Source organism: Corallococcus sp. CA047B, from assembly GCF_003612065.1.
GTDB lineage: Bacteria > Myxococcota > Myxococcia > Myxococcales > Myxococcaceae > Corallococcus > Corallococcus praedator.
Genome location: NZ_RAWD01000019.1, coordinates 1 through 57,305, shown reverse-complemented (window position 1 = coordinate 57,305; position 57,305 = coordinate 1). Strand labels below are relative to the sequence as shown.

The window sequence follows — 57,305 nt, the reverse complement described above, 5'->3', positions numbered from 1 at the left end:
CCCCCACCCCCACCGCCGTGCTGTCACCCAACGAGACGTAGTTGACGCTCATTGCTGCTCGCTCACCTCAGGGAATCTTCAGCGCACGCAAGAGCCGCCCGCCGCCGGGACCGGCCACGCGCAGCAGCAGGGTGCTGCCCGCAGGCGCGGCGCGGATGACCGCGGCCAGTTCCTTCGCGCTCGCGATGGGCTTGCGGTTCGCCTCCACCACCAGCATGCCCGGGGACAGCTGCGCGCGGTCCGCGGGCGAGCCGGGGATGATGTCGGTGATGAGCGCTCCGGAGCGCTCCGTGAAGCCCGCCTGGGACGCGGTGCGCGCATCCAGGTCCTGCAGGGACACGCCCACGCGGCGCGAGGTGTCCTGCTCCTCGGCGGCCTCGGGCTTCTTCTTGGACATGCCCTCCAGGTCCGGCCGGGTGCCCATCGTGACCTTCACGTCCTGGGCCTTGCCGTCGCGGTAGAGGCTGAGCGTGGTGACGCTGTTGGGCTTCTTGAGCGCCACCGTGCGGGTCAGCTCGCTGTCGGAGCGCACCTTCTGCCCGTCCACGGCGACCACGACGTCGTCCGCCTTGAGCCCCGCCTTCGCCGCGGGGGAGCCGGGATTGATCTGCGTGAGGATGGCGCCCTCGTTCACCGGCAGCTTCAGCGCCTGCGCCAGGTCGCGCGTGAGGGGCTGGATGCCCACGCCCAGCCAGCCGCGCGTGACGGAGCCGCTCTTCTCCAACTGCGGCAGGAGCGCCTTGATGAGGTTGCTGGGCACGGAGAAGCCGATGCCCGTGCCCCCGCCGACGATGGCGGTGTTGATGCCCACCACCTCGCCCTTCATGTTGAACAGCGGGCCGCCGGAGTTGCCGGGGTTGATGGCCGCGTCCGTCTGGAGGAAGTCGTCGTACACGCTGGCGCCGATTTCGCGGGCCCGCGCGGACAGGATGCCCACGCTGACGCTGGAGGCGAGCCCGAACGGGTTGCCGATGGCCAGCACCCAGTCGCCCACGCGCACCGCGTCCGAGTCCCCCAGCTTCACGGTGGGCAGCTGATCCACCTTCTCCTTGATCTTCACCACGGCCACATCGGTGAGCGGGTCGCGCCCCACCACCTCGCCGGTGAACGAACGGCCGTCGTCCAGGCGGATGGTGATGGTGACCGCGTCCGCGATGACGTGGTTGTTGGTGAGCACCAGGCCCTTGGGGTCGATGATGAAGCCGGACCCGGCGCCCTGGCGGACCTGCTCCCGCTCACTGCGACCGCCGCCCCTCCCACCGTTTCCACCGAAGAAGCGGTCGAAGAGCGGATTGTCCTCCATGCCCTCCGGCACTTCGGGACGGGCCTGCACGTCCACGTTCACGACGGCGGACTTCACCGAGTCCACCAGCGGGGCCAGCGAGGCCAGCGACTGGGCCTCGCGCGTGGCGGGCTGGAGGTTGCCGGCCTGTCCGGAAGCCGCCTGCTGCGTCTGTGGTGCGGCGGGCTTGGGCGCCGGAGCCTGCGCGAGGGCGAGCGTGGGCGACGCCAGCACCAGCACGGCGGCCACGAGCTTGCGACGGAACGGAAGGAGCGTGTGGGTCATGGATTCCTTCAAGCTAAAGCGGAAACGAGTCCCCGCAACCGGAACGACATCGTCCGCCTGCGGGAGGTGAACTCCCGGCCAGCCCGCCTGTTCCCGAAGCGCTCAACCAGGCCGGTACACCCGGTAGTCCAGCTCAGGGAACAGGTTGTCGCGGCCCTCCACGTGGGACAGCCACGCTTCGTCGACGGTGCCCGCGCGCACCTGATCGTGCAGGCGCAGGAAGCGCTGCAGGTGCTCCTTCGTCCGGCGGACGGCGTAGTCCACCATGGTGCCGGTCTTCATGATGAAGGCCCAGTCGGAGGACTGCGCCAGCAGCAGCTCGCGCGCGGCCTGGTTCAGCGCCCGGCGCGGCAGGGATGAAGCGTCAGGGAAGTCCCGCGCCAGCTCCACCATCTGCTTCGCGCAGTGGTCCAGGTGCCGGTAGATCCAGTCGTTGCTTCCGTCCAACCACATGTTGGCGTAACCGCCCGCGCCCCAGGAGGACAGGGGCGGCGTGGCCACCTGGTTCTCCGGGTGCGCGCGCAGGTCGTCCAGCGGGCTGATGAGGTCGAACTTCCGGGGCTCGCGCGCGGCCTGACGGATGAGCGCTTCGATGAAGTGGGGACCTTCGAACCACCAGTGACCGAACAGCTCCGCGTCGTAGGGCGCGACGACCACGGGCTTGCGGCCGCCCATGCGCGAGGCGAGGTATTCGAACTGGCGCTCGCGGTTGAAGAGGAAGTTGCCGGCGTGCACCCCAGCGCGCTCGCGGGCGGCGGCCGGATCATAGGGCTGCTTGTCGTTCGTCTTGCCGGTGATGCGGAAGTACTTGAAGCCGGTGTTCTTGCGGTCGCCGGTGGGCTGGACGAAGGGCCGGATGTAGTCCTGGTCCAGGTCCCAGCCGATGTCCCGGTAGAACTCGCGGTAGACGGGGTCGCCCGGGTAGCCGTGCTCGGTGCTCCACACCTGCTGGCTGCTCTCCGGGTCGCGTGCGAAGGCGGCGACGCCCGGCTCGGTGAAGATGGGGGCGTAGGGGCCGTGCAGCGGGCGGGGCGTGGCGTCGGTGAGCGCGTGCGTGTCGACGAAGAAGTAGCGGATGCGCTCGGCGGAGAGGACGCGCTCCAGGCCCGGGTAGTAGCCGCACTCGGCCAGCCAGATGCCCGCGGGGTCGCGGCCGAAGTTCTGGCGGTAGTGGTTCGCCGCCACCGTCACCTGGGCGCGCACGGCCTCGGGCGTCTGCTGCATCAGCGGCAGGAAGCCGTGGGTGGCGTTGCAGGTGAGGATCTCCAAGTGGCCTGCGTCCTGGAGTCTGCGGAACGCGGCGACGAGGTCACGGCGGTAGTGGTTGTTGTACGCGAGGCGCAGCGATTCGAAGTGGTCGCGGTGGAAGACGGCCAGCGGGTGGAACGAGGCGTCGTGACGGGTGCGGTGCACCTCACGGGCGCCCAGCTCGCAGAGCAGGTCCAGGCGCCGGGCGTAGCGCTCGCGCAGCAGGTCGTCGTTGAGCATCGTGACGAGCGTGGGCGAGAGCGTCATCGTCACCCGGAAGGGGACGCGCTCCTCGACCAGCGTGTCGAACACGCGCAGCAGCGGCAGGTACGTCTCCGAGATGGCTTCGTAGAGCCAGTCCTCCTCGAGGAAGTCCTCGTACTCGGGGTGGCGGACGAAGGGGAGATGTGCGTGGAGGACCAGCGCGAGGGAGCCCAGGCTCATAGGTCAGTCGAGGAGGCCGTGCGGGTTCACGAACGTCCACGGCGCGAAGAGCGCCGGGACTTGGAGTTGGAGGACTTGGAGCCCGGGGATGAAGGCTCAGGAGGCGCGGGCTTCGCGGGCGCGGAAGGTTGAGCGGGTGCGGCCTCCGTCCGGGCCGTTTCGGTCCGAGGCGCGGCGGCCTTCGCGGACGGAGTGCCAGGCACCGCGGGAGCGGCGGTCTTCGACGGCGGTGCGGGCGGAGGCGAAGACGCTTCGGCCTTCGCGGGCGGAGTGCTGGGTGCGACCGTCGAGGGCGCTGCCTTCGATGCCACGGCAGCCGCCTCCGTGGACGGAGAGCCACTCAAAGGCGCAGGAGCCGGAGCAGCCACCTGCGACGCCTCGCCAGATGCTCTCGCCTTGTCCAGGGCTCGCTGTTCGGACGCGGACAGACCGCGCGCCACGCTCAGGGCCCACGGATCCCTGGAAGCCTCCGGCGCAGAAGCGCGCGACGGCTCCGGAGAAACCACCCCTTGCGAACGTGAATCCGACGCGGAGGGTTTCCCCACGGAGACGGGCAACGAAGGCGCACGCGAGCCATTCCCCACGCCACGGCCATTCACGGGAAGTGGCGCCGAAGGACCCTTCGCGGGAGGCGCGCCAGCGGGTGCACGCGAATCATCCAGGGAGCGCGCATCCGATGCCCCGGCCGCGCGCGGCACCGTCGGGTGCTGCTGCCCCGAAGCGCCCTCCGTCCCCAGATACCGCTGATCCGACGCGCCAGCCGCACGCGGCACCGTCAGGTACTGCTGATCCGAAGCCCCCTGCGCACGCTCCGGGGACAGATACCGCTGATCCGACGCGCCAGCCGCACGCGGCACCGTCAGGTACTGCTGATCCGAAGCCCCGGGTACCGGCGACACCGTGAGGTAGCGCTGATCCGAAGCACCCGGCGCACGCGGCACGTCGATGTACTTCTGGTCGGACGCGCCCTGCCCTCCCGCGCCTTCCACGTAGCGCTGATCCGAAGCGCCAGCGGCACGGGAAGCAACCTCCAGATAGCGGTACTCCGACACACCGCCCGGAAGCAGTGCCTGCCCATACCGTTGATCCGAAGCACCCGGCGCGCGCGGCACTTCCAGATACCGATGGCCCACCGCGCCCCCGGTCTGCTCGTAGCGCTGATCCGAAGCTCCCGGCGCGCGTTCCACCGACAGATAGCGCTGATCCGAAGCACCCGGTGCCCGCGGCGGAGCCAGGGGAGCAAGCTCCACAGTTCCCGCTTCATACCGCTGGTCCGAAGCACCCGGCGCCCGGGGAGCACCCTCCAGATAGGCCGCCTCCCCATAGCGCTGATCCGAAGCGCCCGGGGCCCGCACACGGTGCACTTCCGGAACATCGCGCACGCCCGCGCTGCCCGGCAGCGTCACCCGGCGCCACGTCACGTACTCGCGCTCCTGCGGCTCCGGAGCGCGCGAGGCCACCACCGGCACGGGCTCCTCACGCTGGCGGTTCACGACGGGCGGGGGCGGATTGCGCAGGAACCGGATGGACGTGTCCGACGACGGTCCCGCCGGCGGCAGCGTCGCCCGGTTCGACGAATGTCCGATGCGGCGCGAACGGCCATCCGTGCCGACGAAGTGCGCCTCCACCCGGAACGTGCGCCCGGGGGACATGTCCCGCAGGTAGAAGCTGCGCGACTCCAGCGCGAAGTCCACCTCGCGCGCCACACCCTCCCCGTCGAACACCTTCAGCACCGCGCGCGGCGACGGCAGGCCATCGAGCGCCCGCTGCATGCTGGCGTCACTGAAGTCCCAGAACACGAAGAGCGTGTGCGGATCGCGCGCGAGCAGCACCATCGCGTCGTCCTGGTAGTCCAGGGGCAGCTCGGTCAGGTGCTCCTGCCGCTCGGGCGTCGCGTCCGCGGGGGGCAGGCGCGGCGCCTGCTCCTCCAACAGATGATGGCGGCGCGCCTCGGCCTGCCCCGCGATCTTCGTCACGAAGAACCCCTCCACCAGGGGCTCGGCGGCATGCGGAGGCTCGCTCGCGGGCACGGCGACCGCTCCGGCGGCGGCAGTGTGCGCCCCCTCTGCATTCGGCGCGCTCGACGGACGCGGCGTGGGCGCGTCGGGGAACGACGGCAGCGTGTCCTCGTCGTCCGGGTCCCTGCGCGACTTGCCGCGCGCGGGGAAAGTCACCACCCGCGCCGGCCGTGTCCGGGGTCCGCCCGAAGGCTCGGTGATGGGTTCCGAGGAAAGTTCTCGTGCCTGTGCTTCCTGGGCATCCGACGCCTCCGGAGGCGGCAGGGGAACGGACCCGGGCTTCGCGCCCCGCGCCGGACCGGAATCCGGCTGTCCGGAATCCAGCGTGCGCTCTTCCCCGCCCACGTCACCGGAGCCCCGCTGGGACACGTTCAGTCCCGCCAGGCGCGCGAGCCGCCCCAGGGCGGGAACACGCTCGGCGAGCGCGCTGACGAACTCACGCCCTCGGGACGCGCCGGACCGCTCCCGGAGGTATTTCCGGGCCAGTTCGCGCAGGTAGCTCAAGGTGACGCCCTTCCGCTCATCCATGGACACCCCGCCTCGTTATGTCGCGGCATACAGGGGGTCAACGCATCCGTCACGGGATGTGTTTGTCTGCCGACCCCGTACTTCTTCCTTCACGACCGATGACACCTTCCCCTTGTCCAAGTATCCTGCGACCGCTTGAGTGACCTGCCCAGACTTCTCCTGTGCAGCTTCGACGTCATCCCCGGCCCGTCTGGCTCCTCACGCCGACTGACCGAGTATCTGAAGGCGTTGCCTGACCGCTTCTCCGTGGTGGTGCTGTCGGCGAAGACGCCCGACCACTCCCATATCGAGAAGTACCAGGGCGCCCGGCTGCTTCGCGTCCCGGTAGGCTCCGGCGACCTGGCCTCGCGCATCCAATCCTTCGAGCGGGCCGTGCGTCGGCAGCTGGAGAGCGAGGACTACGCCCTCGCCCACTTCACGGACCCCTTCGGCGGCTACGCGCTCTGCGAGCTGAAGGCGGACTACGGCTACCGCCTCATCTATGAGGCGCAGACCTTCCCCTCGCAGGAGCTGCGCTACACCCATCCCCAGACGGATGGGGACCGCCGCTTCCTGTCGAAGATCCGCCGGCAGGAGCTCTTCTGCCTGATGAACGCGGACCTCGTCGTCACCGGTTCGCAGACGACGCGCGGGTACATCCAGGGGCTGGGCGCCGCGGAGGACCAGCTGCGCATGCTGCGCGCGCCCGTGGACCTGAAGCCCTATGACCCGGAGGTGCTCGGCGCCCCGGACGGCACGCCCCTGAGGATGATGTACCTGGGCAGCCACGTCGGCTGGCAGGGCCTGCCCACCCTCCTGAGGGCCACGGCGCTCGCCGCCCAGCAGGTGGACGTGCGCCTGACGCTCGTGGGCGCGCACCATCCCGACTGGAAGCCCCACCTGGACGACCTGGTCAAGGACCTGGGACTCAAGGAGAAGGTCGACTTCCAGCCGCCCGTCGTCCACGACGATCTCTTCAAGGTGCTGGCCCTGGCGGACGTGGGCGTGCTGCCCATGGACGACTCGGAGCGCAACCGGGTCCAGGGCGGACCGCTGGCCAAGGTCTCCGAGTACATGGCCGCCGGCCGGCCCGTCATCGCCGCGGACCTGCCCGTCACCCGCGAGCTCATCCCCCAGGATGCGGCCGTCTTCTTCCCGCCCGGGGACAGCCGCGCGCTCTCCGAACGCATCGTGGAGCTGGCGCGCGACGTGCCCCGCCGCGTGGCGCTGGGCCGGGCCGGTCGTGCGCACGCGGAGAAGGTGCTGGACGCGGGCCTCATCCGGGGCCAGCTGCTGGACCTCTATGATTCGCTCCTGAAGAACCGCGGAAACCTGCCCGTGGGCGCCGCCAACGAGCCGCCCGACGTCACCATGACGGGCACGCCCACCAACCGGCTCGCGAACCTGGGCATGCCGGAGTCCTCCAAGCCCGCGCCCGTGCCCAAGCCGCCCGCGAAGCCCGCCGCGCCGGACACCGCGCCCGAAGCCTCGGCCCCGGAACCGGCGGCGAACAAGGAAGGCGCCGAGGACCTGCCCCTGGTGATGGGCATGGCCCTGGAGGAAGGGCTCGACACGCGGCTCGTGAAGACCGAGCCCGACATGCGCCCGGATGAAGTCCCCATGGTCCTGGGCCTGCCGCTGCGTGAGCGCGCGCCCGCTTCAGCGCCTGCGCGGACCGAAGCCCCGGCGTCGGTCGACAGTGGGAGCGACACCGCCAGGACCACCCTCCCGGCCGCCCCGACGAAGGAGGAACCGGAGCCCCTGGGCGGTCGCCGGGGCGAGCCGGGTCCGCCGACGGAGCTGGTGACGAGCTTCTCCGCCAAGGCGCTCTCCTCCCGGGACTCGACCCTGGACACGTCCTCCAGGGACGCTGGCAATGCCGACACCGCCCCTCGCGGGCAGGGCGACGACGCGGCCCACTCCGGACCGACGCCCGTCGTGCGCCGCTCGGCCCTTGACGATGAGGGCGAAGCGCCGGCCCCCACGCCCATCGTGCGTCGGCCGGCCCCGGCAGAGGACGAAGAGAAGGCGCCCACGCCCATCGTGCGCCGGCCCTCCTCGCTCGCCTCCGAGGACGAAGAGAAGGCGCCCACGCCCATCGTCCGTCGCTCCGGCGTCACCCGGGAGGAGGAGTCTCCCGCCCCGACGCCCATCGTTCGCAGGTCCTCGGTGCTGGTGGAGGACTTCCCGGAGCCACCGGCTCCCACGCCCATCGTGCCCATGCGCTCCGTGATGAACGCGGGGCGGAGCACGAATGCCGGGCGCTCCGATTCGAAACCCCCGCGCCTGGCCTTCACCGGCGAGCCGCCCTCCGCCGCCACCGAACCTTCCCGCTCTCCTCCCCTTCCTTCCATGGCCGACGCGGACAAACCGCCCATCCGTGGCGGCCTCGCCGCTGATCCAGGCCGTCCCGCCTCCCCTCGCACGCCGCCGCCGGTGCTGTCGGAATCCGACAAGCCGCCCATCCGGGGCGGAGGCCTCGCGGGTGACGCGGACAAGCCGCCCATCCGGGGGGGAGGCCTCGGGCTCGACGCGGACCGCCCCCCGCAGCTGCCGCCCCGGGCCGTCTCACCGCCGCCCGTTCCGCGCCAGGGGCCGCCACCCCGGCTGATGCCGTCGTCTCCGGAGGGACAGGCCCGCTCGGGGCCGCCCGTCCTGAAGCCCTCCTCGCCCGCCTCCGCGGACGACGAACCGGAGGAGATCGCCGCCGACGAGGCCGAGTCCCTCGACGACGACGGCAGCACCACCCCGTCCAACGCCCGCGCGGCGCTGGACGAGCCGGAGGAGATCAGCAGCGACGAGGTCCACGACGCGGACTCGCTCGCCCTGGAGGCCGCGGACGCGGAGGACGCCGAAGCCGCGGTGAGCGAAGAGCCTCCGCCGGCGCCGCCCGGATCCACCCTCAACCCGTGGTTCGCCCAGCTGGCGCACGGGTACTGTCCGCCTGAAGGAGCCCAGTTCGCCCGGCACACCCCTCCCACCAACTTCCCGGGGAGGGATCCGGAGGCTGGAACGCCCCCACCTGTCGGCCAGGGAGCGGTTCGCAACAAGAACACGTGAGGCAAGCGACCGAGCGCCGCTCGGAAACTTCCCAAGCCTTGCGCCCGCCGAATAGGATGTGGCGGTTTTCACTGCACTTTTTGCTGGGTGAAGGGCTTCATGGAGCGTCGCGTCCTCATCGTCGAAAGCCAGAACGACTTCGCACTCAGCATGGCCTCCGTGCTCAAGAGCGCGGGCTACAACACGGCCATGGCCACCACTGCGTCAGATGCGCAGCGGGAGCTGGAGAAACGCCGACCCGACCTGGTCGTCGTGCGCGCGGAGCTGCCGGACCAGTCCGGCTTCGCCCTCTGTGGTCAGATCAAGAAGGGCAAGTGGGGCCAGAACCTCAAGGTCCTCCTGCTGTCCTCCGACTCGGGCGTGGAGGGGCTGAACAAACACCGTGAAACGCCCGCCGCCGCGGACGGCTACCTCGTCATCCCCTTCGAGATGGGGGAGCTCGCCTCGATGAGCGCGGGCATCGTCCCGCCCGGCACCGACGAAACGGACGCGGACCTGGACGCGGCCCTCTCCGGCGCCCCGCGTGAGGCCCCGCCGCCCATGCCCGGCGTGCGCACCGGCGCCCCGCCCAAGCTGCCCAAGCGCGAGCGCCGCAGCGCCATGACGGACGAGGACAAGTCCTTCATGGACCGCGCCTTCTCCTCCATCGCGGACCGCAAGGCGGAGCTGCTGGCGGAGTCGCGTCAGCTCAAGCGCCCGCCCCCGCGCCGTGAATTGATGGGCACGCCCGAGGGGAAGATTCAAATCCTCCGGGACGAGCTGAAGACACGCGAAGCGCAGCTCGCGCGCCTGTCCGAAATCTGGAGCGTCCGCGAGCGGGAGCTGCTGTCCGTCGAGGACCGGCTCCACGAGAAGGACGTGGAGCTGCAGGGCCTGAAGATGCAGGTGGATGACCTGCTGCGGCGCTTCAACGACGCCCAGCAGTCCATCGTCCAGAAGGAGCGCGAGCACGGCGCCACCGTGGACGACCTGCTCCTGCAGAAGTTCTCCTCGGAGAAGGACCTCATCGAGGTCGTCGCCTCCAAGGAAAAGGACATCAACGTCCTGCGCAAGGAGGTCAACCTCCGCGACGAGGAGCTGTCCCGCCGTGGCGCCGACCTGGAAGGCTGGCGCAACGAGTTCGACAAGCTGGAGAAGCACCTCGGCGTCGTCACGCTGGAGTTCGAGGTCAAGGAGCAGAAGCTCCAGGACACGGTCCGCGCCAACGAGGCGGACATCCTCCAGCTGCGCGAGCGCGGCGACCAGTTCGAGTCGGAGCTGGGCCGCACCGTCAGCGAGCGCGACCAGCGCTACGCCGAGCTGGACGGCGAGATCCAGGCCCTCCAGGAGCGGCTGACCCAGACCGAGCAGGAGCGCGACGCCACCGTGCGCGGCCTGGAGGCCCGGTCCACCACCGCGGAAGAGCACGCCAGCCGCTCCGACGCGGAGATCGAACGCCTCAACGCCGAGCGTGCCGCGCTGGAGCAGCGCCTCACGCAGCAGGTGGCGGACCTGGAGTCGGACATCGCGCGCGTCACCGGCGAGCGCGACCAGCTCAAGCTGGACAAGGACGAACAGGAAGCGGACCTCACCCAGCGCGTGGAGGAGCGCGACGCGAAGCTCGCCTCGCTCGACCGCGAGCTGCAGGAGGCCATCGCCCGCAACGAGAACAGCGAGGCGGAGCTCAACGCCACCATCCAGCAGCACCGCGAGCGCATCGGTGAGCTGGAGGGCGAAGTCGAGGCCGTCAAGACGCACCTGGAGGACCGCGAGTCGGAGCTGAACGCCGAAATCCAGGCGCTCCAGCAGGCCAAGGACGCGCTGGAGCAGGACCTCACCAGCCAGCTGGAGAACCTGCGCTCTGAGAAGGACGCCCTGGAGGCGGACCTCAAGGGCCAGATCCAGGCGCTCAGCGAGCAGCTGGACTCCGCCCAGCAGCAGGGCGAACAGCTCTCCGCGCGCGTGGCGTCGCTGGAAGACACCGTCGCCCAGCGCGACAGCAGCATCGAGGGCCTGCAGTCGGACGTGGCCGAGCGCGACTCGCGCATCTCCGAGCTGACCGGGAACCTGGAGGCGACGAGCCAGCAGCTCACGGAGACGCAGGGCACCCTCTCCAGCACCGAAGCCACCCTCGCGGAGACGCGCGGCGAGCTGGAGGCGACGAGCCAGCAGCTCTCCGAGACGCAGACGACGCTCTCCACCACGGAGGGCACGCTCGCGGAGACGCGCGGCGAGCTGGAGGCGACGAGCCAGCAGCTCTCCGAGACCCAGACGCGCCTGACGCAGACCGAGGAGACCCTCGCCTCCACGCGCGGCGAGCTGGAGGCCACCAGCCAGACGCTGGCGACCACCGAGGACACCCTCGCGCGGACCCAGGACACGCTGGCGCGCACGGAGGCCACCCTCGCGGACACGCAGGGCACGCTCTCCAGCACCGAAGGCACGCTCGCGGAGACGCGCGGCGAGCTGGAGGCGACGAGCCAGACGCTGTCCGACACCCAGTCCCGACTCGCGCAGACGGAGGAGACGCTCTCCACCACGCGCGGCGAACTGGAGGCCACCAGCCAGACGCTGTCCGACACGCAGGGCACGCTCTCCAGCACCGAAGGCACGCTGTCGGAGACGCGCGGCGAGCTGGAAGCCACCAGCCAGACCCTGTCCGACACGCAGACGCGGCTTGCGCAGACGGAGGAGACGCTCGCCTCCACCCAGGGCGAACTGGAGGCGACCAGCCAGACCCTGACGCGCACCGAGGCGACCCTCGCGGACACGCAGGGCACGCTGGCGCGCACCGAGGCGACCCTCGCGGACACGCAGGCCACGCTCTCCAGCACCGAGGGCACGCTGGCGGAGACGCGCGGCGAGCTGGAGGCGACGAGCCAGACGCTCACGCAGACCCAGGAGTCCCTGGAGTCGACGCGCGCGGAGCTGGCCAAGACGACCACGCACCGCGACGAGCTGGACGCGGAGCTGAACGAAACGCGCGACATCCTCCAGGAGACCAACGGTCTCCTCGCCCGCACCACGCAGGAGCGCGACACGCGCATCGCGGAGCTGCAGGCGCTCGGCGAGGCGAAGGATTCGCTGGAGCAGGACCTCACCGGCCAGATTGGCCAGCTGCGCGCGGACCTGTCCGAGACGCAGGGCCTGTATGAGGCCGAGCGCGGCGCGCACGCGACGCTCGCGCAGGAGACCACGGCCCAGATCGCCGCCCTCACCGGCGAGCGCGACGGGCTGACGCAGGAGCTGAACGCCACGTCGCAGCAGCTGGCCGACACCCAGGCCCAGCTCACCGACACCCGGGACGTCCTCGCCCGCGAGGAGCAGGCCCACGCGAAGACGCGCCAGCAGGCCGCCGCTACCCAGGCGGAGCTGGAGCGCCAGCTCGCGGACTCGCAGGCGAACGGAGAAGAGCTGGCCGAACAGCTCATCGTCACCAAGCACGAGCTGGGCGCGCGCGTGGCGGAAGTCACGCAGCTGTCCTCCAAGCTCGCGCAGACCGAGGACGCGCGGCACGACCTGGACGACCGCCTCCAGACGCTCACGCACGAGTCCCAGCGTCGCGAGGAGCTGCTCCAGAACGAGGTCGACACCAAGGGCAAGGAGCTGTCGGACACGCTGCGCAAGCTCACCCACGTGACGCAGGAGAAGATGCGTCAGGCGGAGGTGCTCAACCGCGAGGTCGCCACCCGCACCGACCAGGTGAAGGCGCTCGAAGGCCAGCTGCAGACCCAGGCCGCCGAAGCCAAGAAGCAGGCGGACGCGCTGGGCCAGCAGCTCAACGCCGTGTCCAGCGACCTGGACGGGGCGCGCAAGGCCATCGCCGAGCGCGACTCGCAGCTCCAGCAGGCCGGCCAGTCCCAGCAGAAGCTCGCCAGCGAGCGCGACGGACTCGCCGGACAGCTCCAGCAGACCCAGGCGCAGGCCCAGGCCCAGGCGCAGCAGGCCCAGGCCGCCGCCGCCGCCCAGAAGAAGCAGGCCGACGAACTGGCCGCGAAGCTGGCCAAGGCGGAGCAGACCATCGCGCAGCTCGGCCAGGACGCCCAGAAGGCCGCGGCCGACACGGACGCGAAGCTCAAGGACGCCCAGGCCCAGCTCCAGGCCCGCACCAAGAAGGCCCAGGACCTGGAGCTCGCGCTGGAGAACGCCACGAGCGCCCGGAGCCGCGCGGAGAAGGAGCTCACCGCCCGCGTCACCGCCGCCGAAACCAAGGCCAACGAGTCCGCCGCCCGTCTCGCCACCGCGCAGAAGGAGCGCAAGGACCTGGAAGCGCGTCAGCTCAAGGAGCTGGACGACCTCAACGCCAAGCAGAAGGCGGAGCTGGAGCGTCGCGAGGCCATCAAGGCCCAGGAAGTCGCCCGCCTCCAGACGTCCGTCCAGGAGAAGAGCAAGGCGCTCAAGGTCGCCGAGCTGGAGCTGGCCCGCTACAAGAGCAAGGCCCCTGCCCCGGCCGCCGCCGCTCCCGCCACCAAGCCCCCGGTGGACGAACACCTGGCCGTGACGGCCCAGGCGAACCCCGTCATCCCGGCCGCCGCCAAGCCCCCCGCGAAGGCCGCCGCCAAGCCGGCCGCGAAGAAGGCCGCCCCGGCACCGGCGCAGCCCCTGGCCGATGACGAAGACGCCCCGGAGCGCACCATGGTGATGCAGCTGCCCACCGCCCCCGAGGGCGAGGACGACTGGACGGCGCTCGTCGACGAACTCGACAAGTAGCCCTCCGCCGTCCCCTGGAAATGACGAGGGCCCGCGCACTCTTTCGGAGTGCCGGGCCCTTCGTGCGTCATCTCAGGTCGGTGACTCGGTGCGACGAGCGCCGCGCTAAAGGGCTGTGACGGCCTTCGCCTCGCGCAGCAGGTCACGGAAGTGCAGCGACCCCACCACGTCCCGCACCGACACCGGCCGGCCTTCGTCCCGGGCCTGCGCCTGCGCCATGCGCCAGCGCTCCACCAGCGTCCGCGTCGCGATGTACGCCATCACCAGGGGGATGCCGCCCGGCATCACCACCACCACCACCGCCATCGCCAGTTTCAACCACGCCCACATGACCCGCGACCTCGTTCGTGTCCTGAGATACGGCACTGAGATGCACGGTGCGTGCCCAGGGTGCGAAAATATTTACGCATCCTGATTCCGGGGGGTTGTAGCCCCAAAGGCCCTCAAGGGTGCGGACGGCGCCCCCACAACCCTGGCATTTTTGCCGCAGTCGTCAGGGGACCGTCGGTTAAGTTGACGGGTGTGAGCCCCCCTGAACTGACCTCCGCGATTCCGTCCTTCACCAGCGTGGAGGACGCGGCGCGTCGCCTGGAGGCGGTGGGCTACCTGTCGTCCCCCGAAATCGCCACGGCGGTGTTCCTGGCGGACCGGATGAACAAGCCCATCCTGGTGGAGGGTCCGGCGGGGGTGGGCAAGACGGAGCTGGCGCGCGCCCTGGCCCTGGCCCTGGACCGGGGCTTCATCCGCCTCCAGTGCTACGAGGGCCTGGACGAAGCCAAGGCCCTCTACGAGTGGGAGTACGCCAAGCAGCTGCTCTACACCCAGCTGCTCAAGGACAAGATTGGAGAGATGACGCAGGGCACGAAGACGCTCGCGGAGGCCGCGGACCGGCTCGCGTCCGGCGACGCGGTGTTCTTCTCCGAGCGCTTCCTCTTGCCCCGCCCCATCCTCCAGGCCCAGCTGTCGGAGAAGCCGTCGCTGCTGCTGGTGGACGAAATCGACAAGGCGGATCCGGAGTTCGAGGCCTTCCTCCTGGAAGTGCTCTCTGACAACGCAGTCACGGTGCCGGAGCTGGGCACCATCAAGGCGAAGCACATCCCGCGCGTCATCCTCACCAGCAACAACGCCCGCGAGCTGTCCGACGCGCTCAAGCGCCGCTGCCTGCACTTGCACATCGACTTCCCGGACCGGGAGCGCGAACTGCGCATCGTCCGCTCGCGCCTGCCGGAAGTCCCCCAGGTGCTGGCCGAGCAGGTGGTGGAAGCCGTGGCCGCCATCCGGGCGTTGGACCTGAAGAAGGCCCCGTCCATCAGCGAGACGCTCGACTGGGCGCAGAGCCTGGCGCTGCTCAACGCCGAATCGCTCACCGCGGACGTCGTCGCCGCCACGCTCAACCTCGTCCTCAAATACGAGGGTGACATCGAGAAGGCCCGCGCCAACCTTCCACAAATCGCCCAGGCCTGACGCACGGCGACTTGGACGGTGGACACAGTGGGGGCGCTGCGTTCAGGCAGCCCCCTGGCGTTTCGCGCTTTGCCTCCCCGGTGGGCCTGGATAGAAGGCTTGAAGACTCACGGTCTCAAGCCGTCCCACCCCTAGCCCGACGAGGAACTTCCCGATGAGCTCGACCTCATCCTCCGTACTGCGCGCCGAACACATCTGGCTCGATGGGAAGCTGGTGAAATGGGACGAGGGCAGCGTGCACGTGATGACGCACGCCCTCCACTATGGCCTGGGCGTCTTCGAGGGCATCCGCGCCTACAAGACCCATGACGGCCGGCTCGCCGTCTTCCGGCTGCGCGAGCACATCCAGCGCCTGCTGGACTCCGCGCACATCATCATGCTGCACATCCCCTACACCGAGGACCAACTGGTGGAGGCGACGCTGGAGCTGCTGCGCCAGCAGAAGCACCTGTTCGCCAACGGCGCCTACCTGCGCCCGGTGGCCTTCATGGGCGATGGCGCCATGGGCCTGGGCGCGGTGAACCCCACCCGCGTGGCCGTCACCGCCTGGGACTGGGGCGCGTACCTGGGCGACAAGGGCATCCGCGAGGGCATCCGCGCCAAGGTCAGCTCCTTCACGCGCATGCACGTGAACGTGAACATGGTGCGCGGGAAGATCACCGGCCAGTACGTCAACTCCATCCTGGCCAAGCGCGAGGCGGTGCTCGCCGGCTACGACGAGGCCATCCTCCTGGACATCAGCGGCTTCGTCGCGGAGGCCTCCGGCGAGAACATCTTCATGGTGAACAAGAAGGGCATCATCAAGACGCCGCCCCTCTCCTCGCCCATCCTGGACGGCATCACCCGCGACACCGTGCTGAAGCTGCTGCGCGACAGCGGCCGCCAGGTGGAAGAGGTGACGTTCACCCGCGACGCCCTCTACATCTGCAACGAGATCTTCTTCACCGGCACCGCCGCGGAGATCACCCCCGTGCGCGAGGTGGACAACCGCCAGGTGGGCGAGGGCAAGCCCGGTCCCATCGGGCGGTTCGTGCAGGACGCCTACTTCAAGGTCGTCCGGGGCCAGGACGACCGCTATGCGGACTGGCTGACCTACGTTTGAGAACAGTCGCCTGACGTGACATCCCGGCGGGCGGGGGAATCGGGTAGAACCCCTACCCGATGCCTCCCGCCGGGTACGCGTACGAAGACAATCCGTTCAAGCTCGAGAACCCGTCCGTCCTCGACATCGCTCCCTCGGAGCCGAAGTCGCTGGAGGACACCGGACTGAAGATCGGCCTGCTCGCCGACCTGGGTCTGAAGTTCCTCTACTACGCCGGCACCGGAACGGGCATGGGCATCGCGGAGAGCATGTGCCTGCCCTGGTCGGGCGTCGTCGAGCACGTGGTGGACTTCCTCGCCCAGGAGAAGCTGGTGGACCTGAGGGGCGGCAAGGGCTTTGGCCGCGCGTCCGTGGAGTTCGCCCTCACGGAGAAGGGCCGCGAGTACGCCCGCGACGCCCTCACCCGCTCCACCTACGTGGGCGCCGCCCCCGTCCCCATCGAGCAGTACAACGCCCTCATCACCAGCCAGACGGAGGAGACGCCCGTCGTCAGCCAGGAGGACCTGGTGATGGCCCTGGGCCACCTCACCGTCTCCGCGGAGCTGATGGACAAGCTGGGCCCGGCGGTGAACTCCGGCCGCTCGCTCTTCCTCTACGGCCCGCCCGGCAACGGCAAGACGAGCCTCGCGGAGGCCATCTCGCACATGTTCGGCGGCGAGGTGTACGTCCCGCACTGCCTCGAAATCGACAACCAGATCATCAAGGTCTACGACCGGATCATCCACACCCCCGTGTCGCTCGAAATCGGCTCGGCCGCGGGCGGCCGCCGGCAGACCTTCGAAATGGACAAGCGGTGGCTGCTCTGCCGGCGCCCCGCCGTCGTCGTGGGCGGCGAGCTGACGCTGGAGACGTTGGACCTCATCTACTCGGAGAGCACCCGCTTCTACGAAGCCCCGTTCCAGGTGAAGGCCAACGGCGGCATGCTCCTCATCGACGACTTCGGCCGGCAGAAGGTCCACCCCACGGACCTGCTCAACCGGTGGATCGTCCCCCTGGAGAAGCGGGTGGACTTCCTCACCCTCCACACGGGCAAGAAGTTCGAAATCCCGTTTGATCAGCTTCTTGTGTTTTCCACCAACCTGGACCCGAAGGAGCTGGTGGATGAGGCGTTCCTGCGCCGCATCAAGTACAAGATTGAAGTAGGCAATCCGGATGAAGAGTCCTACCGGGAGATCTTCCGCCGGGTGTGCGAGGCGGCGGGCATTCCCTACGTGGACCAGGCCATCACCTACCTCGTGGAGCACTACTACAAGCCGCGCAGCATGGAGATGCGCTCGTGCCACCCCCGGGACCTGGTGTCGCTCATCCGGGATGCGGCGAGGTACCGGCAGATACCGCCGGCCCTCTCCAAAGACTTGTTGGACCAGGCGTGCGAAGTGTTCCTGGTGAATCTCTAGTCGGGTTTTAATTGTTCCAACCGCGCGGAATTTCTAGAATCCGCGTGCCGTTGTACCGCCCGGCGCAGCCTCTGAGAAAACAGCGCCCGGGGCGGGCCGGGGCGAGAAGGAGCCGCAGTCCGTGAAGGAACGCTATCAAGACATCGACGAGAAGAACGAGCAGCTGCGCGAGTACCTCGACATCTACAAGGACAAGCAGCCAGCGCGCGAGTTCCTCGACCGGTTCGAGATGTCGTGGATCTACCACGACGCCGCGCTCGAAGGCGTCGTCTACACGCACCAGGAGTTGATGGCCGCGCTCTTCCCGGCACGCACCGCCGCGGAAGCGTCCATGATTCCGGTCGTCCTGGAGATCCGCAACCACAAGGCGGTGGCGGATTACATCCGCGAGGAAGCGCAGGGCGCGAAGAAGCAGTCCGCGCTGACGCTCACCACCATCAAGCGGATGCACGACCTCTTCCTGGGCAACACGCCGGAAGCCCTGGCCGAGCGCGCGCGCATGGAGCGGCGCGAGCGCACGGAGAAGGAGCTGGCCAAGGAGAGGGATCGCGCGGGGCTGCGCAAGGACATGCCCCTGCACCGCACCTACTTCCACGACATCACCCAGCCGGCGAAGATCCAGGCCCGGCTGGAGAAGCTCGTGGACCACACCGCCAGCGCGGAGTTCCGCGAGTTCCACCCCATCAAACAGGCGGCGGTGGTGCAGCACGAGTTCCTGCAGATCTTCCCCTTCACCGAGCACAGCGGGAAGGTGGGGCGCATGTGCAGCAACCTCATCCTGCTGCGCAACGGCTACATGCCCGCGGTCATCCACTCCATCGATCGGCAGCGCTACTACGAGTCCTTCCGGGGCCCGGTGGCCGTCTTCCGCACGGTGCTGATGGACGCGATGGAGAACTCGCTCGACAACGGCGTGAAGTACTTCCGCGACCTGGGTCGCAAGTACAAGACCGTCGAGTAGTCATCCCCGGGGCTCAGCCCCCGGGCAACCCACCAGGGAGGCGGACGGCCTGAGGGCCGTCTGCTTCGCCGTGAAGGACGGGCGGGTCATCGACACCATTGGGGTGCTGGACCCACCTTTTCCGGAACGTCAGGGGGAGAACATCCGACTTCTCGAATCCCCGTGGCGGAGGAAGTAAAAGAAGAACCTCCATGCCCGTGACCCCTTCCCTCCAGAGCCGCCGCGCCCAGCTTCCCGCTGGCAGCGAGCTGACGGAGCCTCCGCCAGCACGCCTGGCCCACCTCCCCGCCGTCGAAAAGCTGGGCCGCCTGCTGCGCGTGGCCAAGGGCCACCGCCGGGCGCTCATCCTGACGCACGACAACCCGGATCCCGACTCCATGGCCGCCGCCGTGGCGCTCGCGCACCTGTTGGAGTGCAAGGCCGGCGTGGAAGCCCAGGTGGGCTACGGCGGCATCATCGGCCGGGCGGAGAACATCGCCTTCGTGAAGGTGCTGCGCCTGCCCGTGTCGCACGTGTCGCAGCTCGACTTCTCCGAGTACGACCTGTTCGGCCTCGTGGACACGCAGCCGCCGGTGCGCAACCACTCGCTGCCCGCGAAGATCCGCGCGGACATCGTGGTGGACCACCATCCGCTGCGCGAGGAGAGCCTCCAGTCGCCCTTCGCGGACGTGGGCGGCGACTTCGGCGCCACGTCCACCATGCTGGTGGAGTACCTGCGGGCCGCGCGGGTGGAGCCGTCCCTGGAGATCGCCACCGCGCTCTTCTACGGCATCAAGGCGGACACGCGGGACCTGGGCCGGGAGACGACCCAGACGGACGTGGACAGCTACCTGTGGCTGTTCCCCCGCTGTGACAAGACGATGCTGGGGCAGATCGAGCACCCGGAGGTGCCCGCCCGCTTCTTCCAGCTCTTCCACACGTCCATCGAGAAGGCGAAGGTCTACGGCACCGCCATCATCACCGACCTGGAGGAGGTCTACTCCCCGGACATGGTGGCGGAGGTCGCCGAGCGGATGATGTTCCTCGAAGGGATGAAGTGGTCCCTGGCGTACGGGACGTTCCGCAACCAGCTCTTCCTGAGCCTGCGCGTGAAGGACCGGCGCATGAACGCGGGCCGGCTCATCCGCGAGCTGTGCGAGGACCTGGGCGGCTCGTCCGGCGGCCACGGCAGCATGGCGGGCGCGCGGCTTCCCCTCTCTGGCAGCGCCAACAAGCGCAAGGCGCTCAAGCGCGAGCTGGTGGGGCGCTTCCTGGAAGCCTTCGGCGTCGCCCAGGAGCGGCCGGTGTCGCTGCTGTCCGCGCAGGACACGTGATCTACTGGGACCACAACGCCGCCGCGCCGGTGCGCGCGGAGGTGGGTGCCCTGCTCGCGCGAGCCTTCACGGAGGGCGGCTTCGGCAACGCCTCCAGCGTGCACGGTGGAGGGCGCGAGGCGCGCGGTCGGCTGGACGCGGCGCGGGCCCGGGTGGCGCGGCTCCTGGGCTGCGAGCCGAAGGAGATCTGCTTCACCGCCTCGGGCAGTGAGGCGGATGCGCTCGCGCTGCTGGGCGCGTATGCCGCCAGGCCCGTGAAGGAACGCCGCCGGGTGGTGGGCTCGACGGTGGAGCACCCTGCCCTGCTGGGCGCGCTCACGCAGTTGGAGCGAGAGGGCGCGCAGGTGGTGCGGGTGTCTCCCGGCGCCGACGGCCGCGTGCCGTTGGAGGCCCTGCTGGAGGCGCTCACGCCGGACACCGCGCTGTGCTCGCTGATGTGGGCCAACAACGAGACGGGCGTGCTGCAACCAGTGGCGGACGTGGCCCGAGCGTGCCGGCAGCGCGGCATCCTCTTCCACACCGACGCCGTGCAGGCCGCGGGCAAGGTGCCGCTGACGCTGCGTGAAGTGGACGCGGATCTGCTCTCCCTGTCGGCGCACAAGTTTGGAGGGCCGCAAGGCTCGGGCGTGCTGGTGGTGCGCAAGGGCGTGGACGTGCGGGCGCTGACCCCCGGGCACCAGGAGGGCGGACGCCGGGGAGGCACGCAGAACGTCCCCTACGCGGAGGCCCTGGCCCTGGCCCTGGAGCTGGCCGCGAAGGAGCAGTCGACCGTCGCCGGACGGGTGGGCGCCCTGCGCGACGGGTTCGAGCAGCAGGTGCTCACGCGGCTGCCCGGCGTGACGGTGAACGGCGCCGGGGCACCGCGCGTGCCCAACACCAGCAACCTGCGCTTCGACGGCGTCGAGGGCGAAGCGCTCCTGATGGCGTTGGACCTGGAAGGCATCCACGTGTCGTCGGGCGCGGCCTGCGCGTCCGGGACGCTGTCCCCGTCGCACGTGCTGCGCGCCATGGGCCTGTCCCCCGCGCAGGCACGCGGCAGCCTGCGCTTCAGCTTGGGACCGAACACCACCGAAGCAGAGGTGTCACGCGTCGTGGAGGCGCTGTGCACGCACGTCCCCCGCGTGCGCGCCCTGGAAGCCTCGTCCGCCATCGCCTGAAGGCGTCACCGCGGGCGGGGTCACCACTTCTGGTCGGGCAGACTCTTCTCGCGCACGTCCGGGTCAGGCTGGCCGTAGCCGGGCATGCCGTCCTCCTTGGCCTCGTCGCGCTTGGGCGGCAGACGCTCGTCCTCGCGCCGCGTCTCGCGGGCCGGCTTGTCCTGTTCGGGCTGCTGCTGCTTTCGCTCGGTCGCCATGCATGTCCTCCCAGAGGTCCGGTGGGAGGAAAGGTCATCATCCGGTGCGAAGGTCGCAGCGACCCTTCCCGTCCGGGGACCCGCGCGACAGGGACCTGCCCGCCCGGCTACTCGGCGTTTTCGCCGGAGCGCCCGAGCGCGGAGTCGGGAATCGTCGGCACCTGGTCGGTGGTGCCGAACAGGCCGCGCACCACCGCCGCGATGGCCAGGGGCGTGCCCACGCGCTCGTCGTAATGCGGCGACAGGGCGAGCGCGTACTCCTCCGCGGACGGGAAGCGGTCCTCGGGGTTCTCCGCGAAGGCGCGCGCCAGCACCGCGTCCAGCGCCTTGGGGACATCCGGCCGCACCACGCTCAGCGGCTTGTAGTCGCGCGACAGGATGCCCGCGAACACTTCCTCGGGCGAGGCGCCGTTGAAGGGACGCCCCAGCGTGAGCAGTTCGTAGAGCACGACGCTCGCGGCCCACAGGTCCGCCTCCGGCGTCACCGCGCCCTGCAGTGACTCCGGGGACAGGTAGTACGGCTTGCCCAGCACTTCACCGCCCTGGAGCTTGCCGTCCACCAGCACGCGGGACACGCCGAAGTCGCCCAGCTTGATCTCCCCCACCCGCGAGATGAACAGGTTGGACGGGGACACATCGCAGTGGACGATGCCCAGCGGCTCGCCCTCGGGCCCGGTGGCGGTGTGCGCGTACGCGAGCGCCTCCAGCAGCACCTTGGCCAGGTACACCGCGAAGTCGATGGGCAGCGGAATCCCCCGCGCTTTGCACCGACGCAGGATGTGGCCCAGGTCGCGCCCGTCCACCAGCTCCATCACCAGGAAGGAGATGTCCTCCAGCATGCCCGCGTCCAACACCTTCACGATGTTGGGATGGTCCAGCTGGCGCGACAGGTGCGCCTCGCGCGCGAACAGGTCCAGCGACGCGGGGTCGCGGGTGAGCGCGGGCAACAGCCGCTTGAGCGCCACCGTCCACCCCTCATGGGGCCCGGAGCGCACGCGCGCGCGGTACACCTGGGCCATGCCGCCCTTGCCCAGCAACGACAGGATTTCGTAGTTGCCGAAGACCTTGATGGGCTTCGGGACGGGGGTCGGCACGGTCACGGGCTGACGCTTCCGGCTCCTTGCGAGTCCCGACCCTGGGCCCGCTTGCGACCGCGGGCCTGCTTCACCAGCGCGTCGAAATTCGGGCCTTCGTTCGACAGCCGCAGCAGCTCCCGGTCCACCAGCGCGTTGCCTTCCGGCGCCGACCAACCCTCGACCACCACCGCCCGGCGCAGCGCTTCCTGGGCCACCTTCGACTCCTGGGTCGCCCGCTTCACGCAGGCCATCCAGAACCAGGCCTCCGCCCGGGCCTGCTGGTTGCCCACGCCCCGCGCCTGCTCCAGGAACTTGAGGGCCTCCGGCTTCTGGTCGCGAAGGAAGTGGGCCACGGCCATGCCGGTGAGCGCGGTGGCGTTGTTCTTCTCCTGGGCCAGCACCAGTTGGAACTGCTGCGACGCCGTGAGCGGATTCATCGCCGCCAGGGCCTGCTGTCCCTGCCGCAGGGCGGCCGGCACGTCCACTGCCTCCAGCCGGCGCTGCGCCGCCACCTGCGCGGCCGAACCCGACGGTGAGGCGGGCGTCGGTGTCTGGACCTGACGCTCGGGGGCCGGGGCCGCCGCGGGCTGCGCGGAGGCGCCCTGCTCCAGGGCCCGCAGCACCAGCATCCCGTTCTTGAGGAGGTCCGACTCGCAGCCTCCCTCCATCTTCACCAGCCCGCCCAGCGCCCGCTCCTCGAAGTTGTAGAAGAGCATGACCGCATAGGTGGCGGACTCGCTGCAGGCGTCGCCCTTCTGACAGAGCGTCACGTCACCAATGAAGACGTTGCCCAGGAAGGAGCCGTTCAGGACCTGCTGGGCGACCGGGCGCTGACAGGGTCCGCCGGCCGGTGCCGTCCCCACCAGCTGGTCCCCGCTCGTGCGCAACTCCACGGGTCCGAAGGCATCTCCCTGGTAGGAGCCATTGACGGCCGGGCCCGCCCACGCGAATCCGGAGGCGAGGCAGACAACCGCCGCGAGAGCCAATGTTGTGGTCGGGGGCGACATGTCAGGGGCCCGGACATCATAGAAGTCCACGGGGTCGGTTGTAAACGCGCGAGGACGGCTTGACCGCACGCTCCTCCATCCTTATCATTTTCCCAAGAACGCCCTGGGATTTCCCAGTAATTCTGAGGACTTGTAGCGAGATTTGCGTTAGTAAAGGTCTGTTCCCTGCGGGGTTCGTGATGCCCAGCAGAAATTCGAACCGATACGTCCATTCCGGGGTCCGTTTCGGTCGCCATGTGCAAGCCCTCCCCTTCACGGGGATGAGGGAAGCCTGCGGTGACATGATTTCGGTCCCCACCTGACTTACGAGGGTTCAATGGACGCTGGACACACGGCTCGGCGGGGGACTCTTTCTTGGGGAGCGGCGGCGGTGAGCGAGACTGCGGTGGATACGGCGGCGGGGGCGGCGGAGAAGAAGGTATCGCTTCGTGAGGAACTGACGGCGCGCCGAAAGGCGATGACCAACGACCTCATCGATGAGCGAGGCCTGAAGGTTCAGTCTCGATTCCTGGCTTCACCCTACTATCAGAAGGCACGAACAGTGGCGCTCTACGCCCCCATCCGGGGCGAGGTGCCCACCCGGGACATCCTCATCGCGGCCCTGCAGGACGAGAAGATCGTCTGCTATCCGCTGTCCCACGTGCACGGGCGCATCCTGGCCTTCCGGGCCATCAAGTCGGAGAGCGAATTGGAGCCGGGACGCCTGGGCGTCCGGGAGCCCACCAACGCCTCTGAACTGATCGCGGTGGACCAGATCGATCTGTTCGTGGTGCCAGGCCTGGGCTTCAGCCCGGACGGCAAGCGGCTGGGACGCGGGGGCGGCTACTACGACGCGACCCTCAAGGCGGCCAGTCCCCGCAGCCGGCGGGTGGGCCTGGCCTTCAGCGACCAGATCGTCCAGGCGCTGCCCACCAACCAGGACGACGTGGACATGGACCAGGTCGTCACGGAGAGCCAGACCCTGCGCGGCCTGAGCCGCGACTGGGACTTCCTGGACACCTGAGGCAGCCAGCCAGACGGACATGACCGGGCGGGGCGGACGCGAAGTCCCGCCCTGCCTGGAGCCTTTCGGGTAGTGTCCGCGGCGCCATGAACCCGGACGCACTGCGCAAGGCGACACCCGAAGAGCAGTACGAAGAAGTCACTCGCGGCACCGTGGATTTGCAGGTGCCGGAGGACCTCAAGAAGAAGCTCCAGCGCTCGTACGACAAGGGCAAGCCGCTCGTCATCAAGGCGGGCTTCGACCCCAGTCGTCCCGACCTGCACCTGGGCCACTCGCTCCTGTTGACGCGCATGCGGCGCTTCCAGGAGTTCGGGCACACGGTGGTCTTCCTCATCGGTGACTTCACCGCCCTCATCGGCGACCCCACCGGGAAGAACACGACGCGCCCGGCCCTCACCCGCGACGAGGTGAAGTCCAACTCGGAGACCTACAAGCAGCAGGTCTTCAAGGTGTTGGATCCCGACAAGACGGTGGTGAAGTTCAACTCGGAGTGGCTCGACGCGCTGGGCACCGAGGGGATGATCCGCCTGGCCTCGCGCTACTCCGTGCAACGCATGCTGGAGCGCGACGACTTCAAGACGCGCTACCGGGAGAACCGCTCCATCTCGCTGCACGAGTTCCTCTACCCGCTGCTGCAGGGCCATGACTCCGTGGCGCTGAAGGCGGACGTGGAGCTGGGCGCGACGGATCAGCTCTTCAACCTGGGCGTGGGCCGTCAGCTCATGAAGGACGAGGGCCTGGAGCCGCAGGTCATCATGACGGGCCCCATCCTGGAGGGCCTGGACGCGAAGCTCGTCGACGGCGTCATCACCGGCGACAAGATGTCCAAGAGCCTGGACAACTACGTGGGCATCGACGAGTCGGCGGACAACATCTTCGGCAAGTTGATGAGCATCACCGACGACCTGATGTGGCGGTACTACAAGCTGCTGTCGTCGGTGCCGCTCAAGAAGGTCCTGGAGATGGAGGAGCAGACGAAGTCCGGCGCCCTCCACCCGAAGGCCGCCAAGGTCGCGTTCGCGCAGGAGATCGCCGCGCGCTTCCAGGGCCAGGAGGCCGGGCGCAAGGCGGCCGAGGACTTCGAGAAGCGCTTCGCCAAGAAGGAACTGTCCACGGAGGAACTGCCGCTCGTGGAGGTGTCGCTCGCGGGCGCGGAGAAGCTGCCGGTGACGAAGCTGCTGCCGGAGACGAAGCTCGTCGCCTCCGCCACCGAAGCGCGCAAGCTGATGGCCCAGGGCGGCGTCCGGGTGAACGGTGAGAAGGTCACCGACCCCAAGGCGGAGCTCGGGGCCGGCGAGTACACCGTGCAGGTGGGCAAGCTGAAGGTGGCGCGGGTGAAGCTGTCCTGAGCCGCGAAGCCTCCGCCCCGGGGCTCATGAAGCCCCGGGACGTGACGGCCTCAGGGGGCGGGAGGCTCCTTCGGGAGCCCGCCCTCGTAGAGCGCGGCGGCCCGCTGGGCCATGAAACCGTGGGGCAGCAGCTTCATCGTCATGGCGAGGAAGCGGTTGAGGACCCCGGGCACGGCCAGCTCGCGACGGTGCACCATCGAGTCCACGGCGATGCGCGCGCAGGCCTCCGCGGACATGATGCCCAGGTCGCCCGCCTTGAACTTCCGGTCCAGGCCCGACAGCGACAGCATCTCCGTGGCGATGCCACCCGGCGCGAAGACGGTGATGGACACGCCTGACTTGCGCAGCTCCTGGGCCATCCCCCGCCCGAAGCTGATGACGAACGCCTTCGTCGCCGCGTAGGTCGTCTGGTACGGCAGCGGCGCGAAGCCCGCCGTGCTGGCGACGAGCATCAGAGACCCCTGCCCTCCCCGCTTTACGAAGTCCGCCGCGAAGAGCTGGGACATCCGCACCACGCTGGTGACGTTGGTGGCGAGCATCGTGTCGAAGGACTCGGGCGGCTGCTCCAGCACGTGGCCGAAGAAGGTGACGCCCGCGTTGAGGATGACGCCGTCCACGGCGCGCCCCTCCACGGCGGCGGCATGCACGCGCACGGCCTCACCGGGCTTCGTGAGGTCCGCGGTGAGGGGCAGCACCTGCACGCCGTGCGCGCCCTCCAGCTCCGCCTTGAGCGCGAGGAGCCGATCCTCGCGGCGCGCGACGGCGATGATGTGGGCGCCGTGCTCCTTCGCGAGCAGACGGGCCATCTCCAGCCCCAGGCCGGACGACGCACCGGTAATGAGCACCCACCGGCCTCGGAAATTCATCGGTTTCATATCGGGGGTCCTTATTCTCCGACGGGGCGGCGGGCGCAACCGGGGAACAGCGGGCCCGGGGCGCTCCTGTTAGAGTCCCGCGCACCATGCGCCTTTCCGGGTCGCTCGCCTGCTTCTTCCTGGCCCTCTCCGTGGCTCCCGCCGTCTGGGCCGGGGGCGGAGTCTTCGTCTCCGACGAACGCGTGGACGCCGTGGAGCAACCGGAGTCCTCCAAGGTCGTCTTCGCCGTGGAACCGGGCGTGACGTATCCGCTCGTGAAGAAGGGAGGCCCCGCCCGGGCGTGGTGCAAGCTCCAGGGCCCCAGGGCCGAGGGCTGGGTGCTCTGCGATGGAACGCCCACGGAGGCCGTGCAGAAGGCTCCCGACATGGACGCCCTCGTGAGGGCGGACCACGCGAACACGCGGCAGCAGTTGGCGGCCCGGGGCGGTGGCACATCGCTGTCCGATGGAGTGGGCGCGGGCGCGGGCAGCCCCACGCTTGACGAAACAGGAAGCGTCACCGTCCAGGCCCCCGCGAGCCGCGCGGCCCCTCCGGCCTCCGCGAAGGGCGAGGCACCGGCGTGCGAGACCACCTGTGAGAACGCGCCCCTCTTCGCCAAGGCCCCCGCCCTGTCCGCGTTGGATCGCGAGGTGCTGGACCTGTGCCCGGCGCGTCCCGATGCGAGCGTGAGCGCGGGGGATGTGCAGCGCTTCTTCGCGAAGCACTACGACGACGCCCGCGTGCAGCGGGCGCTCTCCGCGGCGGGCCGTCCGGGGACGGGCTCCCGGCAGGCGAACCTCGAATGGCTCACGAGCCTGTGGGTGAGCACCGGCCCGCGCAATGCGTTCACCCACGTCTTCTGCGGCGATGACTGGCAGCGCGGGCCCATTGGCGGGCTCCACTTCCTGCCGCGCTACGCGCAGCTCGAGGCGGAGGGGAAGATTTGCTACCAGGGCCCCGGCAAGGGTGAGGAAGCCCTGCGCGGCGAGCAGTACCTGATCCGTTTCCGGGGCAACGCGCCCTGGTCCTGCGGGGTGAAGCGGCTCGGGGGCTTCTCCACGACGCAGGACGCGGTCTCCATCGCCACCATCGGGACGCGCGCCTTTGCCCGGTGCTGTGCCCGGGATGGGGCCAAGAAGGAGGGCGGCGTGTACTCGGCGCCGGACATCGGGGGCGGCAACTGGCGCATCTGGTGCGGCACGCGCAACGGCACGTACGGCATCGCCACGCTGCACCCGACGGACGACGCCGCCACCTGCGCGGAGTAGCCGGGCCGACGCCCCGAAGGAGCGCCGGCCCCCTGCCCCGCCCACGGACTATGGGGCCTTGCCCACGGTGAGCACCGCGCCCGTGGAGTACGCGGTGAACTCCGGCGCGTACATGGACTGCACCGTCGCCGGCCCCACGCGGAAGGTGCCCGCGAGGTTGGCGCGCAGCCGGTACTTGAACGTGTACTCGCCCACCGGCAGCGCTTCGAAGAAGAAGTTCGTCCCCGAGTCGCGCACCTCTTCGTACCAGACGATGCCCAGGTCCCACTTGTGGCGGGAGACGGCGTTCTCCGGCTCCAGGCCCGCGGCGCGCGGATCCCTCAGGTGCACGTACTCCGCCGCGTGCTTCGTGCGCAGCGACAGTTGCACCTCCACTTCGTCACCGGGCTGGAGCTTCGCGCCCTCGGCCAGCGGACGCAGCAGCGTCTGGTTGCCTTCGCGCACCCGCACGAAGTAGCGGCGCGACACGTGGAAGAAGTCCCCGCGCTCCTCCTTCGGCAACTCCTCCGTGGAGAAGTGCCACGTCGCGGAGGCGAAGGCGAAGCCCGGCGTCGTCTTCTCCACCACCGTGGTCGCCGTGGAGGGCTTCACCTCCGGCCCGGTGAGCACCACCTGGTTCTTCTTCCCCGTGTACACCTCCGGCGAGAAGACCATGGGCACGACCTTCGGCCCCACCGTCACCTTCAGCTCCTCGCGGATGCCCAGCGCCCCTTCCGCCTCCAGGTAGTTCACCAGCGCGTAGAGCGCCTCCGCCGTGGCGCGCGTGGACTTCCAGTGGCCCAGCTTCTTGTCCAGGAGCAGCCACTGCACCAGGCCCTCGCGCCGCGGGTCCTTGGGGCGCAATTCCGAAAGCGTGCGCAGCGCGAACGCCTGCGTCTCCGTGGTGTCGTTGTACCAGAGCCAGCTGCGGTCCTCGGGCGCCCAGTACGTCCCCAGCTCCTCCGTCGTCTTCGCGGAGTCCATCACGCTGTCCCAGACCTTCAGCGCGTCCTGCGTCCGCTTGGAGCGGTGCAGCGTGAGCGCCAGGTAGCCCTTGAGGAACGGCGCGTGCTTCTTCCAGTGCTTGAAGGAGAAGTCGAGCATGCGCTGCCGCTCGGCCGGAGTGAGCGCCTCGCCCGTGTAGCGCGCGTCCGGGTACGAGGACGCCACGAAGTTGAGGAACGTGAGGAACTCCCAGCCCTCGTCCTTCTTCATCAGCGTGTTGGCGTAGTCCGCCCGGAACTGCGTGGCCAGGTACGCCCAGGCCCGCGCGGTCATCTGCGGAGGCACCTCCACCCCGTGCTCCATCGCGCGCGACAGGCCGTGGAGGATGTAGACCGTCATGTACGGCGAGGGCGGGCCGCCCGGCCACCAGGGGAAGCCGCCAGAGGCCGTCTGCGCCTTCCTCAGCTTCTCCATCGACGCCTGGCGCTCCGCCTGCGCCACCTTGGGGTCCAACACCCGCAGCAGCTTGTCCTCGGACTCGCCTCCACCCCGCGCCTCGGTGAGCCAGGGCGACTCCTCCAGCGTCATCTTCCGGTTCGGATCCACCGAGTCCCAGGTCTCGAAGCGCGTGGGCCGCTGGCTCATCTGCTTCGCCATCTTCGCCACCGCCGGGTGCTTCTCGTAGAGGCTGGAGACGATGCCGGAGGACACGAAGCGGTTGAGCGTCTGCTCCGTGCACTCGTAGGGATAGTCCACCAGGTACGGCAGCGCCTGGAGCACCGAATAGAAGAGCTGCGCGTCCACCGTGACGACCAGCTGCTCGTTCACCCGCGTGGGGTCATCCGAGCGCTTCAGGTCCTCGAACGTCAGCGTCTTGCGGTCGTTGTTGCGCAACGTCACGAAGCGCGACTGGGCCAGGTGCATGCGCCCCGGCAACACCGGCAGCGGACGCAGCTCGCCGTCGCTGAAGGCGCCCGACTTCGCGACGACGCGGAAGGCCACCGGGCCCACGCGCGCGGGCGTGGTGATGGGGAACCTCAGGTGCGTCCCCTTCCCCGCCGCCACCGTGAAGGACTGGGCGGCCACCTTCACGCCGAAGTCCGCGAGCAGGCTCTTCTGCGTGTCCGGATCCACGATGTCGAACGTGAGCTGGCCCTGCTGGGGACCCGCCCCCGCGTTGTTCACCACGACCTCCAGCTCCGCGCGGTCCCCCTCGCGCAGGAAGCGCGGCAGGTAGGGGCGCACCATCAGCTCCTTCACGCTGCGGGTCGTGCGCTGCAGCGAGCCGCCCTTCAGGTCGCGGGTGAGCGCGTGCACCCAGACGCTCCACGCCGTCACCGAGTCCGGCACGGAGAACTCCAGCACCGCCGCGCCGTCCGGCCCGGTGAGGAGCTGCGGAATCCAGAACGCCGTCTCCGCGAAGTTCGAGCGCAGCGGCGGCGGCGGCGCTTCCGGCGCGTTGTTGATCTCGATGACGGAGTACCGCTTCGCCTGGAGCTTCGCCTCCGGCTTCGGCGCCGAGGAAGGGGCCGGAGGGGGCGGCGGAGGCGGAGGCGCCCCAGGAGACCGCTCCTCCTCGGACATGTCCGCCTCCCGCGAGCGTGCCACCGACATGGGCAGGGAGGACCGGACGCGCCGCCCGTAGCCGGGGCCGCCCAGCCCGTAGCCACTGCCGAACTTCAACTGGTCCTGCTCCGGATCCGCCAGGGACCGGGTCCGGTCCAGGTCGTCGAAGAGCCAGTCCGCCCCATTGCTGTTCACGGACGACCGGGTGTCGACCGACATCGACGTCTGGGGATACAGCTGCGCCACCTGGGGCGGCGTGTGCGGCCCGAAGAGCTCCAACGACTGATCGTACATGTACGCGAGCACCTCCGCCGCCCCCGCCTCCAGCTTCGCGCCCTTCGGCCCCTTCACCGTCACGCGGAAGGTCTCCTTCGCGCCGGGCCGCAGCGTGTCGCGGAAGGTGGCGAACTCCACGCTCAGCTCCTTGTCGTCGAAGGGGACGGTCACCGTCTGCTGGAAGCCCAGGTGCTGCCAGTCGCGCACCATCGACAGCGTCACCGTGAAGCCCCCGCGCAGCGACTCCGTCACCGGAATCTCCACCACGGCCCGGCCCTGCCCCGCGGTCAGCACGCGGTGCTCGATGCGCCGGGAGCCCTGGTACACGTCCATCGCCAGCGGCTGGCCCTCGAACCCGGAGGCCACCACCAGCCGCGCCACGTCACCCACCCGCACAGACGACTGCTCCGCCATCAGCAGGGCCGGCAACCCCGTGGGGGCCCGTGCGCCCGCGACCACGAAGTCGTGCTGCGCGAGGGCCTTCTGGCCGAAGGCATCCGTCGTCTCGTAGCGCAGGCGGTACACCCCCGCGCGCAGCGCCGGCAGCTTCACGGCCGCCACGCCATCCGCGCCGTGCGTCACCGCCGCCTGGGCCACCTCCGCGCCGTCCTCCCAGCTCCGCACCGTCGACGCCACGTCGAAGCCCTGCTCCCAGCGCGGCTTGAGCGCATCCCCCGGCGTGGGCGAGGACTCGCGGCGCTCCTGCACCGAGGCCTCCAGCGGACGCGGCGTCACGACCGGCGCTTCCGAAGGCATCAGCGGACGGGAGGGCTGCTTCAGGGCCAAAAGCCGCCAGCGTCCCGCGCCGGCCTGCGGAGCCCCATCCAGGTTCGAGCGCACCAGGCGCACGGCCGACGGCAGGTCCTCGCGGACGAAGCCCTGGTCCGCCTCCACGCGGCCCTCCACCGACACGAAGCCCAGCCGGAAGGCCCGGCTCGCGGAGCGCGTCTCACCGCCCTCGTCCGTCAGATCCGCCTCCACGCGGTAGCGCCACGACACGCCCGGCGTCTTCGCCAGCCGCTCGTCCGCCTCCGGGGTGAAGGCCACGGAGAAGCCGCCGTCCTCCCCCACCGACGCGGACCCGGACGCGACCAGTTGCGACGACGTGGGGATGCGCTCCCAGAACCACCAGGGCGGCAGCACCGGCTCCCGCGACACGCGCCACTTCACCGCGCCGCTCGTCACCGGCAGACCGAAGAAGTAGCGCGCCTCGCCCTTGAACGTCGCGGGGCGGTTGAGGCGGAGCGAATCGGGCGCGTCCTTCAGCGTCACCTCGAAGGTGGGCCGCTTGTACTCCTCCACGCGCACGGCGGCGTAGCCCGAGGGGCTCGTCCGCACGAGCCACCGGCCCAGCGGACGACCCGAGGGCACCGTGAACTCCCCCGCCACCGAACCGAACGCGTTGGTGCGCGCCTCGCGGGTCTCCACCACCTGCCCGTTGGGATCGCTGAGCGACACCGTCACCGGCGCGTCCGGCAGCACCTGATGGCGCTTCGTGCCCTCGTCCGCGCGATAGGCCACCACCTTCCACAACAGCTTCTGCTGCGGCCGGTACACGGCGCGGTCGGTGTAGATCAGCGTCTGCGTCAGCGTGTACGGGGGGCGCTCCGCGTACAGGTACACCGAGCCCGGGTACACCATCACGCCCTTGCCGCGCCCCAGCACCAGCATCCCGTTCGTGTTGTCCTCGCGGGCCTGCGCTTCGAGCGTGAGCTCCCCGCGCTCATCCGTACGGCGGTTGACGACGCTGAAGCGGCGCGTCTGGTAGTCCGACGTGACGAGCCGCGCCTCCACGTTCGGCGCGCCGGCCCCGGTCGCGCCGTCCACCACGCGCACCTCCACCCGCCCCGAACCGACCCGGCGGACCACCACGGCCCACGGCGACACGTTCATCGTCACCGAGACGAGCTTGTTGTCCTTCTCCCGGAAGTCCTCGCGCAGGGACATCACCAGCGCGTACACGCCGGGCTGGAGCGGCGGCGGCGTGACGAAGGTCTGGTGCGTCTGGAAATCGGTCGTCTTCGGCAGCGCCGTGCTCCAGACCGCCTCCGGCTTTCGCGTGCGGACCATCTTGCGCACTTCGTCGCCCGACGCGATGAGCGACAGGTCCTGCCCGGGCTTCGCGATCTTCGCCTCCACATCCAGCGCGAACGCCCGGAAGTGGACCGTCGGCACGTTGCGGTGGCGCAGTTCCAGGGAGCGCTTGCCCGCGCCGTCCACCTCCATCACCGTGGCGGACAGGTCCGGCGCCTCCAGGGCCTTCACCTTCGCGGCGCAGCGGAGGCCACCGAACGACTTCGGCCACGCCTCCGCCCCTGCCTTCGCCGCAGCGTGCGCGGACACCTTCCGTCCCGCCTCATCCTCCAGCTCCGCGAGCTGGAGCTGTCCCACCGACCACCACGGCACGTCCCGGAAGTCCTTCAGGTGCGCGGCCAGGTGCTCGCGCACGCGCAGTTGATCCGCGGCGTCGGTGAAGGACGTGGTCAGGACGTCGTAGCGCCGCAGCCGCGCCTCCAGCGCCGCCTCGCGCCGGCCCGCCGCCAGGTGCCACGCCTCCAGGTCCCCCAGCAGCGCCGCCACCTTCATCAGCGGATGCACGGCCGGATCCACCAAGTCTACCTTCGGCGTGCCCGAAAGGAGCGCGCCCAGCTCCAACCGGTACACCTGCTGCGCCTGCTCCGGCCGCCACAGGTCCGTGCGCTCCAGCAGCTCCACCCACAGGTACGTCACCGCGTCGCGCAGCGTGGAGCGGATGCCGGCCGGGTACGTGTTGGGCTGGATGTACTCCGCCAGCGCCTTCACCGGTTCGGTGCCCAGCTCCTGGCGCAGCGCCCAGACGGCGGCCTGCGCGCGCTGCGCCTCCGTCACCAACTGGTCCTTCGTCCACGCCTTCAGGTCCACCGGCCCCGAGGAGGCCACCTGTTCGCGCTGACCGATTTCGTAGCCGTACGCGTCCACGTAGTGCGTGAGCACCGCCGCGTAGAAGAGGTTCAGCGTGGCCCGCTGCCGCGCGTCGTCCGGCCAGGGCTGCTCGCGCAGGAAGCGCACCGCCGTCTCGTAGCCGTGCAGTTGCGTGCGAAGCTGCACGGTGCGCACCAGCGCGCGCGTCCACTCGTCCGCGTCCTTCTTCTGCTTCGCGGCGACGAGCCGGGCCTCCGCCCCCTGCGCGGCGGACTCCACCTTGTCGTCCGCGACGAGCGCGTCGATGGCCTTCCACGTCGGGGGCGGCTTCGCCTGGGCCCGCGCGGACACGGGGTGCAACAGCGCGAACGACAGCAGGCACAACAGGACGGCGAGCGCACGCGGGCGCGAAGGTTCAAACATGGGCGGCACTCTAGACGCCGCCCACCCCCTCGGGCGTTCCCTCTTCGCGTCAGGAAGCGACTGGAGCCGTGGGGGCCTCCGGGGCCCGGCGCCGCAGCCCCACCACGTAGACCTCCATGCTGGCGCCGCGCGTGGCCTCCGGCCGCACCACCTTCACCTCTTCGTACAGACGACGCACCTCGTCGCGGAAGGACTCGAAGTCGCCGCCCATGAAGACCTTGGCCACGAACGTGCCCCCGGCCCGGCCGCGCGCCGCCGCCACCTCCAGCGCCTTGCCGGCCAGCCGCAGGCTGCGCGCCTCGTCCGTGCCCTTGATGCCGGACGTCTTGGGGGCCATGTCGGAGATCACCGCGTCGTACGGCCCGTCGTACAGCGCGGCCAGCTTCGCGTCGAAGTCGTCCGCCAGCACGTCCAGCACCGCCGTCGTCACCTGCTTCTGCGAAAACGGCCGGATGGCGACGATGTCCACGCCGATGACGCGCCCGGAGACGCCCACCGCGTCCACGAGAATCTGGAGGAACCCGCCCGGCGCCGCCCCCAGGTCCAGCACCGCCGCGCCCTTCTTCACGGAGGTGGGGAAGCGCTTGAGGATTTCGTCGACCTTGAAGGCCGACCGCGCGCGCAGGCCCTCTTGCTTGGCTTTCTGGAAATAGTGGTCTTTAGGACGGTAGGACTTGCCCATGTCAGACCCCGTCCCTAGCATCCGCTACTGTCTTCGGAAAGCCGGAGCAGTCGCGGCCTGTTCAGCGTCCGCGCCAACGGATATTCCGGAGGGTTGAGGGCATGGGCACCCGGAGCGTGACAGCGGCCTTGACCATCTCCCTGCTCTTCGCGGGCGGAGCGGCGTTCTGCTACACGCGCGCCGAAACGCTCCAGGCGGAAGGGCGGTGGCTGATGGCCCGGAGCAACGCCCAGGCCTCCGACTTCGCCCAGAAGCTGGACGGGACGTCCGTGGACGCCCAGCTGAAGACCTTCAAGGAGCGCCGGGGCGTGATGGAGAAGGCCCACCGCTGGCAGCGGGGCATGCTGCTGGGCATCATGGCCTCCGTCCTGTCCGCCCTGTCCGCCTACGTCCTCTTCCTGCTCAAGCGGCTGGACGACCAGATGCTGGACGCCACCGGCGAGCTGCGCCGGCCCCAGGAAGCCTCGTCGCTGCCCGCCCCGGCGTTCACGCCCAGCGTCCAGCGCTGAAGGGCCCCAGGCCCCATCATTCTGGCAGGATGCCGCCCCGGCCCATTCACGGGGAGGACCTCGCCATGCCCGGTTGCGCGCACTGCGGACGCACGCTCGACATCATCGCCAACCAGGTGGGGCGCAACGACGCGTGCCCCGGCTGTGAGGAGGACCTGCGCTCGTGCCGCAACTGCCGGCACTTCGACCTGTCCGTGGCCAAGGCCTGCAAGGAGCCCTTCGCGGAGGTGCCCCGCGACAAGGACGGGGCCAACTTCTGCGAACTCTTCCAGTTGGGCGAAGGCGGCCTGCATCAGAAGGACTCGCGCGACGCGCTGCTCAGCGCCGCGGAGTCCCTCTTCCGCAAGAAGTAGCGACTAGAAGCCGTACAGCTTGGAGATGATCTCCTTCATCACTTCGGAGGTGCCACCGCCGATGGTGATGAGCCGCACGTCCCGCCACATCCGCGCGATGGGCGTCTCCTCGATGTAGCCCATGCCGCCGAAGAACTGCTGGCAGTCGTAGGCCACGCGCTGCGCGAGGTCGCCCGCGAACAGCTTCGCCATGGAGACCTCCTTCACCGGGTTCTCCCCCCGGTCGAACAGGTCCACCGCGTGGTAGGTGAGCCGCCGCGCCGCCTCCACCGCCGCCAGGTGCTCCACGAACTTGTGGCGCCACACCTGGAACTTGATGAGGGGCCGGCCGAACGCCTCGCGCTCGCCGCCGTACTGGATGGCGTCCTCCAGCATCCGGTCCATGCCGCCCACCGTGGTGATGGCCCCCACCAGGCGCTCGCCCTGGAAGTTCGTCATCACGTGGTAGAAGCCCTGGTTCTCCTCGCCCAGCACGTAGCGCGCCGGGATGCGGCAGTCCTCGAAGTAGAGGATGGCCGTGTCCGAGGACAGGTTGCCAATCTTGTCCAGCTTCTTGGAGACGCTGAACCCCTTCACGTCCGTGGGGAACGTCACCAGCGAGATGCCGCCGTAGCCCTGCTCACCGGTGCGCACCGCCAGCGTGATGAAGTCCGCGCGCGTGCCGTTGGTGATCCACATCTTGGAGCCGTTGATGACGTAGTCGTCGCCGTCCCGGCGCGCCGTCGTCTTGATGCTCGCCACGTCCGAGCCGCACCCCGGCTCGCTCACGCCCAGCGCCGCGATGCGCTCACCCTTGAGCGCGGGCTCCAGGAACTCGCGCTTCTGCTCGTCGGTTCCAATCTCGTTGATGATGGGCGTGGCCATCTGGCTCTGCACCAGCAGCGCCATGTTCACGCCCGCGTTGCGGCTGCGGCTCAGCTCCTCCGCGAACGCCGTCACGTACCAGTAGTCCAGGCCGCTGCCGCCGAACCTGGGGTCGTGGTTGATGCCCAGGAAGCCCAGGTCGCCGCACTTCTTGAAGAGCTCGCGGGGGAAGATGCCCGCGCGATCCCACTCCAGCCCGTACGGCGCCATCTCCTTCTCCACGAAGGCGCGCACCGTCTTGCGAAACGCCTCGTGATCCTCGGTGAACGGATTGAGCATCGCTGGTCCTCGGAAAGTGACTCGGGGGGTGTTTCCGGCGTGGATTGACTCGCGAATCAATAACAGGCGCTTCGTGTCAGCCACAAGCAACGCACGCCGTCCCCTCCCCCTTGCACCGCGTCAATTCATGCTGACGCGATGCGACGCCCTCGGAGCGCAAGCCTCCGGGCAGGCAGGCGGCCCCCGGGGTCCCCTTGAGGGTGGATAGTCCGCATTACGGAGTATCCTCTTGACAGATAATCGAGCATCGGTAATTTCTAGTCCCCAAAGAATATCAGCCGGAGCAGGTATCCGGGCGGGTGATCCGCCGGACAACCGGCAGGAGTTCGGACGCGTGAATCAGCGAATCTTGGCCGCCGTGGTGGCCGTTGCGGTGTCGACGGCGGGCTGCTCGAAGGCGGGGGCGGAGAAGGCGCAGCTTCCGACGCCGCAGGAGGGCGCGAACGCGCTGGGAGTGAAGGCGATTACTCCTGCCACGGAGCTGGCGCAGAACGTCACGCGCGTCACCGGGCAGGTGCGCTCCAAGCAGGAGGCGACGCTGGGTCCGTCCGCCACCGGCACGCTCGCGAAGGTGAACGTGCGGGTGGGCGACAAGGTGAAGAAGGGCGACGTGCTGGCGGTGCTGGACACGTCCAACGTGCGCATCGCGGTGGAGCAGACGCGCGCGGCCAAGGACATGGCGGACGCGGCGCTGCAGCTGGCCACCAGCACCCTGGAGCGCACGCGCAAGGTCGCCGAGTCCGGCGGCGTCGCGGCCAACGCGCTGGAGCAGGCGGAGATCGGCCAGAAGCAGGCGGCGGCCCAGGCGGCCCAGGCCGGCGCGGCGCTGCGGCTGGCGGAGGAGAACCTGCGCGACCACAACATCACCGCGCCGTTCGACGGCATCATCACCTCGCGCACGAAGAACGTGGGCGACTCCGTGGCGATGACGCCCTCCACCCCGGTGTTCTCCATCGTGGACGCCGACGGGCTGGAGATCCGGATGCTGGTGCCGGAGTCGGTCATCGACAACGTGGCGCCGGGCACCGTGACGCCGGGCATCGTGAACCCCAGCGGCATGCGCTTCGAGGCGAAGGTCGCCAACGTGGGCGCCGTCATCGACGCGCAGAGCCGCACCGTGGAGGTGCTGGCGGACGTGACGGGCAAGACGGAGCGCCCGCTGCGCCCGGGCGCGCTCGTGGAGATGGACTTCTCCAAGGCCGCGGGCGACTCCGGCAACGGCCTGTTCCTGCCCTCGCAGGCGGTCAGCGCCAAGGGCCAGGACGGCTTCGTGTGGGTGGTGCAGGACGGCACCGTGCGCAAGCGCGACGTGCGCGTGCAGCGCGTGCTGCCGGGCTACGTGAAGGTGTTGCAGGGCCTCACGGCGGAGGAGCGCGTGCTCGCCGACGCCTCGCTGGACGTCAAGGAGGGGACCGCGGTGCGCGTCGCGCAGTAGCGCGAGCGACGGTCCTCCCTCCCCTCCCCTTTCCTTCGGGTACCTGAAGAATGCTCAAGACCTTCATTACACGGCCCATCTTCACCGCCATGCTGATGCTGGCGGTGGTGGTGTTCGGCTTGTTCGCCTATCCGCGCATCGGCGTGGATCAATTCCCCGACGTGGACTTCCCCGTCGTCACGGTGACGACGATCCTCCCGGGCGCGGACCCGGAGTCCATGGAGAAGAACGTCTCCGACCCGCTGGAGGAGGCGCTCAACACGCTCAACGGCGTGGACACGCTGCGCTCCGTCAACCTGGAGAGCGTTTCGCAGATCGTCGTGCAGTTCAAGCTGTCCACCAAGGTGGAGGTCGCCGCCCAGGACGTGCGCGACCGCGTGCAGGCCACGCTCAGCAAGCTGCCGGACGAAGTGGAGACGCCGGTCGTCGAGAAGTTCGACATCGGCGCGGCCCCCATCATCACCCTCGCGCTGGCCGGTCCCCTGCCGGTGGAGGAGCTGACGCGCGTCGCGGACGACATCGTGAAGCCCGCCCTGCAGCGTCAGCCGGGCGTGGGCAGCATCGACATCGTCGGTGGCCGTGAGCGGGAGATCCAGCTGGTGGTGGACCCGCAGCGGCTGCGCGGCTACGGCCTGGCCATCAGCGACGTCAGCCAGGCGCTCAAGGCGCAGAGCCTGGACGTCCCGGGTGGCCGCAGCACGGACAGCGGCCGCGAGCGCATCGTGCGGCTGACCTCCGAAGCGAAGAGCGTGGACGACATCCGGGAGATCGTCATCTCCAGCATGGGCGGCTCGCCCGTGCGCGTGCGCGACATCGCGGAGGTGGTGGACGGCCCCGCCGAGCAGCGCTCCAGCGCCAAGAGCGGGGATCGCAACGCCGTGGCGCTCGTGGTGCGCAAGCAGTCCGGCTCCAACACCGTGCAGGTGGCGGACCTGGTGAAGGAGTCGCTGGACGACATGAACAAGCTGCTGCCCGCGGGCGTGCAGGTGGAGACCGTGACGGACAACGCGCGGTTCATCCGTTCGTCCATCCACGCGGTGCAGGAGGACCTCATCCTGGGCGGCGTGCTGGCCGTGCTCATCGTGCTCGTGTTCCTGCGCAACCTGCGCTCCACCGTCGTGGCGGCCATCGCGCTGCCGGTGTCCGTCGTCGGTACGTTCGCGGTGATGGCGGCGCTGGGCTTCACCTTCAACATGATCACGATGCTCGCGCTGACCCTGTCCATCGGTCTGCTCATCGACGACGCCATCGTGGTCATCGAGAACATCGTGCGTCACATGGAAGAGGGCGCGACGCCCATGCAGGCCGCGCTGGAGGGCGCCGGACAGATTGCCCTCGCGGTGCTCGCGGTGACGCTGGCCATCGTGGCGGTGTTCATCCCGGTGGCCTTCATGGACGGCATGATCGGCAAGTTCTTCTACCAGTTCGGTGTCACGGTGGCGGTGGCGACGCTCATCTCCTACGTGGTGTCGATGACGCTCACGCCCATGCTGTCCTCCAAGCTGCTGCGCGAGCACGGCCACCCGACGGGCGTCTCCGCGATGGTGGAGAAGGTGCTCGTGGGCATGGAGAACGGCTACCGCCGCATCCTGGCCACCATCCTGAATCACCGCGCGGTGTCGATGATCGTCGCGGTGCTGGTGCTCTTCGCCACCTTCGGAATGATGCGGTTCCTCAAGTTCACGTTCATCCCGGAGCAGGACAACGGCAACATCAAGCTCACGGTGGAGCTGCCCATCGGGTCCACCATCCAGGAGACCCAGGCCCAGCTGGACACGCTGGAGGCGCAGGTGCGCACCATCCCCGGCGTCACCTCCACGTTCACCACCGCGGGCGGCGGCGTGCAGGAAGAGGTCCACAAGGGCGAGGTGCTCATCAACCTGTCGGCCGTGAAGGACCGCAGCTTCAAGCAGAGCGAGCTGAAGACGTACCTGCGCCAGAACATGCACGCGCCCAAGGGCGTCATCCTGTCCGTGCAGGACATCTCCGGCGTGGCCGGCGGCGGCAACCGTTCGCAGGCGGTGCAGTACAACCTGCGCGGTGACAACTGGAAGGAGCTGACGGAGGCCGCGGAGAAGATGCGCACGGAGATGCTCAAGAACCCGGGCCTCACCGACGTGGACATGACGTACCGCTCCGGCAAGCCGCAGTACGACGTGCAGGTGGACCGCGACCGCGCGGCCACGCTGGGCGTCCCCGCCGCGTCCCTGGGCGCCACGCTGCGCGCCTACCTGGGCCGCGACAAGGTGCTGGACTACCGCGAGGGCGGTGAGACGTACGAGGTGAAGCTGCGCCTCACGCCGGAAACGCTGGCGTCCGCGGACGCGCTCGGCCAGCTCGCCGTGCGCTCGCCCACGGGGCAGCTGGTGGAGCTGCGCAACCTGGCGAAGATCACCCCCGCGGACGGCCCGGTGCAGATCGACCGTCAGGCCCAGCAGCGGCAGATCACCATGCTGGCGAACCTGGCGTCCGGGTACGCGCTCTCCGACGCCATCACCTACCTGCAGGCCTACTCCACGAAGGAGCTGCCCAAGAGCGTCAGGGGCGAGCTGGAAGGCAACGCGAAGGAGCTGGGCAAGTCGGTGGCCGCCTTCGGCACCGCGCTGCTGCTGGGCATCATCCTCATCTACATGATCCTCGCGGCCCAGTTCGAAAGCCTCATCCACCCCTTCACCATCATGCTGTCGCTGCCCTTCGCCTTCATCGGAGCGATTGGCGGCCTGCTGATCACCGGTCAGTCCATGTCCATGTTCGCCCTCATCGGCGTCATCATGCTCATGGGTCTGGTGGTGAAGAACGGCATCCTCCTGGTCGACTTCACGCTCCAGGTGCGTGAGAAGGGCCGCACGGCGCACGAAGCCCTGCTGGAGGCCGCGCCCATCCGTCTGCGTCCCATCCTCATGACGACCATCGCGATGATCGCCGGCATGATCCCGGTCGCCATCGCGAAGGGCGACGGCGCGGAGACGCGCGCGCCCATGGCCATCACCATCATCGGTGGCCTCATCACCTCCACGTTCCTGACGCTGGGCGTGGTGCCGGTGGTGTACTCGCTGATGGATCAGCTCGCGGCGCGCTTCAGCCGCAAGAAGGACAAGGACGCGGGCTTCGCGGGTGGCGCGGGCCCGGCGCACGGCGCTCCCGGCAACCAGGATCGCGAGCGGGAGGCGGCCGCCGCGGCGGCCGCTCGGGTGGAGACGGCCTGATGCGCCGCCCCACCTCCATCACCCCGCCCCCGGACGCCGACGCGCGCTCCGGGGGGCAGGAGGAGGCCCTGGACGAGCCCGCCGACGAGCTGTCGCCGGCGGACCGTCTGCTCCAGGAAGGCGACCAGTCCACGCCGGACTCCCGTCGCTTCCTGGCGCTCCTCAAGGAGCTGGCCAACTTCCGCTCCTTGAGGGATCCGCTGGCCAGCCTCTGTGACGACATGCGGCTCACCCCCACCCAGGTCCATGCGCTGGGCTGGTTGGGGATGGACGGCCCCACCCAGGTGGGCGTGCTGGCGCAGCGCATCGGCATCACCAAGAAGACCATCACCGGGGTGGTGGACCGGCTGGAGGACATGGGGATGGTGGAGCGCGGGCGGGACGCGGAAGACCGTCGCGCCGTCACCGCGAAGCTCACCGACAAGGGCTGTGAGCTCTACAAGATCATCAACCTGATGACCGACTCGGGCGTCCGGCGGTTGATGGGCCTGCTGGAGCCCGCGGACCGCGAGTCGCTGTTCGGCATCATCGAGCGGATGCTCGCACGTTTGAAGAGCAGCTCCCCGGCGCGCTGAACCGGCTGGAAGATGCGCGGAAGGGCGCGGGCTGCGACACTGCCCGCGCCCATGCTCCCCTCTTCCGTGGCCCTGCTCGGGTTCATCCTGAGCGCTTCCCCACCCTCCCCGGCTCCGACGCCTGTCTCCGCGGCCTCGGTGCTCCATGCGCAGTGCCGCACGCACGCCGCGGATCCGAAGAACCCCTGGGCGCTGGCGCACGGAATGGACCTGGACGGCAGGGCCTTCCGCACCCGCGACGGGCGTCCTGCCTCGGAGGCCATCGTCGCGGGCTTCCTGCGCCGCGAGTCCACCGACGCGGGAACTCCGGCGCGCTACGTCTTCGACGCGTTCGCCCCGGATGGCACGCCCGTGGAGCCCCACCCGGCGCTCCAGGTGAAGACTTTCCTGCTGTCGGGCTACCCGATGTCCCACGCCTTCCCCGCGTCGTGGGGACCGGTGTCGCTGCGAGAGCTGGTGGCGTCGCTCCAACAGGACTTCCGGCCCGCGCTCGCCACCTCGCCGGACGGCGCGTGGGCGCTGGATGCGCTGTCGCACGTGCTCAAGCCCGGAGGCTCGTTCCAGAACGGCGCGGGGGAGACGGTGCGCATCGACGCGGTGATGGACACCGCGCTGGGCACGCTGGAGTCCGCCAATGCGGCACTGGCGGAAGGAATGAAGGCCGGCCGCGCGGAGGTGCCCAAGAACAAACAGGGCGTCTACGCGCACCCGTGCGGCGGGCTCCACTTCTTCCAGGCCGTCGCGGGCTGGGCCCGCTTCCCGTCGGTGCGCAAGGCGTGGGGCGCGCGGCTGGACGCGCAGGTGGACGTGCTCGTGTACCGGCTGGGTTCGGAGGCCCGGCAGTACGAGGCCGCGCTCGCCGCCGCGCCCGCGTACCGCATCCCGGTGCTGGTGCAGATGGTGAAGTTCTACGGGCACTGGCTGGAGGCGCTGGGGCGCTACCGGAACGAGACGGGCTGGAAGCCCACGCCCGCGCAGGCCCGCGCCGTGGCGGAGGCGCGCGCCGCGCTGGAGAGCGCCACCCTGCGGCTGGAGGCCACCGGCGCCTTTCGCGACACCGCGACGCTGGCCCTGAAGGAGCCCCAGCTCGCGCTGGACCTGGTGGGGGATGCGTGCCACGCGGCGCGCGGCTGGGACCTGTGGCCGGTAGCCCCCGGCGCGAAGTGAACCGGGGCCGTCAGGCGCCCTCGGTGCGCTTCCCCTTCCCGCGCAGGCGCTCGAAGCCCGCGGTCAGGGCCGAGCGTCCGGTGGCCATCCACCGGCGCCCGCGCTGACGGGCGACGATGACCGAGCCCAGGACCAGCCGCTGGGCGCGCATCTTGAGCAGGTCCGCGCGCAGCTCCGAGGGCGTCACGGTGCGCACGCGGCCCTGCTCGTAGGCCTCGGTGATGGCGCGGCGCTGGAGCTTGCCGCTGCTCGTCTTCTGCAACTGGCCGTAGCGGATGAACAGCACGTCCTTCGCCGACAGCGTCACGCCCACCGTCTCCAGCACCGACCGGCAGACCTGCTGCTGACTCTCCTCCAGCCGCTCCAGCACGGAGGGGTGGTTCACCTCCGCCAGCACCACCAGCCGCCCCTGCACCTGGATGACGGCGGTGCGGCCCGGGCGGATGAAGGGCACGCGCTCCACCGCCTGCTCGAAGTCGGCGGAGAAGAAGCTCTGCCCGTTCACCTTGATGCGGTCGTTGATGCGCCCGGTGATGAAGAGCTCGCCGCCCTGCTGGAAGCCCAGGTCGCCCGTCGCGTAATAGCCGTCCTCCCCGAGCAGCGGCCGGTCATCCAGGAAGTACGACGGCGCCAGGCTTCCGCCGCCCAGCTCCACCTCGCCCATCTCCCCTTCGCCGCACACCCGCCCGTCCTCGGCGCGCAGCCGCACCCGGAACTCCGACAGCGGCCGGCCCACGGAGATGGCGGGCTGACCGTTGGGCGCGGTGACGACGCGCACCTCCTGGTAGGGCGCCGTGCTCGCGACCATCAGCACCGTCTCCGCCATGCCGTAGCAGGGCATGAACACGTCGCGCTTCAGGCCCGCGGGCGCCAGCAGCGCCAGGAACTGCTGGAGGTTGGGGATGTTGATGGGCTCGCTGCCCAGGTAGATGGAGCGCACGCGCTTCAGGTCCATCCGCTTCACGTCCTCCGCGTCCAGGTCCTTGAGCGTCTTGAGCGCGTAGTCGATGGCGAAGTTGGGGATGACCGACCCGGTGACCTTCTCCGTCGACATCTGTTCGAACCAGCCCAGCGGATCCATCAGGAAGGCCGCGGGCTGCGACAGGAGCAGATCATTGCCCTCCACGAGGCAGGTGAGCAGCCCGCCGATGAGGCCCATGTCGTGGTAGAGCGGCAGCCAGCTCGTCACCCGGTCGTCGTTCGTACGGCCGTCGTGCTGGACGATCATCCGCAGGTTGGCGGACAGGTTGCCCTGGGTGATGGGAATGCCCTTCGGGAACGACGTCGAACCCGACGAGAACTGCACGAACGCCAGCTCCTCGGGAGCAACCTCGCGCAGCCGCGCGCCCGCGCGCTTCACGCCCTCCGGAGGCATGGACAGGCGGGGCAGCGGCAGCTCCAGTCCGGAGAGGCTCGGCGCGTCCAGGATGCGCCAGGCGCCGTAGCGCTCGGTGATGCGCGCGAGGAAGTCGCGGTAGGGCCCCTTGGGCGTGCTCAGGATGTACGGCTTCACCGACAGGGGCAGCGCCCCCAGCTCCATCAACCCCAGGAAGGAGAAGAGGACGGCGGTGGACGTCTCGAAGGGGAGCACGACGCGCGCGCCGGGCGTCACGCCCTGGGCGCGGAAGAAGTCCGCGGCCGCGGCCACCCGCGCGGGAAACTCCCGGTAGGGCACGAACGCAGGCGGTCCGACGAAGTCGTCGTAGACGAACAGCCCCCGGCGCGGATCCGCCGACTCCAACCGCTGGATGATTCCAAGCATGTGAATCCCCTCCTCGTGCTGTCTCACCACCACCGCTCCCGGACCGGCCCCGGAAGCGCTCAAGCCGGGGGCGACACCTGCCGCATCCACGACCACACCCGGGGCAGCACTTCCCGCCGCGCGCGCTCTCCACGCACCACGTCGAAGTGCCCCGCGTCCCAGCTCAACCCCTGCGCGCGGCCCAGGACGACCAATTCCTTTCGCGCGCTGCCCAGGTGCGCCACCAGCTTCTCCGCGCGGCGGGGCGAGGCATGGAACACGTCCGCCGCCCCCACGCCCGCGAACACCGGCAGCGTCACCTGTCCCAGCGCCTTCCAGTAGTCCGTCGCGCCGTCCGCGCTGCGAAAGGCCCCCGTGGGAGCCCAGTCGGTGAACTGCCGCATCACCCCCGCGGGTTCATCCCAGGGCCCCTGCTTGAGCGCCTTCGCCGGGAAGCGGCCCAGGAGGCCCGCCACCGCCGAGGAGAACCCCACCTGCACGCGCTTCTTCATCCCGCCGTCGCTGTAGTCATTCACCGCCGACGACAGCGTGCACACGCCCGACAGCATCGCCTGTGCGTCCGGCGCGAGCCCCAGCGCCGCCAGCGCCGCGTACCCGGCCATGCTGTGGGCCAGGAGGATGAGCGGCCCCTCGTGGCGCGCGCGCACGGCCCGCACCAGGTCCGGCACGTCATGGCGCACGTACGTGTCGAAGCTCCAGTCCCACGCGCGCCGGGCCGGCCAGCGGCTCTTGCCATGTCCTCGCAGCGAGGCGACGTAGGCCACGCAGCCGGAGTCCACGAAGAAGCGCGCGGGCCCGTCCACCTGGCTCCCCAGGAAGAAGCGGCCGTCGGAGAACAGGCCGGGCACGAAGAGCACGCCCAGCCGGGGCACGTTCGCGGACGCGGCCGGACGCACCTGGGTGACGTGCAGCGCGTGGTCGCCCGACGTGGGCACCCAGAACTCCTCCACGAGGAGGGCGGCTTCGACGGCGTGCGTGCTCATGGGGACGTCTCCCGGGAGGCCACCGCGTCACCGCGCGCGACCGTGAGGAACTGCTGCAGCGACGCGAGCGAACGGGTCGCCGCGTCCAGGAACGCCACGTTCACGACGGCCTCCACCGCGAGGGACGCGCTGCCCTCCCCCAGGTACACGCGCTGGCGGAAGCTCGCGCGGTAGTTCAGGCCGTCCTCGTCCAGGTCATCCCCGGCGGGCGACTCCAGCACCGTGCGCACCACCACGTCACCGGGCGGAATCTCACGCCGGTAGTCCACCTCCACGCGCGACACCACCGCCACCACCGTCCCGCCGCGCGACAGGCCGTGGTGCTCGAGCCACGCCCAGCGTCCGGCCTCCAGGTACTCCAGCGCGGTGGCGTTGTTCACGTGGCCCAGGCTGTCCAGGTCGTTGGGGCGCACGCTCAACGTCAGGGAGACTTCATCGAAATGCACGGGGGACATCCTCACTTCTCACGGCACGCCAGGGAGCTTCAGGAGCGGGGCACGTGCATCACGACGACCACCGTCGAGACGAAGCCGCCGCTGTGCGACAGCGACACGGAGACCTGCCACCCTTCGCGCGTCAGGTGCTCCGCGAGCGCCCCGTGGAAGTGGAAGCGGGGCGCGTGCCGCGCGTCGTGGAGCAGCTCCGCGTCGGTCCAGAACCAGGTGTCGATGCGGGGCAGCGCCTTGAAGAGGGCCTCCTTGGCGCTGAAGCCCGCGGCCATGCTCTCCACGGGAGAGCGCGCGTGGGCGAAGCGCTCCAGCTCCGCCGCCGTGAAGAACACGTCCGGTTCGAGCAGCGCCCGCGTGGCCTCCAGCTCCGCGACGGACTGGAGGTCATGGCCCAGGCCCATCAACACCCGACGAGGTCCATCCAGGTGTCCTCGACGGCCTCGCGCGAATCCACCGTGATGCCGGTGATGCGCTTGAGCGCGTGGAAGATGAGCTGCTCCTTCTTGCGCAGCGCATCCGGCGTGTACATGCCCTCGCGGTGCTCCAGGTGGTCCCACCAGTTGACGTGGGTGTCGCGCTCCTCCACCCGCTCGCGCTTGCTGCCGTGCACCTCACCGCCGTCGCGCAGGAACAGGTGCGCCACCGCGAAGGCCTCCTTCGCCCGGTACGCCCCGCTGTCCACCAGCGCCTTGGCGAAGGCGATGAAGTTGTTCATGTGCTGGATTTCATCCGCGGCCACCTGCTTGAAGAGCGCCCGCAGGCCCGGGTCCTCGATGATGGCCGCGCACTGGCCGTAGTTCACCGCCGCCACGACCTCGGAGATGGCCAGCAGCGTCAGCGTGCGCAGCATGTCGTCGTCGGGGAACACCTTGCGGAACTCGATGAAGGTGGCGTTGGAGACGCGCTCCAGCTTCATCACCGTGGAGATGCGGTTGAACGCCGTCTCGTGGTGCGCCTCCTCCTCGTTCCAGTAGCGGCTCCACGTGCCACACGCCTGCATGATGGCCGCGACCGTCGGGTCCTTCTCCAGCCACCGCCGGCATTCCGCGTCCGCCAGCCGCTCCAGGCGGTCCGCGCCCGGCTTCGTGGTCAGCTCCGCGCGGCCCGCGTTCCACACCAGGTGACGGTCGGACTCACTCACGCGCGCGAAGTCCACCGCGCCCAGCGCCTCCACCACGCTCCAGCGCCGGGACTCGTGCAGCCGCTGCTGCTCCCACGCCAGGTCCACCAGCGACAGGCCCTGCACCGTGAGGGCGTGGTGCAGCTCCGCCACGATGGCCGGACGGGCCTCCACGACGTCTTCCACCGACTGCGACGGCTGGGAATGGATGCTCATGCGCTCTTGCGCTCCGGGTTGCGGACTTCTTCCAGGAAGATGGCGAGGACCTTCGACACGGGGGTGTCGAGCGACAGCGCCGGCAAACGCACTCTCAGTCCAAAATCCTTTCGCAATCCGTTCGAGGTCCGCGCGAAGGCCTCCATCAAATCCACACTGTTCGTCATCCGGTCCGAGCGCGTGATGAGGGCCGCGAGCGTCATGTCCTCCGAGAGCAGTTCGGCTTCTGGCAGACCTACGTGTTCCGAGAACTTACGGAGGAGGTAGGACTCCAAATCCTGTGCGTCGGGCATGTGTTGACTTTCCTTCCGGGGGGCTGAAAGTCGATTCCACAGTCAAAAATCTAGCTGTCGCTGAACGGCTGTCAATTGCCAAGCGCGAAGGCCCGGATTCCCCTGGAAAATGCCGCGCGGCGACTATGTTTCACACACCCAGACGCGAGATTTCTTCAGCGGTGAAACCCGCCGCCTCGAGGATGACGCGGGAGTGCTGGCCCAGCGCGGGCGGTGGACGCAACGCGACATCCCCCATGCGCAGCGGCGTGAGCAGGTGCGTTACGCGAATGCCGCGCTGCGCATCCTCCGTCTCCACGAAGAGGCCCCGGGCGCGCAGCTGTGCATCGGACAACAGTTCATCCCCCTCCGCGACGGGCTCCACGCAGAGGTCCGCGCCGGCCAGCAGTTCGCGCCAGTGGGCCAGGGGTTCGCTTTCGAAGATGCGCTGGAGCTCCGCCTTCACCCGCTCGCCGGGTTCACCTGGCACGTACGCATCGTCCAGCAATTCCGGGCGGCCCAGCTTCGCCGCGAGCGCTCCGAAGAACTTGGGCTCCAGCGCGCCCACCGCGAGCCAGCGGTTGTCCGCGGTGCGGTACAGGCCGTAGCTGGGGTAGCCGCCGTTGAGCGCCTCGCGGCCGCGCGTGAGCGGCGTTCCTTGCGCGCCGGCGAACAGGCGCGCGGCCAGGTGCAGGTGCAGGAACGCCAGCGCGCCGTCCGTCATGGACACGTCCACGAAGCGGCCCACGCCCGTGCGCTCGCGCTCGTGCAGCGCGGCGAGGATGCCCACCAGCGCGAACAGGCTGCCCCCTCCAATGTCCGCCACCTGCACGCCCGGGAACGCGGGGGCGCCGTCCGCTTCGCCGCCGTAGCCCAGCAGGCCCGCCCGGGCCACGTAGTTCAGGTCATGCCCCGCCTTGAGCCGGTCCGGGCCCGTCTGCCCATAGCCGGAGATGGCGCAGTAGATGAGCCGGGGGTTCTTCGCGCGCAGCACCGCTTCCCCCACGCCCAGCTTGTCCATGACGCCGGGCCGGAAGCTCTCCACCAGCACGTCGTAGTGGGAGACGAGGCGCAGGAGCGCGTCGCGGCCCTCCGGCGTCTTGAGGTTCAGCGCCAGCGAGCGCTTGTTGCGGTGCAGCCCGTAGAAGAGCGCGCCCTCGCCGTCGCGCTGGGGCGGCATGTGCCGGGTGGCGTCCCCCACGTCCGGATCCTCCACCTTGTCGACGGTGGCCCCCAGGTCCGCCAGCACCAGCGTCGCGTAGGGGCCGGGCAGCAGGCGCGACAGGTCCAACACCCGCAGGCCCGCGAGGGGCGATGACGACGGAGACATGAGGGGGGCACTCCAGGAGGGGGAGGATGAAACGGAAGACGGCGCGTTCCCCATGGAAGGAAACGCGCCGCCGACTCGACACGGGAAGCGACTGGTGCGGGCTTCGGCTCAGCCGAGCAGCTTCGCGAGCTTCATCGCGAGGCCCATGTCCATCGGCTTGAACTTGAGCTTGCCCTGCATGGCCGCCATCTGCGCGTTCAGCTTCTTCTCGCGGATCTTCACGAAGTCGTCGTTGCTGACGGTGACCGTCATCTTCGACGCGCCCTCGATGCCCGAGGACACCCAGCCCTCCGACTTGGTGGCGTCCAGCGTCCACTTGCCTCCGCCCTCACCCGAGATGTCGAAGTGGATGATGGCGTTGATGTCCTTCGCCAGCTCCGGCTTCTCCTTCAGGACGGCGGGAATGTCGGTCTCGATGATGTCCTTCGCGGTCGCCATGACTCGCTCCTTTTCTCAGCGTTGATTGGTGAATCAGTCCGCGCGGACCGTAATGGCGGCTCCCCCGTCGGGTCAAGCACGGGAGGCAGCGGTTTCAGATGCGCGTCGTTTCCACCACGGGATTGAGGGAGTGGCGGACCATGGCCAGCAGGTCGTTGAGTTCGAACGGCTTGGCCAGGTGTCCCACCGCGCCAATGTCCTTCGCCTTGCTGCCGACGTTCCGGTCCGCGCTCAGGACGATGAGCGGAATCGACGCGACGGACGGCTTCTGGCGCATGCGCTGGGCGAACTCCCACCCGTCCATTACCGGCATCATCAGGTCCAACAGGATGAGCTGAGGCGGGTCCGGCTCCAGGCGCTCCAGGGCTTCCTTTCCGTTGCGTGCGCGGCGGATTTCAAAGCCCTCGGCTTCGAGGATCTCCGAAAGGGCCTCCAGGATGTCGGGATCATCATCCACGACGAGAACGACGGGCGAACCAGTCTGCTGTGCGTTGAGCGAGGTCAGTGGTGTCTCCTCGATGCCGCTTCCGGAGCCTAGCTTCCACCATCCGAGGACCGTCTGGCGCAAGAAATTAAGGCGCCCCCGCTCCGAGCGGGAGCCCGTTGCAAAACCGACAGTCACTGCCCACCCTTCCGGAGACCGAAAGATGGCGCAGGGGGAGGTCCGCGTGACGTGGATGGGGGAGACAGCGGCAGGTCACGAGCCAGCACCCGGCCTCGTGCTCCTGTCCCGACAGGGGACGCCGCGCCTGCTTGGCCCCCTGCTGCTCGAGCACCTGGGCCTGGAGGCCCTGCCGCCCGTCCTGGCCTCCGACGGGCTGGAGGGCCTGCTGACGGCCGCGGGCTTCCATCCGCGCGAGGGCGTCCGGGGCGTCTGGGAGCGTGAAGGCCGCGCGCTGATGGCCGGCGAGGAGGCGCTGGAGGACGGCGGGCGGCTGGTGTGGACGCTGCCGGTGCCCTGGAGCAGCGAGCGCGTGACGGAGCGCGTGCGCTACCTGTCACTCGCCTCGCACGACCTGCGCGGCTCGCTGGCGAACATCCGCTCGTACGCGGCGCTGCTGCTCAACGGGCGCGTGCCGCTGGAGCCCAAGGCGCAGCGCGGCCTGGAGACCATCCTGCGCAACGCGGACCGCTCGCTGGCCTTCGCCCAGGACTTCTTCGATTCGAGCCGCGCGGAGCTGGGCGCGCTGGCCGTGGAGCGCGAGCGACAGCCGCTCCTGCCCATCCTGGACGCGGCGGTGGAGCGCACGCGGGCCGCGGCGTCCGCCGCCAGCGTGGCGCTGGTGCTGGACGCGCTGCCGGACCTGCCCGACGTGGAGGTGGACGCGGGCCGCATCCAGCACGCGGTGGAGGCCTTCGTGCACCACCACCTGGTGCGCGCGCAGCCGGGCGAGGAGCTTCACGTCCGGGCCGCCCGGCTGGGACCGCAGGTGCGGGTGGAGGTGCGCCGCGACGGCGCGCCCGTTCCGGAAGAGGACATCGCCGCTGTCTTCCAGTGCGAGGAGCGCGCGTTCCGCGAGCGCAAGCTGGAGGATCCGCTGCGCGTCTTCCTGGCCCTGCAGGAGGTGGAGGCGCACGGCGGCCAGGTGGGCGCCCAGGCGGACGAAGGCGGCAGCACCCTCTTCCTCACGCTGCCGGTGCCGCGGGTCCGGGAGCTCGCGCATCCGGCGGGCTGGCAGGCGTGAGCGGCCCAGGCGGGAGTTGCTAGCGCGACCCACCTCCCACCGCTATGCTCCGGCGCGCATTGTGCGAGGAGCGAAGCCATGGGTTTGAAGCTTCCTGAGATTCTGTTGATTTTCGCGGCGCTGCTGCTGCTGTTCGGCGGCTCGCGGCTGCCGCAGCTCGGCTCGTCCCTGGGCAGTGCGCTTCGCAACTTCAAGCGCGGCTTCTCCACCGACGAGAAGGACGACGTCGAGGAGAAGAAGACGCCGGGCACCCTGTCCGCCGCTTCCGGCGTGGACAAGGACGTGGCGGCCAAGTCCCCGAGCCACCACGCCTGAAGCCGTCCGGGCGGGCCCTGAAGGCCCGTCCCCCAGAGCGCCGTCACACCCTTGACGCCCGTACCGGGGACCGCGTGAAGCGGCTTCGGACGGGCGTCGGGCTTGGTGGGACACCCTCACCGCGCAAGGCACCCGGCGCCCCTTTCGGGACGCCAGGGAGCCCGGCGGGGAACCTCAGTCCGTCGCCTTCGCGCCTTGGTACATGGCGTCGATGATGGCCTTGTACTTCTGGCTCGCGACCTTGCGCTTCACCTTGAGGGTGGGCGTGAGCTCGCCGGACTCCTGCGTGAAGTCCGCCTCCATCACCGCGATCTTCTTGATGCCGGAGTACGGAGGGATCTCCGCGTTCACCTTCTTGATGATCTCCTCGACGGCCGTCTTGATCTCCGGCCGCTGGGAGTTCTGCGCGTAGCTGCCCACCGCGATGCCCTTGTCCTCCAGGAGCTTGCGCGCCGGGTCTTCGGACACCGTGACGAGCGCGACGAGGAACGGGCGCGTGTCGCCGTACACCATCACCTGGCTGATGAGCGGGAACGTCTTGAGCGTGTTCTCGATGTTCTGGGGCGCCACGTTCTTGCCGCCCGCGGTGACGATGATGTCCTTCTTGCGGTCGGTGATGCGCAGGTAGTTGTCGGAGTCCACCTCGCCGATGTCACCCGTGTGGAACCAGCCGTCCGCCTCCAGCACCTCCGCGGTGGCCTCCGGGTTCTTGTAGTAGCCCTTCATCACGCAGGGGCCCCGCACCAGAATCTCACCGTCCGCGGCGATCTTGATCTCCGTGCCCGGAACCGGCGGGCCCACGGTGCCAATCTTGATCTTCTCCACGCGGTTGGCGTTGCAGGGGGCGCTCGTCTCCGTGAGGCCGTAGCCCTCCAGCACCTTGAGCTCCAGCAGGTCGAAGAAGTAGGCGATCTTCCGCGACAGCGGCGCGCCGCCGGAGATGAAGATGCGCATGTTGCCGCCCAGCTTCTCGTCCAGCGTCTTGCGCACCTTGGAGAAGACCAGCTTCTTCGCCAGGCCGAACATCAGCGTGTTGTACTCGCGGCCCTGCGCCTTGGCCTCGGCGTACTCGTCGAACAGGCCGAAGGCCCAGTTGAAGAGCTTGCCCTTCACGCCGGGCGCCGCGGAGCCGTTGGCCACGACGTTGTTGTAGACCTTCTCGAACACGCGCGGCACCGACGGGAGCACCGTGGGGCGCGTCTCCGCCAGGTTCGCCAGCAGCTTGTCCACCGACTCCGCGATGATGAGCCGGAAGCCCATGGACAGCCACGCGGCCTTCACCACCTGGGCGAACACGTGCGCCAGGGGCAGGAACAGCATCACCGAGTCCTCGGGCTTCATCATGCCCATGGCCTGGGTGGCCTTCGCTTCATAGGCCCAGTTGCCGTGGGTCAGGATGACGCCCTTGGGGTCGCCCGTGGTGCCGGAGGTGTAGATGAGCAGGTTCGTGTCATCCGACTTCACCGCCGCCACGCGCTGCGCGAAGGACTCCTCCGTGGCCTGGGGGCCGCTCTTGCCGGACGCCATCACGTCCGCGAGCGAGATCTCCATGTCGCCGCTGACCGGGCCCTCGAAGACGACGATCTTCTTGAGCGACGGGATGTCCTTGAGCTTGGAGCGCACGCGCGACAGGCGCCCCGCCTGCTTGGCATCCTTCTCGTCGGAGTCGACGAGCAGCACCTTCGTCTCCGAGTGGTTGAGGATGTAGCGACATTCATCCGGCGTGTTGGAGTTGTAGATGGGCACCGTGATGCCCTGGGCCGCGCTGATGGCCAGGTCGGCGACGATCCACTGGAGACTGGTGTTGGCGAAGATGGCCACCCGGTCCCCGGGCTGGACGCCCTGGGCGATGAGCCCGGAGGCCAGCCCCTTCACGTCCTCCAGCACCTGGGCGAACGTGACGTCCTGCCAGCGCCCGTCCTTCTTGTGGGTGACGCCCACCTTGGAGGCGTTCTGGGCCCGCTGCACGAGCAACTGGACGAGGTTCTGCTCCTGCGTCCCGCTCGCCGCGGGAGCCGTCGTGACCTGACTCTCTGCCCTCACTTGAGCTCCTCCTGGATGTCTGCATCCACCTTCTTGGCCCACTGCTGCACCCGTTGCGCCTCGGCGAGGCTGTACGCGGTGCTTCCCTGCTTGACCTTCTCGATGGCCGCGCTCGCCTCTTTCGCCTTGCCGTCCTTCAACAGCGTCTCGGCCAGGTAGTAGTAGGCACGCAGCGACTGCGGATACTTGGCGATGGCCTTCTCGTAGTACGACACCGACTTCTTCAGGTCGCGCTTCGGCCACGGCAATTCATAGAAATAGCGACCCTTCACCAGCCAGGGGCCCCCGAAGTCGTAGCCCGGGTCCAGCTTCAGCGCGGTGTCCAGGCGCTCGTTGAACTTGCCCTCCAGGCCGTCCCCCAGCGCCTTCATGATGCCCACGGCCTGGGAGTAGGACCCGATGCCACATGCAGCGTAGTAATGCCCCTCCACGCGCGCGGGCTGGAGCTTCGCGGCCTTGTCGCCCTCTTCCCACGTCTGCTTGCCCAGGACCTTCTTGAGCTTTTCCGTGGTGGCGCCGTCCGCCTGCCATTGGAGGATGCGGGCCTTGCGCCACACAAGGTCGAAGTCCTCGGGCGCGGCCTTCAGCGCATCCCTCAGCCCCGTCTCCAGCGCCTTCACCGACTCCGCGTCATTGCGTTTGTCGAACAACGCGTCGAGTTGGGTGAGCAGCGCGGGTTCCGCCGCCTGGGCTGGAAGGGCCGCCAAGACCCAAAGGGCTAGCAATTTCAAGCGCATCCTAACGCCTTAACACGCACGCTTGCCCACCAGCAACCGAACGCGCCAGACGCAGCGCGGCAAAAAGAAGACGGGGCCGGCAAGGTTTGAACAACCCGCCAGACCCCGTCTTTTCTGAACAGAACCCCTGCCCTCCCGGGTGGGGAGGCCGCCTGCTTCAGGCCGCGTCGGCCGTGGCGGTGTGCTCCTCGTTCTCGTTGAAGGCGAGGAGGTAGCGCTCCAGGAAGTTCTTCGTCTTCAGCTCCACCTGGCGCACGCGCTCGCGCGACACGCCCCAGCGCTGGCCCAGCTCCTCCAGCGTCAGCGGCTTGTCCTGCGTGAGCCGCTCCTGGAGGATGTCCCAGCCCAGGTCGCCAATGCGCTTGCGCACCTTGGCCAGGGCCTCCTGCACTTCGGAGTCCTGCTCGCGCGTCAGGAACGAGTCCTGGGGCGAGGGCCCGCCGTCCTCCAACCGGTCGAGGAACGTGGTTTCACCCTCCTCGTCGATGGTGGCGTCCAGCGAGAAGTCCACCATGCTGCCCCGCTCCGCCTCGCCGCCGCGCACCTGGCTGCGGTTGTCCTTGAGGTAGCGGGTGATGTAGGCGCGGATCCACCAGACGGCATAGGTGGCGAAGCGCACGTTCTTCTTCGGATCGAAGTGCTCGATGGCCTTCATCAGGCCCACGTTGCCTTCCTGGATGAGGTCGTCCAGGCGGGCCCCGCGGTTGGCGAACTTCTTGGCGACCGCGACCACGAAAGCGAGGTTGGAGCTGGCGAGCGTCTGTCGGGCGCTCTCATCTCCCTTGCGGGCCTGGCGCGCGAGTTCGTACTCCTGCTCACGCGTCAGCTGGTGGTGCCCGCCCAGGTGACGCAGGTAATGCGAGAGGCCCTCTGCTGCGTACTTCGTCGAGTTGGCCATGATTTCCCGTCCTTCCGTTCGTAACTGCCGGACGCGATGAATCCCCCGACGAACCGCGTCCATCTGTTACTAGGACGCGCAACGTCGGAAAGGGTTTCTCATTCCGATGGAGAAGGGCATTTCGCCCGCTTACCCATGTCAAAAGCCCGTCACAGGGGTGGCCTCTCATGCCTCGAAAGGTGAGAAGTCTGACGGGTGGGCAGCACCTACGTTTCCGGCCACGGACTCAAGAACACCTGGGAACGGGGAACATTTTCTCCGGGTTGAGCAGGCCTGATGGATCAAAAAAGGCCTTCAGCCGCCGCTGGAGGTCCAGGAGCGCGGGGGCCTGCTCCAGGGCCAGGTATTCCCGCTTGGCGTGGCCCACGCCGTGTTCGCCGGTGATGGTGCCTCCCAGGGCGACGGTGAGCTCCAGCATCCGGCGCAGGGCCTCCTCGACGAGCGGGCGCTGGGCCGGGCCGTCGTAGAGGATGTTGGCGTGCAGGTTGCCGTCGCCCGCATGGCCGTACGTGGCCACGGTGAGCCCCAGCTCCTCGCCCATCTTCTTGAGCCGCTCGATGATCTCGGGAATTTTCGAGCGGGGGACCACGATGTCCTCTGAAATCTTCGCGGCCTTCAGCGCGCGCAGCGCCGGGGAAATCACCCGCCGCGCGGCCCACAGCTTCTCGCGCTGGGACTCGTCCTGGGCCACCAGGGTCTGGGTGGCCCCGTGTGATTCACAAATGCCCCCCAGTTGGGTGAGCTCCGCGAACACCCCTTCGGAGGAGTTGCCGTCCACCTCCGCGATGAGGGCGGCGCCCGCGTCCGGGGGGAACTGGAAGCTGCCCCGGTGGACGATGGCCTGGACGGCGACCTCGTCGATGAGTTCCAGGCACCGGGGCAGGATGCCGGCCGCGAGCACGGCGGAGACGCCCCGGGCCGCGTGCAGCACGGAAGGGAACACCACCAGCGCGGTCATCACCTGGCGCGGCAGGGGGATGAGCTGGACGGTGATTTCGGTGGCGACGCCGAGCGTGCCCTCGGAGCCCACGAAGAGCCCCACGAGGTCGTAGCCGGCCACGCCCTTGATGGTGCGCCGGCCCACGCGCAGCACCTCGCCGTCCGGCATCACCCACTCCAGGCCGATGACGTAGTCGCGCGTGACGCCGTACTTGAGCGCGCGGGGCCCGCCGGCGTTCTCCGCCACGTTGCCGCCCAGGGTGCAGAACTCCCAGGAGTTGGGGTCCGGGGGATAGAAGAGCCCTTGCGCCTCCACGGCCTTCATCAGGTCGCCCGTGATGACGCCGGGCTCCACCACCGCGGTGAGGTCCTCGGAGGAGATGGCGCGGATGCGGTTCATGCGCTCCAGGCTGACCACCACGCCGCCCCGCAAGGGCAGCGACCCGCCGCTCTTGCCGCTGCGCGCGCCGCACGGGGTGAAGGGCACGCCGTTCGCCTGGCAGGCCTTGAAGATGGCGGACACCTGCGCGGTGGTCTCCGGCAGGAGGACGACGTCGGGCGGGTAGACGCCGCTGTCGGATTCGTCGCGCGCGTAGGCGTCGAGCGAGGCCTCGTCGCGCCGCACCTGTCCCGGCACCAGCACGTCCGCCAGGGCCTCCAGCACCTTCGCCACCCGCTCGGGCGCCACCCGTTCGAAGGTCTGGCCCGCCGGGTTCATCGCCGGGCCCCCAGGCGGGCCCACAGCTCGCGCCGCAGGGGACCGTCGCGGCGCAACCGGCCTTCATAGGCTTCGGCGTGCGTGACGGCGTCGCGCTGGTGATCCGCCCTCAACCGGAGGCAAGCCTGCTCAGCCTCCAGGATGCAGGCGGTGGCGGGACTGTCGAGCACGCGGGCCAGGGACCAGGCCACCTGCCGCGCCAGGTCCTCCTGGAGGATGAGCCGGTGCGCGAAGCAGTCCACCAGCGCCGCCAGCCGGCCGAAGCCCACCACGCGCGCGCCGGGCACGTAGGCCACGTGGGCGCGGCCGGTGAAGGGCAGCAGGTGGTGCGGGCACATGGAGTGGAAGCGCAGGTCCGTGACGACGACCAGCTCCCCGGACGAGTTCGCCGGGGCGGGATAGGTCTTTCCGAGCGCCTCCTCCGGCGTGCGGCCGTAGCCGTCCAGGAAGCCGTTCGCCCACACGTCGGCCACGCGCGTCGGGGTGTCCACCAGGTTCTCGTCCTGGAGGGGGAGGCCCGCGGCGGCGAGGAAGTCGCGCACCGCCCCTGTCTCTTATA

General features: G+C 69.5%; 44 protein-coding genes and 1 other RNA gene. 20 read left to right on the top strand and 25 right to left on the bottom strand.

The genetic code is table 11. The features are described 5' to 3' along the window. Positions 1-67 precede the first annotated feature (67 nt). The 3 genes from D7X74_RS05625 to D7X74_RS05615 all read right to left on the bottom strand — a co-directional run bounded on the left by D7X74_RS05625 (position 68) and on the right by D7X74_RS05615 (position 5,805). Entirely contained in the window at positions 68-1,567 is a 1,500-nt protein-coding gene (locus tag D7X74_RS05625; RefSeq protein WP_120531875.1) for a trypsin-like peptidase domain-containing protein, read from the bottom strand. Positions 1,568-1,669: 102 nt separating this feature from the next. After that, entirely contained in the window at positions 1,670-3,259 is a 1,590-nt protein-coding gene (locus tag D7X74_RS05620) for a glycoside hydrolase family 57 protein (RefSeq protein ID WP_120531874.1), read from the bottom strand. A 26-nt stretch (positions 3,260-3,285) separates the two neighbouring features. Further along, positions 3,286-5,805 carry a DUF4912 domain-containing protein gene (locus tag D7X74_RS05615; RefSeq protein WP_147446482.1) on the bottom strand — a complete coding sequence of 840 codons (2,520 nt, stop codon included), beginning with the start codon at positions 5,803-5,805 and terminating at the stop codon, positions 3,286-3,288. Positions 5,806-5,940: 135 nt separating this feature from the next. Here D7X74_RS05615 and D7X74_RS05610 point away from each other — a divergent pair, with 135 nt between their 5' ends. Next, complete coding sequence (locus tag D7X74_RS05610) at positions 5,941-8,844, top strand: glycosyltransferase family 4 protein (RefSeq protein ID WP_120531872.1); 2,904 nt, start codon at positions 5,941-5,943, stop codon at positions 8,842-8,844. Positions 8,845-8,943: 99 nt separating this feature from the next. Then, complete coding sequence (locus D7X74_RS05605) at positions 8,944-13,533, top strand: response regulator (protein WP_120531880.1); 4,590 nt, start codon at positions 8,944-8,946, stop codon at positions 13,531-13,533. Positions 13,534-13,638: 105 nt separating this feature from the next. Here the strand turns inward: D7X74_RS05605 and D7X74_RS05600 are convergent, their stop codons facing one another. After that, positions 13,639-13,863 (bottom strand): hypothetical protein, encoded by a 225-nt coding sequence (locus D7X74_RS05600; protein ID WP_120531871.1) that lies wholly within the window; start codon positions 13,861-13,863, stop codon positions 13,639-13,641. A gap of 192 nt (positions 13,864-14,055) precedes the next feature. Here D7X74_RS05600 and D7X74_RS05595 point away from each other — a divergent pair, with 192 nt between their 5' ends. From D7X74_RS05595 to D7X74_RS05565, 6 genes are all read left to right on the top strand, one after another. Then, positions 14,056-14,997 carry a MoxR family ATPase gene (locus tag D7X74_RS05595; protein ID WP_120531870.1) on the top strand — a complete coding sequence of 314 codons (942 nt, stop codon included), beginning with the start codon at positions 14,056-14,058 and terminating at the stop codon, positions 14,995-14,997. 154 nt (positions 14,998-15,151) lie between these two features. Continuing rightward, entirely contained in the window at positions 15,152-16,099 is a 948-nt protein-coding gene (locus D7X74_RS05590; protein ID WP_120531869.1) for a branched-chain amino acid transaminase, read from the top strand. Positions 16,100-16,158: 59 nt separating this feature from the next. Beyond that, on the top strand, positions 16,159-17,496 hold the full coding sequence (locus tag D7X74_RS05585) for an AAA family ATPase (protein WP_120531868.1): 1,338 nt from the start codon (positions 16,159-16,161) through the stop codon (positions 17,494-17,496). A gap of 121 nt (positions 17,497-17,617) precedes the next feature. After that, complete coding sequence (locus D7X74_RS05580) at positions 17,618-18,457, top strand: Fic family protein (protein ID WP_120531867.1); 840 nt, start codon at positions 17,618-17,620, stop codon at positions 18,455-18,457. A 191-nt stretch (positions 18,458-18,648) separates the two neighbouring features. Beyond that, positions 18,649-19,770, top strand: a complete 1,122-nt coding sequence (locus D7X74_RS05570; protein WP_120531866.1) for a bifunctional oligoribonuclease/PAP phosphatase NrnA — start codon at positions 18,649-18,651, stop codon at positions 19,768-19,770. Continuing rightward, the gene (locus D7X74_RS05565) at positions 19,767-20,927 is read left to right on the top strand and encodes a cysteine desulfurase family protein (RefSeq protein ID WP_120531865.1); all 1,161 of its coding nucleotides are present in this window, start codon (positions 19,767-19,769) and stop codon (positions 20,925-20,927) included. Before D7X74_RS05570 ends, D7X74_RS05565 begins: the two co-directional genes overlap by 4 nt. A gap of 20 nt (positions 20,928-20,947) precedes the next feature. Here D7X74_RS05565 and D7X74_RS43610 read toward each other — a convergent pair whose 3' ends face one another. From D7X74_RS43610 to D7X74_RS05555, 3 genes are all read right to left on the bottom strand, one after another. Continuing rightward, positions 20,948-21,124 (bottom strand): hypothetical protein, encoded by a 177-nt coding sequence (locus D7X74_RS43610; RefSeq protein WP_199741771.1) that lies wholly within the window; start codon positions 21,122-21,124, stop codon positions 20,948-20,950. A gap of 107 nt (positions 21,125-21,231) precedes the next feature. Beyond that, complete coding sequence (locus D7X74_RS05560; RefSeq protein WP_120531864.1) at positions 21,232-22,224, bottom strand: serine/threonine-protein kinase; 993 nt, start codon at positions 22,222-22,224, stop codon at positions 21,232-21,234. Then, positions 22,221-23,207 carry a hypothetical protein gene (locus D7X74_RS05555; RefSeq protein WP_147446481.1) on the bottom strand — a complete coding sequence of 329 codons (987 nt, stop codon included), beginning with the start codon at positions 23,205-23,207 and terminating at the stop codon, positions 22,221-22,223. Before D7X74_RS05555 ends, D7X74_RS05560 begins: the two co-directional genes overlap by 4 nt. A 159-nt stretch (positions 23,208-23,366) precedes the next feature. On the opposite strand from D7X74_RS05555, the gene ssrS reads away from it, so the two are divergent. From ssrS to tyrS, 3 genes are all read left to right on the top strand, one after another. Next, positions 23,367-23,557, top strand: a non-coding RNA gene (gene ssrS, locus D7X74_RS05550) — 6S RNA. Between the two features lie 20 nt (positions 23,558-23,577). Then, positions 23,578-24,210, top strand: a complete 633-nt coding sequence (locus tag D7X74_RS05545; RefSeq protein ID WP_120531862.1) for a 5-formyltetrahydrofolate cyclo-ligase — start codon at positions 23,578-23,580, stop codon at positions 24,208-24,210. An 86-nt stretch (positions 24,211-24,296) separates the two neighbouring features. Further along, entirely contained in the window at positions 24,297-25,559 is a 1,263-nt protein-coding gene (gene tyrS, locus D7X74_RS05540) for a tyrosine--tRNA ligase (protein ID WP_120531861.1), read from the top strand. A gap of 50 nt (positions 25,560-25,609) precedes the next feature. On the opposite strand, the gene D7X74_RS05535 is transcribed toward tyrS, so the two are convergent. Next, positions 25,610-26,434 carry an SDR family oxidoreductase gene (locus D7X74_RS05535; protein ID WP_120531860.1) on the bottom strand — a complete coding sequence of 275 codons (825 nt, stop codon included), beginning with the start codon at positions 26,432-26,434 and terminating at the stop codon, positions 25,610-25,612. Between the two features lie 86 nt (positions 26,435-26,520). Between D7X74_RS05535 and D7X74_RS05530 the strand changes: the two genes are divergently transcribed. Continuing rightward, positions 26,521-27,681 carry an EndoU domain-containing protein gene (locus tag D7X74_RS05530; protein ID WP_120531859.1) on the top strand — a complete coding sequence of 387 codons (1,161 nt, stop codon included), beginning with the start codon at positions 26,521-26,523 and terminating at the stop codon, positions 27,679-27,681. Between the two features lie 48 nt (positions 27,682-27,729). Here the strand turns inward: D7X74_RS05530 and D7X74_RS05525 are convergent, their stop codons facing one another. Both D7X74_RS05525 and D7X74_RS05520 read right to left on the bottom strand, forming a co-directional pair. Continuing rightward, the gene (locus D7X74_RS05525; protein WP_120531858.1) at positions 27,730-33,771 is read right to left on the bottom strand and encodes an alpha-2-macroglobulin; all 6,042 of its coding nucleotides are present in this window, start codon (positions 33,769-33,771) and stop codon (positions 27,730-27,732) included. 49 nt (positions 33,772-33,820) lie between these two features. Then, complete coding sequence (locus D7X74_RS05520) at positions 33,821-34,474, bottom strand: RlmE family RNA methyltransferase (protein ID WP_120531857.1); 654 nt, start codon at positions 34,472-34,474, stop codon at positions 33,821-33,823. Between the two features lie 80 nt (positions 34,475-34,554). Here D7X74_RS05520 and D7X74_RS05515 point away from each other — a divergent pair, with 80 nt between their 5' ends. Together D7X74_RS05515 and D7X74_RS05510 are read left to right on the top strand one after the other, a co-directional pair. Beyond that, positions 34,555-34,962: a hypothetical protein gene (locus D7X74_RS05515; protein ID WP_120531856.1), complete on the top strand. Its 408-nt coding sequence runs from the start codon at positions 34,555-34,557 to the stop codon at positions 34,960-34,962. Between the two features lie 65 nt (positions 34,963-35,027). Beyond that, positions 35,028-35,315, top strand: a complete 288-nt coding sequence (locus D7X74_RS05510; RefSeq protein WP_120531879.1) for a hypothetical protein — start codon at positions 35,028-35,030, stop codon at positions 35,313-35,315. A gap of 3 nt (positions 35,316-35,318) precedes the next feature. Here the strand turns inward: D7X74_RS05510 and D7X74_RS05505 are convergent, their stop codons facing one another. Further along, complete coding sequence (locus tag D7X74_RS05505; RefSeq protein WP_120531855.1) at positions 35,319-36,458, bottom strand: acyl-CoA dehydrogenase family protein; 1,140 nt, start codon at positions 36,456-36,458, stop codon at positions 35,319-35,321. A 334-nt stretch (positions 36,459-36,792) separates the two neighbouring features. On the opposite strand from D7X74_RS05505, the gene D7X74_RS05500 reads away from it, so the two are divergent. The 4 genes from D7X74_RS05500 to D7X74_RS05485 are packed head-to-tail and all read left to right on the top strand — an operon-like array spanning position 36,793 to position 42,841. Next, positions 36,793-37,893, top strand: a complete 1,101-nt coding sequence (locus D7X74_RS05500) for an efflux RND transporter periplasmic adaptor subunit (RefSeq protein ID WP_120531854.1) — start codon at positions 36,793-36,795, stop codon at positions 37,891-37,893. 50 nt (positions 37,894-37,943) lie between these two features. Next, on the top strand, positions 37,944-41,099 hold the full coding sequence (locus tag D7X74_RS05495) for an efflux RND transporter permease subunit (protein ID WP_120531853.1): 3,156 nt from the start codon (positions 37,944-37,946) through the stop codon (positions 41,097-41,099). Beyond that, positions 41,099-41,674 carry a MarR family winged helix-turn-helix transcriptional regulator gene (locus D7X74_RS05490; RefSeq protein WP_120531852.1) on the top strand — a complete coding sequence of 192 codons (576 nt, stop codon included), beginning with the start codon at positions 41,099-41,101 and terminating at the stop codon, positions 41,672-41,674. The genes D7X74_RS05495 and D7X74_RS05490 overlap by 1 nt, the downstream gene beginning before the upstream one ends. 51 nt (positions 41,675-41,725) lie before the next feature. Further along, positions 41,726-42,841, top strand: coding sequence for a hypothetical protein (locus D7X74_RS05485; RefSeq protein ID WP_120531851.1), 1,116 nt, complete (start codon positions 41,726-41,728; stop codon positions 42,839-42,841). A 10-nt stretch (positions 42,842-42,851) separates the two neighbouring features. Here D7X74_RS05485 and D7X74_RS05480 read toward each other — a convergent pair whose 3' ends face one another. The 9 genes from D7X74_RS05480 to D7X74_RS05440 all read right to left on the bottom strand — a co-directional run bounded on the left by D7X74_RS05480 (position 42,852) and on the right by D7X74_RS05440 (position 49,868). Next, a complete protein-coding gene (locus tag D7X74_RS05480; protein WP_120531850.1) occupies positions 42,852-44,603 on the bottom strand; it encodes an AMP-binding protein in 1,752 nt (583 codons plus the stop codon). A gap of 59 nt (positions 44,604-44,662) precedes the next feature. Further along, a complete protein-coding gene (locus D7X74_RS05475) occupies positions 44,663-45,586 on the bottom strand; it encodes a serine aminopeptidase domain-containing protein (protein WP_120531849.1) in 924 nt (307 codons plus the stop codon). Further along, a complete protein-coding gene (locus D7X74_RS05470; RefSeq protein ID WP_233601981.1) occupies positions 45,583-46,041 on the bottom strand; it encodes a thioesterase family protein in 459 nt (152 codons plus the stop codon). Before D7X74_RS05470 ends, D7X74_RS05475 begins: the two co-directional genes overlap by 4 nt. Before the next feature lie 29 nt (positions 46,042-46,070). After that, complete coding sequence (locus D7X74_RS05465; protein WP_120531848.1) at positions 46,071-46,436, bottom strand: holo-ACP synthase; 366 nt, start codon at positions 46,434-46,436, stop codon at positions 46,071-46,073. Further along, positions 46,436-47,371 (bottom strand): ferritin-like domain-containing protein, encoded by a 936-nt coding sequence (locus D7X74_RS05460; protein WP_199741770.1) that lies wholly within the window; start codon positions 47,369-47,371, stop codon positions 46,436-46,438. Before D7X74_RS05460 ends, D7X74_RS05465 begins: the two co-directional genes overlap by 1 nt. Continuing rightward, a complete protein-coding gene (locus tag D7X74_RS05455; protein ID WP_120531847.1) occupies positions 47,368-47,664 on the bottom strand; it encodes a hypothetical protein in 297 nt (98 codons plus the stop codon). Before D7X74_RS05455 ends, D7X74_RS05460 begins: the two co-directional genes overlap by 4 nt. A 130-nt stretch (positions 47,665-47,794) precedes the next feature. Continuing rightward, complete coding sequence (locus D7X74_RS05450; RefSeq protein ID WP_120531846.1) at positions 47,795-48,973, bottom strand: CaiB/BaiF CoA-transferase family protein; 1,179 nt, start codon at positions 48,971-48,973, stop codon at positions 47,795-47,797. Positions 48,974-49,081: 108 nt separating this feature from the next. Then, the gene (locus D7X74_RS05445; protein ID WP_120531845.1) at positions 49,082-49,411 is read right to left on the bottom strand and encodes an SCP2 sterol-binding domain-containing protein; all 330 of its coding nucleotides are present in this window, start codon (positions 49,409-49,411) and stop codon (positions 49,082-49,084) included. Positions 49,412-49,505: 94 nt separating this feature from the next. Beyond that, positions 49,506-49,868 carry a response regulator gene (locus D7X74_RS05440; protein WP_199732701.1) on the bottom strand — a complete coding sequence of 121 codons (363 nt, stop codon included), beginning with the start codon at positions 49,866-49,868 and terminating at the stop codon, positions 49,506-49,508. Positions 49,869-50,088: 220 nt separating this feature from the next. Here D7X74_RS05440 and D7X74_RS05435 point away from each other — a divergent pair, with 220 nt between their 5' ends. Together D7X74_RS05435 and D7X74_RS05430 are read left to right on the top strand one after the other, a co-directional pair. Then, positions 50,089-51,096, top strand: a complete 1,008-nt coding sequence (locus D7X74_RS05435; RefSeq protein WP_120531876.1) for a sensor histidine kinase KdpD — start codon at positions 50,089-50,091, stop codon at positions 51,094-51,096. A 78-nt stretch (positions 51,097-51,174) separates the two neighbouring features. After that, a complete protein-coding gene (locus D7X74_RS05430) occupies positions 51,175-51,411 on the top strand; it encodes a twin-arginine translocase TatA/TatE family subunit (RefSeq protein ID WP_120531844.1) in 237 nt (78 codons plus the stop codon). Positions 51,412-51,585: 174 nt separating this feature from the next. Here the strand turns inward: D7X74_RS05430 and D7X74_RS05425 are convergent, their stop codons facing one another. The 5 genes from D7X74_RS05425 to folE all read right to left on the bottom strand — a co-directional run bounded on the left by D7X74_RS05425 (position 51,586) and on the right by folE (position 57,288). Continuing rightward, positions 51,586-53,454, bottom strand: a complete 1,869-nt coding sequence (locus tag D7X74_RS05425; RefSeq protein ID WP_120531843.1) for a long-chain fatty acid--CoA ligase — start codon at positions 53,452-53,454, stop codon at positions 51,586-51,588. Next, positions 53,451-54,161, bottom strand: coding sequence for a tetratricopeptide repeat protein (locus D7X74_RS05420; RefSeq protein WP_341870394.1), 711 nt, complete (start codon positions 54,159-54,161; stop codon positions 53,451-53,453). The genes D7X74_RS05425 and D7X74_RS05420 overlap by 4 nt, the downstream gene beginning before the upstream one ends. A 187-nt stretch (positions 54,162-54,348) precedes the next feature. Beyond that, a complete protein-coding gene (locus D7X74_RS05415; RefSeq protein WP_120531841.1) occupies positions 54,349-55,089 on the bottom strand; it encodes an RNA polymerase sigma factor RpoD/SigA in 741 nt (246 codons plus the stop codon). A gap of 226 nt (positions 55,090-55,315) precedes the next feature. Continuing rightward, positions 55,316-56,746 (bottom strand): FAD-binding oxidoreductase, encoded by a 1,431-nt coding sequence (locus D7X74_RS05410; RefSeq protein WP_120531840.1) that lies wholly within the window; start codon positions 56,744-56,746, stop codon positions 55,316-55,318. Next, positions 56,743-57,288: a GTP cyclohydrolase I gene (folE, locus tag D7X74_RS05405; RefSeq protein ID WP_120531839.1), complete on the bottom strand. Its 546-nt coding sequence runs from the start codon at positions 57,286-57,288 to the stop codon at positions 56,743-56,745. The genes D7X74_RS05410 and folE overlap by 4 nt, the downstream gene beginning before the upstream one ends. Between the last annotated feature and the right edge of the window lie 17 nt (positions 57,289-57,305).

Coding starts and splice junctions, on each gene's coding strand:
- D7X74_RS05625 (WP_120531875.1), bottom strand. CDS start 1,567: ATGACCCACACGCTCCTTCCGTTCCGTCGCAAGCTCGTGGCCGCCGTG.
- D7X74_RS05620 (WP_120531874.1), bottom strand. CDS start 3,259: ATGAGCCTGGGCTCCCTCGCGCTGGTCCTCCACGCACATCTCCCCTTC.
- D7X74_RS05615 (WP_147446482.1), bottom strand. CDS start 5,805: ATGGATGAGCGGAAGGGCGTCACCTTGAGCTACCTGCGCGAACTGGCC.
- D7X74_RS05605 (WP_120531880.1), top strand. CDS start 8,944: ATGGAGCGTCGCGTCCTCATCGTCGAAAGCCAGAACGACTTCGCACTC.
- D7X74_RS05600 (WP_120531871.1), bottom strand. CDS start 13,863: ATGTGGGCGTGGTTGAAACTGGCGATGGCGGTGGTGGTGGTGGTGATG.
- D7X74_RS05590 (WP_120531869.1), top strand. CDS start 15,152: ATGAGCTCGACCTCATCCTCCGTACTGCGCGCCGAACACATCTGGCTC.
- D7X74_RS05585 (WP_120531868.1), top strand. CDS start 16,159: ATGCCTCCCGCCGGGTACGCGTACGAAGACAATCCGTTCAAGCTCGAG.
- D7X74_RS05570 (WP_120531866.1), top strand. CDS start 18,649: ATGCCCGTGACCCCTTCCCTCCAGAGCCGCCGCGCCCAGCTTCCCGCT.
- D7X74_RS43610 (WP_199741771.1), bottom strand. CDS start 21,124: ATGGCGACCGAGCGAAAGCAGCAGCAGCCCGAACAGGACAAGCCGGCC.
- D7X74_RS05555 (WP_147446481.1), bottom strand. CDS start 23,207: ATGTCGCCCCCGACCACAACATTGGCTCTCGCGGCGGTTGTCTGCCTC.
- tyrS (WP_120531861.1), top strand. CDS start 24,297: ATGAACCCGGACGCACTGCGCAAGGCGACACCCGAAGAGCAGTACGAA.
- D7X74_RS05535 (WP_120531860.1), bottom strand. CDS start 26,434: ATGAAACCGATGAATTTCCGAGGCCGGTGGGTGCTCATTACCGGTGCG.
- D7X74_RS05530 (WP_120531859.1), top strand. CDS start 26,521: ATGCGCCTTTCCGGGTCGCTCGCCTGCTTCTTCCTGGCCCTCTCCGTG.
- D7X74_RS05525 (WP_120531858.1), bottom strand. CDS start 33,771: ATGTTTGAACCTTCGCGCCCGCGTGCGCTCGCCGTCCTGTTGTGCCTG.
- D7X74_RS05520 (WP_120531857.1), bottom strand. CDS start 34,474: ATGCTAGGGACGGGGTCTGACATGGGCAAGTCCTACCGTCCTAAAGAC.
- D7X74_RS05515 (WP_120531856.1), top strand. CDS start 34,555: ATGGGCACCCGGAGCGTGACAGCGGCCTTGACCATCTCCCTGCTCTTC.
- D7X74_RS05510 (WP_120531879.1), top strand. CDS start 35,028: ATGCCCGGTTGCGCGCACTGCGGACGCACGCTCGACATCATCGCCAAC.
- D7X74_RS05505 (WP_120531855.1), bottom strand. CDS start 36,458: ATGCTCAATCCGTTCACCGAGGATCACGAGGCGTTTCGCAAGACGGTG.
- D7X74_RS05495 (WP_120531853.1), top strand. CDS start 37,944: ATGCTCAAGACCTTCATTACACGGCCCATCTTCACCGCCATGCTGATG.
- D7X74_RS05490 (WP_120531852.1), top strand. CDS start 41,099: ATGCGCCGCCCCACCTCCATCACCCCGCCCCCGGACGCCGACGCGCGC.
- D7X74_RS05485 (WP_120531851.1), top strand. CDS start 41,726: ATGCTCCCCTCTTCCGTGGCCCTGCTCGGGTTCATCCTGAGCGCTTCC.
- D7X74_RS05480 (WP_120531850.1), bottom strand. CDS start 44,603: ATGCTTGGAATCATCCAGCGGTTGGAGTCGGCGGATCCGCGCCGGGGG.
- D7X74_RS05475 (WP_120531849.1), bottom strand. CDS start 45,586: ATGAGCACGCACGCCGTCGAAGCCGCCCTCCTCGTGGAGGAGTTCTGG.
- D7X74_RS05470 (WP_233601981.1), bottom strand. CDS start 46,041: ATGTCCCCCGTGCATTTCGATGAAGTCTCCCTGACGTTGAGCGTGCGC.
- D7X74_RS05465 (WP_120531848.1), bottom strand. CDS start 46,436: ATGGGCCTGGGCCATGACCTCCAGTCCGTCGCGGAGCTGGAGGCCACG.
- D7X74_RS05460 (WP_199741770.1), bottom strand. CDS start 47,371: ATGAGCATCCATTCCCAGCCGTCGCAGTCGGTGGAAGACGTCGTGGAG.
- D7X74_RS05455 (WP_120531847.1), bottom strand. CDS start 47,664: ATGCCCGACGCACAGGATTTGGAGTCCTACCTCCTCCGTAAGTTCTCG.
- D7X74_RS05450 (WP_120531846.1), bottom strand. CDS start 48,973: ATGTCTCCGTCGTCATCGCCCCTCGCGGGCCTGCGGGTGTTGGACCTG.
- D7X74_RS05445 (WP_120531845.1), bottom strand. CDS start 49,411: ATGGCGACCGCGAAGGACATCATCGAGACCGACATTCCCGCCGTCCTG.
- D7X74_RS05435 (WP_120531876.1), top strand. CDS start 50,089: ATGGGGGAGACAGCGGCAGGTCACGAGCCAGCACCCGGCCTCGTGCTC.
- D7X74_RS05430 (WP_120531844.1), top strand. CDS start 51,175: ATGGGTTTGAAGCTTCCTGAGATTCTGTTGATTTTCGCGGCGCTGCTG.
- D7X74_RS05415 (WP_120531841.1), bottom strand. CDS start 55,089: ATGGCCAACTCGACGAAGTACGCAGCAGAGGGCCTCTCGCATTACCTG.
- D7X74_RS05410 (WP_120531840.1), bottom strand. CDS start 56,746: ATGAACCCGGCGGGCCAGACCTTCGAACGGGTGGCGCCCGAGCGGGTG.